This is a genomic window from Mycolicibacterium duvalii (assembly GCF_010726645.1).
GTDB lineage: Bacteria > Actinomycetota > Actinomycetes > Mycobacteriales > Mycobacteriaceae > Mycobacterium > Mycobacterium duvalii.
Genome location: NZ_AP022563.1, coordinates 1,772,417 through 1,830,087, shown reverse-complemented (window position 1 = coordinate 1,830,087; position 57,671 = coordinate 1,772,417). Strand labels below are relative to the sequence as shown.

The 57,671-nt window shown below is 68.8% G+C and carries 53 protein-coding genes (2 of these 53 running past the window's edge); 36 read left to right on the top strand and 17 right to left on the bottom strand.

Going from position 1 to position 57,671, the window contains the following annotated elements; genetic code table 11:
- The 7 genes from carB to metK form a co-directional block, all read left to right on the top strand.
- Positions 1–3,051: the 3' portion of a carbamoyl-phosphate synthase large subunit gene (carB, locus tag G6N31_RS08365; RefSeq protein ID WP_098006541.1), read on the top strand. The gene continues 291 nt to the left of window position 1, outside the view; the window shows 3,051 of its 3,342 coding nt (coding positions 292–3,342); its start codon lies beyond the left edge, outside the window; its stop codon occupies positions 3,049–3,051.
- 3 nt (positions 3,052–3,054) lie between these two features.
- Positions 3,055–3,876, top strand: coding sequence for an orotidine-5'-phosphate decarboxylase (gene pyrF, locus G6N31_RS08360; RefSeq protein ID WP_098006544.1), 822 nt, complete (start codon positions 3,055–3,057; stop codon positions 3,874–3,876).
- 378 nt (positions 3,877–4,254) lie between these two features.
- Complete coding sequence (mihF, locus tag G6N31_RS08355; protein ID WP_014815655.1) at positions 4,255–4,569, top strand: integration host factor, actinobacterial type; 315 nt, start codon at positions 4,255–4,257, stop codon at positions 4,567–4,569.
- 7 nt (positions 4,570–4,576) lie between these two features.
- The gene (gene gmk, locus G6N31_RS08350) at positions 4,577–5,194 is read left to right on the top strand and encodes a guanylate kinase (protein WP_098006546.1); all 618 of its coding nucleotides are present in this window, start codon (positions 4,577–4,579) and stop codon (positions 5,192–5,194) included.
- 69 nt (positions 5,195–5,263) lie between these two features.
- Positions 5,264–5,563 (top strand): DNA-directed RNA polymerase subunit omega, encoded by a 300-nt coding sequence (gene rpoZ / locus G6N31_RS08345; protein ID WP_098006548.1) that lies wholly within the window; start codon positions 5,264–5,266, stop codon positions 5,561–5,563.
- Between the two features lie 13 nt (positions 5,564–5,576).
- Entirely contained in the window at positions 5,577–6,824 is a 1,248-nt protein-coding gene (gene coaBC, locus G6N31_RS08340; RefSeq protein WP_098006550.1) for a bifunctional phosphopantothenoylcysteine decarboxylase/phosphopantothenate--cysteine ligase CoaBC, read from the top strand.
- Between the two features lie 109 nt (positions 6,825–6,933).
- Positions 6,934–8,142, top strand: a complete 1,209-nt coding sequence (gene metK / locus G6N31_RS08335; protein ID WP_098006561.1) for a methionine adenosyltransferase — start codon at positions 6,934–6,936, stop codon at positions 8,140–8,142.
- Positions 8,143–8,146: 4 nt separating this feature from the next.
- On the opposite strand, the gene G6N31_RS08330 is transcribed toward metK, so the two are convergent.
- A complete protein-coding gene (locus G6N31_RS08330; RefSeq protein ID WP_098006552.1) occupies positions 8,147–9,640 on the bottom strand; it encodes a flavin-containing monooxygenase in 1,494 nt (497 codons plus the stop codon).
- Positions 9,641–9,654: 14 nt separating this feature from the next.
- Positions 9,655–10,575, bottom strand: a complete 921-nt coding sequence (locus G6N31_RS08325; RefSeq protein ID WP_098006554.1) for an alpha/beta hydrolase — start codon at positions 10,573–10,575, stop codon at positions 9,655–9,657.
- Between the two features lie 65 nt (positions 10,576–10,640).
- On the opposite strand from G6N31_RS08325, the gene G6N31_RS08320 reads away from it, so the two are divergent.
- From G6N31_RS08320 to G6N31_RS27010, 9 genes are all read left to right on the top strand, one after another.
- The gene (locus G6N31_RS08320) at positions 10,641–11,378 is read left to right on the top strand and encodes a lysoplasmalogenase (protein WP_234815495.1); all 738 of its coding nucleotides are present in this window, start codon (positions 10,641–10,643) and stop codon (positions 11,376–11,378) included.
- Positions 11,375–13,375, top strand: a complete 2,001-nt coding sequence (locus G6N31_RS08315; protein ID WP_098006556.1) for a primosomal protein N' — start codon at positions 11,375–11,377, stop codon at positions 13,373–13,375. The genes G6N31_RS08320 and G6N31_RS08315 overlap by 4 nt, the downstream gene beginning before the upstream one ends.
- Positions 13,376–13,380: 5 nt before the next feature.
- Positions 13,381–15,198 carry a DUF2207 domain-containing protein gene (locus G6N31_RS08310; protein ID WP_163722103.1) on the top strand — a complete coding sequence of 606 codons (1,818 nt, stop codon included), beginning with the start codon at positions 13,381–13,383 and terminating at the stop codon, positions 15,196–15,198.
- Complete coding sequence (locus tag G6N31_RS08305; protein WP_098001145.1) at positions 15,192–15,728, top strand: LemA family protein; 537 nt, start codon at positions 15,192–15,194, stop codon at positions 15,726–15,728. Before G6N31_RS08310 ends, G6N31_RS08305 begins: the two co-directional genes overlap by 7 nt.
- A gap of 19 nt (positions 15,729–15,747) precedes the next feature.
- Positions 15,748–16,683, top strand: coding sequence for a methionyl-tRNA formyltransferase (gene fmt, locus G6N31_RS08300; protein ID WP_098001147.1), 936 nt, complete (start codon positions 15,748–15,750; stop codon positions 16,681–16,683).
- Positions 16,680–18,065: an RsmB/NOP family class I SAM-dependent RNA methyltransferase gene (locus G6N31_RS08295; RefSeq protein ID WP_098001469.1), complete on the top strand. Its 1,386-nt coding sequence runs from the start codon at positions 16,680–16,682 to the stop codon at positions 18,063–18,065. The genes fmt and G6N31_RS08295 overlap by 4 nt, the downstream gene beginning before the upstream one ends.
- A gap of 9 nt (positions 18,066–18,074) precedes the next feature.
- Complete coding sequence (gene rpe / locus G6N31_RS08290) at positions 18,075–18,770, top strand: ribulose-phosphate 3-epimerase (RefSeq protein WP_098001149.1); 696 nt, start codon at positions 18,075–18,077, stop codon at positions 18,768–18,770.
- Complete coding sequence (gene ribD / locus G6N31_RS08285; RefSeq protein WP_163722101.1) at positions 18,767–19,768, top strand: bifunctional diaminohydroxyphosphoribosylaminopyrimidine deaminase/5-amino-6-(5-phosphoribosylamino)uracil reductase RibD; 1,002 nt, start codon at positions 18,767–18,769, stop codon at positions 19,766–19,768. Before rpe ends, ribD begins: the two co-directional genes overlap by 4 nt.
- Positions 19,769–19,875: 107 nt before the next feature.
- Positions 19,876–20,037 carry a hypothetical protein gene (locus G6N31_RS27010; RefSeq protein ID WP_165776216.1) on the top strand — a complete coding sequence of 54 codons (162 nt, stop codon included), beginning with the start codon at positions 19,876–19,878 and terminating at the stop codon, positions 20,035–20,037.
- On the opposite strand, the gene G6N31_RS08280 is transcribed toward G6N31_RS27010, so the two are convergent.
- Together G6N31_RS08280 and G6N31_RS08275 are read right to left on the bottom strand one after the other, a co-directional pair.
- Positions 20,004–21,572 carry an MFS transporter gene (locus G6N31_RS08280; protein ID WP_098001151.1) on the bottom strand — a complete coding sequence of 523 codons (1,569 nt, stop codon included), beginning with the start codon at positions 21,570–21,572 and terminating at the stop codon, positions 20,004–20,006. The genes G6N31_RS27010 and G6N31_RS08280 overlap by 34 nt on opposite strands.
- Positions 21,572–22,276, bottom strand: a complete 705-nt coding sequence (locus G6N31_RS08275) for an LppX_LprAFG lipoprotein (protein ID WP_098001153.1) — start codon at positions 22,274–22,276, stop codon at positions 21,572–21,574. Before G6N31_RS08275 ends, G6N31_RS08280 begins: the two co-directional genes overlap by 1 nt.
- Before the next feature lie 69 nt (positions 22,277–22,345).
- Here G6N31_RS08275 and G6N31_RS08270 point away from each other — a divergent pair, with 69 nt between their 5' ends.
- The 8 genes from G6N31_RS08270 (at position 22,346) to whiA (ending at position 30,372) form a co-directional block, all read left to right on the top strand.
- Complete coding sequence (locus G6N31_RS08270) at positions 22,346–22,957, top strand: riboflavin synthase (protein WP_098001156.1); 612 nt, start codon at positions 22,346–22,348, stop codon at positions 22,955–22,957.
- 125 nt (positions 22,958–23,082) lie between these two features.
- Entirely contained in the window at positions 23,083–24,366 is a 1,284-nt protein-coding gene (locus G6N31_RS08265; RefSeq protein ID WP_098001473.1) for a bifunctional 3,4-dihydroxy-2-butanone-4-phosphate synthase/GTP cyclohydrolase II, read from the top strand.
- Positions 24,363–24,845 (top strand): 6,7-dimethyl-8-ribityllumazine synthase, encoded by a 483-nt coding sequence (gene ribH, locus G6N31_RS08260; RefSeq protein ID WP_098001158.1) that lies wholly within the window; start codon positions 24,363–24,365, stop codon positions 24,843–24,845. The genes G6N31_RS08265 and ribH overlap by 4 nt, the downstream gene beginning before the upstream one ends.
- Positions 24,842–25,309 carry a PH domain-containing protein gene (locus tag G6N31_RS08255; RefSeq protein ID WP_098001160.1) on the top strand — a complete coding sequence of 156 codons (468 nt, stop codon included), beginning with the start codon at positions 24,842–24,844 and terminating at the stop codon, positions 25,307–25,309. Before ribH ends, G6N31_RS08255 begins: the two co-directional genes overlap by 4 nt.
- Positions 25,310–25,380: 71 nt before the next feature.
- Entirely contained in the window at positions 25,381–27,432 is a 2,052-nt protein-coding gene (gene uvrC / locus G6N31_RS08250) for an excinuclease ABC subunit UvrC (RefSeq protein WP_098001162.1), read from the top strand.
- Positions 27,429–28,373 carry an RNase adapter RapZ gene (rapZ, locus tag G6N31_RS08245; RefSeq protein WP_098001164.1) on the top strand — a complete coding sequence of 315 codons (945 nt, stop codon included), beginning with the start codon at positions 27,429–27,431 and terminating at the stop codon, positions 28,371–28,373. The genes uvrC and rapZ overlap by 4 nt, the downstream gene beginning before the upstream one ends.
- A complete protein-coding gene (locus G6N31_RS08240; protein WP_098001166.1) occupies positions 28,370–29,398 on the top strand; it encodes a gluconeogenesis factor YvcK family protein in 1,029 nt (342 codons plus the stop codon). Before rapZ ends, G6N31_RS08240 begins: the two co-directional genes overlap by 4 nt.
- Complete coding sequence (gene whiA / locus G6N31_RS08235; protein WP_098001475.1) at positions 29,395–30,372, top strand: DNA-binding protein WhiA; 978 nt, start codon at positions 29,395–29,397, stop codon at positions 30,370–30,372. Before G6N31_RS08240 ends, whiA begins: the two co-directional genes overlap by 4 nt.
- On the opposite strand, the gene G6N31_RS08230 is transcribed toward whiA, so the two are convergent.
- Positions 30,369–31,013, bottom strand: coding sequence for a hypothetical protein (locus G6N31_RS08230; RefSeq protein ID WP_098001168.1), 645 nt, complete (start codon positions 31,011–31,013; stop codon positions 30,369–30,371). The two genes, whiA and G6N31_RS08230, sit on opposite strands and share 4 nt — an antisense overlap.
- Positions 31,014–31,043: 30 nt before the next feature.
- Here G6N31_RS08230 and G6N31_RS08225 point away from each other — a divergent pair, with 30 nt between their 5' ends.
- The 5 genes from G6N31_RS08225 (at position 31,044) to secG (ending at position 35,174) form a co-directional block, all read left to right on the top strand.
- Positions 31,044–31,757 (top strand): ABC transporter substrate-binding protein, encoded by a 714-nt coding sequence (locus G6N31_RS08225; RefSeq protein WP_098001170.1) that lies wholly within the window; start codon positions 31,044–31,046, stop codon positions 31,755–31,757.
- A 99-nt stretch (positions 31,758–31,856) separates the two neighbouring features.
- A complete protein-coding gene (gene gap, locus G6N31_RS08220) occupies positions 31,857–32,879 on the top strand; it encodes a type I glyceraldehyde-3-phosphate dehydrogenase (protein ID WP_098001172.1) in 1,023 nt (340 codons plus the stop codon).
- 4 nt (positions 32,880–32,883) lie between these two features.
- Entirely contained in the window at positions 32,884–34,098 is a 1,215-nt protein-coding gene (locus G6N31_RS08215; RefSeq protein ID WP_098001174.1) for a phosphoglycerate kinase, read from the top strand.
- A 13-nt stretch (positions 34,099–34,111) separates the two neighbouring features.
- Positions 34,112–34,897: a triose-phosphate isomerase gene (gene tpiA, locus G6N31_RS08210; RefSeq protein ID WP_098001176.1), complete on the top strand. Its 786-nt coding sequence runs from the start codon at positions 34,112–34,114 to the stop codon at positions 34,895–34,897.
- 43 nt (positions 34,898–34,940) lie between these two features.
- Positions 34,941–35,174: a preprotein translocase subunit SecG gene (secG, locus tag G6N31_RS08205; protein ID WP_098001178.1), complete on the top strand. Its 234-nt coding sequence runs from the start codon at positions 34,941–34,943 to the stop codon at positions 35,172–35,174.
- Between the two features lie 6 nt (positions 35,175–35,180).
- Here the strand turns inward: secG and G6N31_RS08200 are convergent, their stop codons facing one another.
- Positions 35,181–36,467 carry an FAD-dependent oxidoreductase gene (locus G6N31_RS08200; RefSeq protein WP_234815153.1) on the bottom strand — a complete coding sequence of 429 codons (1,287 nt, stop codon included), beginning with the start codon at positions 36,465–36,467 and terminating at the stop codon, positions 35,181–35,183.
- 51 nt (positions 36,468–36,518) lie between these two features.
- Between G6N31_RS08200 and ppc the strand changes: the two genes are divergently transcribed.
- On the top strand, positions 36,519–39,350 hold the full coding sequence (gene ppc, locus G6N31_RS08195; RefSeq protein ID WP_179964327.1) for a phosphoenolpyruvate carboxylase: 2,832 nt from the start codon (positions 36,519–36,521) through the stop codon (positions 39,348–39,350).
- Positions 39,351–39,359: 9 nt separating this feature from the next.
- Here the strand turns inward: ppc and G6N31_RS08190 are convergent, their stop codons facing one another.
- On the bottom strand, positions 39,360–39,731 hold the full coding sequence (locus G6N31_RS08190; protein WP_098001182.1) for an ATPase: 372 nt from the start codon (positions 39,729–39,731) through the stop codon (positions 39,360–39,362).
- A gap of 49 nt (positions 39,732–39,780) precedes the next feature.
- Here G6N31_RS08190 and G6N31_RS08185 point away from each other — a divergent pair, with 49 nt between their 5' ends.
- The 3 genes from G6N31_RS08185 to G6N31_RS08175 are packed head-to-tail and all read left to right on the top strand — an operon-like array spanning position 39,781 to position 42,597.
- A complete protein-coding gene (locus G6N31_RS08185; protein WP_098001479.1) occupies positions 39,781–40,527 on the top strand; it encodes a (Fe-S)-binding protein in 747 nt (248 codons plus the stop codon).
- A complete protein-coding gene (locus G6N31_RS08180) occupies positions 40,524–41,984 on the top strand; it encodes a LutB/LldF family L-lactate oxidation iron-sulfur protein (protein ID WP_098001184.1) in 1,461 nt (486 codons plus the stop codon). The genes G6N31_RS08185 and G6N31_RS08180 overlap by 4 nt, the downstream gene beginning before the upstream one ends.
- Positions 41,977–42,597: a LutC/YkgG family protein gene (locus tag G6N31_RS08175; protein WP_098001186.1), complete on the top strand. Its 621-nt coding sequence runs from the start codon at positions 41,977–41,979 to the stop codon at positions 42,595–42,597. Before G6N31_RS08180 ends, G6N31_RS08175 begins: the two co-directional genes overlap by 8 nt.
- A 19-nt stretch (positions 42,598–42,616) precedes the next feature.
- Here the strand turns inward: G6N31_RS08175 and G6N31_RS08170 are convergent, their stop codons facing one another.
- A complete protein-coding gene (locus tag G6N31_RS08170) occupies positions 42,617–44,188 on the bottom strand; it encodes a phytoene desaturase family protein (protein WP_098001188.1) in 1,572 nt (523 codons plus the stop codon).
- Between the two features lie 190 nt (positions 44,189–44,378).
- Here G6N31_RS08170 and G6N31_RS08165 point away from each other — a divergent pair, with 190 nt between their 5' ends.
- Positions 44,379–44,777, top strand: coding sequence for a DUF6632 domain-containing protein (locus tag G6N31_RS08165; RefSeq protein WP_179964279.1), 399 nt, complete (start codon positions 44,379–44,381; stop codon positions 44,775–44,777).
- Between the two features lie 26 nt (positions 44,778–44,803).
- On the opposite strand, the gene G6N31_RS27145 is transcribed toward G6N31_RS08165, so the two are convergent.
- From G6N31_RS27145 to tkt, 6 genes are all read right to left on the bottom strand, one after another.
- Complete coding sequence (locus G6N31_RS27145) at positions 44,804–45,334, bottom strand: hypothetical protein (protein WP_163722096.1); 531 nt, start codon at positions 45,332–45,334, stop codon at positions 44,804–44,806.
- Positions 45,335–45,515: 181 nt separating this feature from the next.
- Positions 45,516–46,250 carry a 6-phosphogluconolactonase gene (gene pgl / locus G6N31_RS08155; RefSeq protein ID WP_098001194.1) on the bottom strand — a complete coding sequence of 245 codons (735 nt, stop codon included), beginning with the start codon at positions 46,248–46,250 and terminating at the stop codon, positions 45,516–45,518.
- A complete protein-coding gene (gene opcA / locus G6N31_RS08150) occupies positions 46,247–47,158 on the bottom strand; it encodes a glucose-6-phosphate dehydrogenase assembly protein OpcA (protein WP_098001481.1) in 912 nt (303 codons plus the stop codon). Before opcA ends, pgl begins: the two co-directional genes overlap by 4 nt.
- 2 nt (positions 47,159–47,160) lie before the next feature.
- The gene (gene zwf / locus G6N31_RS08145; protein WP_098001196.1) at positions 47,161–48,690 is read right to left on the bottom strand and encodes a glucose-6-phosphate dehydrogenase; all 1,530 of its coding nucleotides are present in this window, start codon (positions 48,688–48,690) and stop codon (positions 47,161–47,163) included.
- A 4-nt stretch (positions 48,691–48,694) separates the two neighbouring features.
- Positions 48,695–49,813, bottom strand: a complete 1,119-nt coding sequence (gene tal / locus G6N31_RS08140; RefSeq protein WP_098001198.1) for a transaldolase — start codon at positions 49,811–49,813, stop codon at positions 48,695–48,697.
- 30 nt (positions 49,814–49,843) lie between these two features.
- The gene (gene tkt / locus G6N31_RS08135) at positions 49,844–51,934 is read right to left on the bottom strand and encodes a transketolase (protein ID WP_098001200.1); all 2,091 of its coding nucleotides are present in this window, start codon (positions 51,932–51,934) and stop codon (positions 49,844–49,846) included.
- Positions 51,935–52,135: 201 nt separating this feature from the next.
- Here tkt and G6N31_RS08130 point away from each other — a divergent pair, with 201 nt between their 5' ends.
- Together G6N31_RS08130 and G6N31_RS08125 are read left to right on the top strand one after the other, a co-directional pair.
- Positions 52,136–53,077 carry a heme o synthase gene (locus tag G6N31_RS08130; protein ID WP_098001202.1) on the top strand — a complete coding sequence of 314 codons (942 nt, stop codon included), beginning with the start codon at positions 52,136–52,138 and terminating at the stop codon, positions 53,075–53,077.
- A 1-nt stretch (position 53,078) separates the two neighbouring features.
- Positions 53,079–54,026, top strand: coding sequence for a DUF1254 domain-containing protein (locus G6N31_RS08125; protein WP_098001204.1), 948 nt, complete (start codon positions 53,079–53,081; stop codon positions 54,024–54,026).
- 22 nt (positions 54,027–54,048) lie between these two features.
- Here the strand turns inward: G6N31_RS08125 and G6N31_RS08120 are convergent, their stop codons facing one another.
- From G6N31_RS08120 to G6N31_RS08110, 3 genes are all read right to left on the bottom strand, one after another.
- Positions 54,049–55,284 (bottom strand): type II toxin-antitoxin system HipA family toxin, encoded by a 1,236-nt coding sequence (locus G6N31_RS08120; RefSeq protein ID WP_197747157.1) that lies wholly within the window; start codon positions 55,282–55,284, stop codon positions 54,049–54,051.
- Positions 55,277–56,974, bottom strand: a complete 1,698-nt coding sequence (locus G6N31_RS08115; protein WP_220098545.1) for a DUF262 domain-containing protein — start codon at positions 56,972–56,974, stop codon at positions 55,277–55,279. Before G6N31_RS08115 ends, G6N31_RS08120 begins: the two co-directional genes overlap by 8 nt.
- A gap of 103 nt (positions 56,975–57,077) precedes the next feature.
- Positions 57,078–57,671, bottom strand: the 3' portion of a protein-coding gene (locus tag G6N31_RS08110; RefSeq protein WP_179964278.1) for a quinone oxidoreductase family protein. It continues 381 nt past the right edge of the window; 594 of the gene's 975 nt are visible here — the last part of the coding sequence; its start codon lies beyond the right edge, outside the window; it ends in the stop codon at positions 57,078–57,080.

Below are 57,671 nucleotides of genomic sequence, written 5' to 3'. Positions count from 1 at the left end.
CAGACCGCCCTGAACACCGCTGTCGCGCTCTACGAGAGGGGCATCCTCGACAAGTACGGCGTCGAGCTCATCGGCGCCGATTTCGAGGCCATCCAGCGCGGCGAGGACCGGCAGAAGTTCAAGGACATCGTCGCCAAGGTGGGCGGTGAGTCGGCCCGCAGCCGGGTGTGTTTCACCATGGACGAGGTGCGCGAGACGGTCGCAGACCTGGGTCTGCCCGTGGTGGTCCGGCCCAGCTTCACGATGGGTGGGCTCGGTTCGGGTATGGCGTACTCGGCCGAGGACGTCGAGCGGATGGCCGGGGACGGACTGGCCGCATCTCCGTCGGCGAACGTGCTGATCGAGGAATCGATCTTCGGCTGGAAGGAATTCGAGCTCGAGCTGATGCGCGACGGCCACGACAACGTCGTGGTGGTGTGTTCGATCGAGAACTTCGACCCGATGGGGGTGCACACCGGGGACTCGGTCACGGTGGCTCCGGCGATGACGCTGACCGACCGCGAATACCAGACCATGCGCACCCTCGGCATCGAGATCCTGCGTGAGGTGGGTGTCGATACGGGGGGCTGCAACATCCAGTTCGCGGTGAACCCGAAAGACGGCCGTCTCATCGTCATCGAGATGAACCCGCGGGTGTCGCGGTCGAGCGCCCTGGCGTCGAAGGCCACCGGCTTCCCGATCGCCAAGATCGCGGCCAAGCTGGCCATCGGTTACACCCTCGACGAGATCGTCAACGACATCACCAAGGAAACCCCGGCCAGTTTCGAACCGACGCTGGACTACGTCGTGGTCAAGGCGCCGCGCTTTGCGTTCGAGAAGTTCCCGGGGGCCGACGGCACGTTGACCACCACGATGAAGTCGGTCGGCGAGGCCATGTCGCTGGGCCGCAACTTCGTCGAGGCGCTGGGCAAGGTGATGCGTTCGCTGGAGACCAGTCGCACCGGCTTCTGGACCCAGCCCGACGATCCCGAGGCCGACGTCGCCGAGGTCCTGGAGCGGCTGGGCACACCCACCGACGGGCGGCTGTACGACATCGAGTACGCGCTGCGGCTCGGCGCCAGCGTCGAGGAGGTCGCCGAGGCCTCCGGTGTCGACCCGTGGTTCGTCGACCAGATCGCCGGGCTGGTGGAGTTGCGCGCCGAACTGGTCGACGCGCCGGTCCTGGAAGCCGAGTTGCTGCGCCGCAGCAAGCACTGCGGTCTGTCGGACCGCCAGATCGCGGCACTGCGTCCGGAGCTGGCCGGCGAGGTCGGGGTGCGCGCGCTGCGTCAGCGGCTGGGCATCCATCCGGTGTTCAAGACCGTCGACACCTGCGCTGCCGAATTCGAGGCCAAGACGCCCTATCACTACAGCAGCTACGAGCTCGATCCGGCCGCCGAGAGCGAAGTGGCGCCGCAGGCGCAGCGGCCCAAGGTACTGATCCTCGGGTCCGGTCCGAACCGCATCGGGCAGGGAATCGAGTTCGACTACAGCTGCGTGCACGCCGCGACCACGCTGTCCGAGGCCGGCTTCGAGACCGTCATGGTCAACTGCAACCCCGAGACCGTGTCGACCGACTATGACACCGCCGACCGCCTCTACTTCGAGCCGCTGACGTTCGAGGACGTGCTCGAGGTGTACTTCGCCGAACAGGCCTCCGGCGCAGGCGGACCCGGGGTGGTGGGTGTCATCGTCCAGCTCGGCGGACAGACCCCGCTGGGGCTGGCCGACCGGCTGGCCCGGGCGGGGGTGCCCATCGTGGGCACCGCCCCCGAGGCGATCGACCTGGCCGAGGACCGTGGCCACTTCGGCGAGGTGCTCACCGCCGCCGGTCTGCCGGCGCCGAAGTACGGCATGGCCACCAGCTTCGACCAGGCGCGCCGCATCGCCGCCGACATCGGCTACCCCGTGCTGGTGCGGCCGTCCTACGTGCTCGGCGGGCGCGGCATGGAGATCGTCTACGACGACGAGACCCTGAACGGCTACATCACCCGCGCGACCCAGTTGTCCCCGGAACACCCGGTGCTGGTCGATCGCTTCCTCGAGGACGCCATCGAGATCGACGTCGACGCGCTGTGCGACGGCGACGAGGTCTACATCGGCGGCGTGATGGAACACATCGAGGAGGCCGGCATCCACTCCGGCGACTCGGCGTGCGCGCTGCCACCGGTGACGTTGGGACGCAGCGACATCGAGGCGGTCCGGCGGGCCACCGAGGCCATCGCGTTCGGGATCGGCGTGGTCGGGCTGCTCAACGTGCAGTACGCGCTCAAAGACGACGTGCTCTACGTGCTGGAGGCCAATCCGCGGGCCAGTCGCACCGTACCCTTCGTGTCCAAGGCGACCGCGGTGCCGTTGGCCAAGGCGTGCGCGCGAATCATGCTGGGCGCCAGCATCGCGCAGCTGCGCGACGAAGGAATACTGGCTCGGACCGGGGACGGCGCGACCACCGCGCGCAACGCACCCGTCGCGGTCAAGGAGGCGGTGCTGCCGTTCTTCCGGTTCCGCAAAGCCGATGGCTCTCAGATCGATTCGCTGCTGGGTCCGGAGATGAAATCGACCGGCGAGGTGATGGGTATCGCCCACGACTTCGGCAGCGCGTTCGCCAAGAGCCAGACCGCCGCCTACGGGTCGCTGCCCGCCAGCGGGACGGTGTTCGTGTCGGTGGCCAACCGCGACAAGCGGTCGCTGGTGTTCCCGGTCAAGCGCCTGGCCGATCTCGGCTTCCAGGTGCTGGCGACCGAGGGTACCGCAGAGATGCTGCGACGCAACGGGATTCCCTGCGAAGAGGTGCGCAAACACTTCGAAGAGCCTGACGAGTCACGCCCGTCGCGGTCCGCGGTCGACGCGATCAAAGCCGGCGAGGTGGACATGGTGATCAACACCCCGTACGGAAACTCCGGCCCCCGCGTCGACGGCTACGAGATCCGGTCGGCGGCGGTGTCGATGAACATCCCCTGCGTGACCACGGTGCAGGGCGCCTCGGCCGCGGTGCAGGGCATCGAAGCCGGTATCCGCGGCGACATCGGCGTGATGTCGCTGCAGGACCTGCACAGCGCGCTGGGGTCCTGACCGGTGCGCGGCTTCGGTGCGCGCCTGTCGGTGGCGATGGCGCAGCGCGGCCCGCTGTGCCTGGGCATCGATCCGCATCCGGAGCTGCTCAGGGCCTGGGGCCTCGGCGTCGACGCTGACGGCCTGGCCCGCTTCAGCGACATCTGCGTGAGCGCGTTCGCGGAGTTCGCCGTCGTCAAGCCCCAGGTGGCGTTCTTCGAGTCCTACGGCTCGGCGGGCTACGCGGTGCTCGAGCGCACCATTGCCGGTCTGCGCGATAAGGGCGTGCTCGTGCTTGCCGACGCGAAACGCGGCGACATCGGGTCGACCATGGCCGCCTACGCGGCCGCGTGGGCCGGCGACTCGCCGCTGGCCGCCGACGCGGTCACGGCGTCGCCGTATCTGGGTTTCGGATCGCTGCGGCCGCTGCTCGACACGGCCCGGCGCCACGACCGCGGAGTTTTCGTGTTGGCCGCGACGTCGAACCCGGAGGGCGCCTCGGTCCAGGGGGCACTGGCCGGCGGACGCACCGTCGCGCAGTCGATCGTCGACGCGGCCGGCGCCGAGAACTCTGCACGCGGTCCGGGCTCGGTCGGTGTCGTCGTCGGTGCCACGCTGGCCGCTCCGCCCGATGTGAGCGCCTTGAACGGCCCGGTCCTGGTGCCCGGGGTGGGAGCCCAGGGCGGCCGCCCGGAGGCGCTGGCAGGCCTTGGAGGTGCCCGCGCGGGGCAGCTGCTGCCCGCGGTCTCCCGGGAGGTGCTGCGCAGCGGTCCGGATGTCGCGGCGCTGCGGGCGGCTGCCGATCGGATGCGTGAAGCCGTCGGGTATTTGAACCGGTCCGCCTGAACGCCCCCGCGGCGCCCGCGACACGCCCGACACGCGATGACCAGCGAAATTCTCACAAAATCCGGTGGTCGGGCATGACCCGCGGCGGTGTGACGAGCGGCCGCCTGCCCCCGGCTGCCCGGTCAGGGCGCCGATACCGGCCGTAAGCAGGTCGTTTGCCTCATCCGGTGACAACGGGCCGGTACACCTCGCGCCGCCCCGCGGCGGTGCGAATGAGCCGTGACGCGCCCTACACGCTGGGCTTTTGACCCCGAAACACGGGGGTGGGGTTAGCTTTCGTCAGCATGCGTGGGTACGGTCGTCCACGCTGGCTGGTTCTGAAGAACCGCACGACCGGCCGAGACAAAACAAGATGATGGTGAGAGACGGAGGAACCCCGTGGCCCTTCCCCAGTTGACCGACGAGCAGCGCGCGGCAGCGTTGGAGAAGGCTGCTGCCGCACGTCGAGCGCGAGCCGAGTTGAAGGACCGGCTCAAGCGCGGCGGCACCAACCTCAAGCAGGTGCTCAAAGACGCCGAGACCGACGAGGTCTTGGGCAAGATGAAGGTTTCCGCGCTCCTCGAGGCCCTGCCCAAGGTGGGCAAGGTCAAGGCGCAGGAGATCATGACCGAACTCGAGATCGCTCCGACTCGCCGTCTGCGCGGGCTGGGCGACCGTCAGCGCAAGGCTCTGCTGGAAAAGTTCGACCAGTAGCGAGTCGGTGAGCGAAGGCGGGGGGCCGGACGACGCCGCGTGCGCCAAGGCGCCGGTAGTGGTGTTGTCCGGCCCGTCTGCCGTCGGCAAGTCCACCGTCGTGCGCTGCCTGCGCGAGCGGGTCCCGGACCTGTACTTCAGCGTGTCGGTGACCACCCGGGCCCCGCGCCCGGGCGAAGTCGACGGCGTGGACTACACGTTCGTGACGGCAGCACAGTTTCAGCAGCTCATCGACAACGGCGCCCTGCTGGAGTGGGCCGACATCCACGGCGGGTTGCACCGCTCGGGGACGCCGGCCGGGCCCGTGGCGGCCGCGACCGCGGCCGGGCACCCGGTTCTGATCGAGGTCGACCTCGCCGGTGCGCGCGCGGTCAAGCGGGCCTTGCCGGAGGCCACCACGGTGTTTCTGGCGCCTCCCAGCTGGGAGGTGCTGGAGGCCCGGCTGGTGGGGCGAGGCACCGAGACGCCGGAGGTGATGGCCCGGCGGCTGCAGACGGCGCGTGACGAACTGGCCGCGCAGGACGACTTCGACGAGGTCGTCGTCAACAGTCAATTGGAATCCGCGTGCGCTGAATTGGTATCCTTGCTGGTGGCCCACACGCAGGTGCGGCGCGAACATCAGTGATCGCCCTCGTCTTGCAATCCCAAATCCGAACCCCGCGCCCCACCCGAATCCGCCAGGAGAATTTCTAGAGTGAGCACCCCCCACGCCGCGGTCGACCTCGATTCGTCCGCCGCCAGCGCCTACGACACACCGCTGGGCATCACCAACCCGCCCATCGACGAGCTGCTGGACCGTGCGTCGAGCAAATATGCGTTGGTGATCTACGCCGCCAAGCGCGCGCGCCAGATCAACGACTACTACAACCAGCTCGGGGACGGCATCCTCGAGTACGTCGGCCCGCTGGTGGAGCCGGGTCTGCAGGAGAAGCCGCTGTCGATCGCGATGCGTGAGATCCACGCCGACCTGCTCGAGCACACCGAGGGCGAGTAACCGGGCCCCTGCAGTGGACCGCAAACGGATCATCGTCGGCGTCGCGGGCGGCATCGCCGCCTACAAGGCGGCCACCGTGGTCCGCCAGCTCACCGAGGCCGGTCATTCCGTTCGGGTGGTTCCCACCGAATCGGCGTTGCGGTTCGTCGGTGCCGCGACCTTCGAGGCGCTGTCCGGTAACCCGGTCCACACCGGTGTGTTCGAGGACGTCCACGAAGTACCCCACGTGCGCATCGGCCAGGGCGCCGACCTGGTCGTCGTGGCGCCGGCCACCGCCGATCTGCTGGCGCGGGCCGCCGGCGGCCGCGCCGATGACCTGCTCACCGCGACCCTGCTGACGGTCCGGTGCCCGGTCCTCTATGCGCCGGCGATGCACACCGAGATGTGGCAACACCCGGCCACCAGCGAGAACGTGGCCACGCTGCGCCGCCGCGGCGCGGTGGTGATGGAACCCGCCTCGGGGCGGCTGACGGGATCTGACAGCGGCCCCGGGCGGTTGCCCGAAGCCGAGGAGATCAGCACGCTGGCCCAGCTGTTGTTGGCCCGGGGCGACGCTTTGCCCTACGACCTGGCCGGTGTCAAGGCGCTGGTGACCGCCGGTGGCACCCGCGAACCCATCGACCCGGTCCGGTTCATCGGCAATCGCAGCTCCGGTAAGCAGGGGTACGCGATGGCCCGGGTGATGGCCCAGCGCGGTGCCGAGGTGACCCTGATCGCCGGCAACACGGCCGGTCTGGTCGACCCGGCCGGTGTCGAGGTCATTCACATCGGCTCCGCGGCCCAGTTGGCCGACACCGTGTCCAAGCATGCGCCGGCGGCCAACGTTCTGGTGATGGCGGCCGCGGTCGCCGACTTCCGGCCCGCGCACCCGGCCGTCAACAAGATCAAGAAGGGTCCGGCGGGCGAGGGCGAGCCGACCATCGAGCTGGTCCGCAACGAGGACGTCCTGGCCGGTGCCGTCCGCGCCCGCGCCGACGGTCAGTTGCCCAACATGAGAGCGATCGTCGGGTTCGCCGCCGAGACCGGCGACGCAAACGGCGATGTGCTCTTCCACGCCCGTGCCAAGCTCGCGCGCAAGGGCTGCGATCTGCTCGTGGTCAACGCGGTGGGAGAGAACCGCGCCTTCGAGGTCGATCACAACGACGGCTGGCTGCTGTCGGCCGACGGAAATGAGGCGGCCCTGGAGCACGGTTCGAAGACTGTGATGGCCAGCCGTATTGTGGACGCAATCGCGGCCTTCCTGCGCACCGGCGGAGGTTAGGTCCGAGCGGGGACTTGCTTGGGTGCAAGGGGCGCCCGTGGCGGTAGATCACCGCTTGTATATGTTGACTGACTAACTACCTCAGTTGTGCTGAGTGAAAGGGTTCGACGTGAGTGAAGCTCGGTTGTTTACCAGTGAGTCGGTGACCGAGGGGCATCCCGACAAGATCTGTGACGCCATCAGCGACTCGGTACTCGACGCGTTGCTTGCCGACGATCCGAAGTCCCGCGTGGCGGTGGAGACGCTGGTGACGACGGGGCAGGTGCACGTGGTCGGCGAGGTGACCACGTCCGCGAAGTCGGCATTCGCCGACATCACCAACACCGTGCGCGAGCGCATCCTCGACATCGGCTACGACCATTCCGACAAGGGCTTCGACGGCCTGACCTGTGGGGTCAACATCGGTATCGGCGCCCAGTCGCCGGACATCGCCCAGGGTGTCGACACCGCGCACGAGACCCGCGTCGGGGGAGCCGCCGATCCGCTGGACTCCCAGGGCGCCGGCGACCAGGGCCTGATGTTCGGTTACGCGATCGCCGACACCCCGGAACTGATGCCGCTGCCGATCGCGCTGGCCCACCGCTTGTCACGCAAGCTGACCGAGGTTCGCAAGAACGGCACGCTGGACTACCTGCGGCCGGATGGCAAGACTCAGGTCACGGTGCAGTACGACGGAAACAAGCCGGTCCGGCTGGACACCGTGGTGCTGTCCACGCAGCACGCCGACGGCGTCGACCTCGACGGCCAGCTCACCCCGGACATCACCCAGCACGTCATCGACACCGTGCTGGCCGAACTCGGCCACGAGACCATGGACACGTCCGCGCCGCGAATCCTGGTCAACCCGACCGGCAAGTTCGTCCTGGGCGGACCGATGGGTGACGCCGGACTGACCGGGCGGAAGATCATCGTCGACACCTATGGCGGCTGGGCCCGACACGGTGGCGGCGCCTTCTCGGGCAAGGATCCGTCCAAGGTCGACCGCTCTGCCGCCTACGCGATGCGCTGGGTGGCCAAGAACGTCGTCGCCGCCGGCCTGGCCGAACGCGTCGAGGTGCAGGTCGCGTACGCGATCGGCAAGGCTGCGCCGGTCGGCCTGTTCGTCGAGACGTTCGGGTCGGAGACCGTCGACCCGGTCAAGATCGAGAAGGCCATCGGCGAGGTGTTCGATCTGCGGCCCGGGGCGATCATCCGCGACCTCGACCTGCTGCGTCCGATCTACGCACCCACGGCGGCCTACGGCCACTTCGGCCGGACCGACATCGAGTTGCCGTGGGAGCAGCTGAACAAGGTCGACGACCTCAAGAGCGCCGTCTGACGACCTACCCCGTGGCGAACTCGTAGTCGTCGATCGGGAAGCGGCGGCTCCGCCAGTACGCCTCGAGCGTGCTGGCGGGGCGCAGTGGCACATCGCCGTGTTCGTCGAAGTAGTAGCTGTTGGCCAGCCGGCAGCTGTCCTGCCAGAAGATCTGGCGGTGCCGCTTGCGCATCATCTCGGCGAAGTAGCGGTCGTTGGCTTCCGGTCGCACCTCCACCCGGGTGGCCCGGCGCTGCCGGGCGGCGCGCAGACAGCGCACGATGTGACCCGTCTGAGCCTCGATGAGCGCGAAATAGGACGAGCCGACGTAGCCGTACGGGCCGAAGACGGTGAAGAAGTTCGGGAAGCCCGGAACGCTCACCCCCTCGTAGGCCTGCAATCGGTTCTCGCGCCAGAACTGGGCCAGCGAGCGTCCGTCGCGGCCGCGGACCGGAAACGTGGGCACGTTGTCGACGTCCATGACCTTAAACCCGGTCGCCAGGATCAGCACGTCCACCTCGTGCAGTGCGCCGTCGTCGGTGGCCACCCCGGTGCCGGTGATCTTGTCGATGGGCTCGGTGACCAACTCGACGTTGTCGCGGTTGAATGTCGACAGATAGGTGTTGTGGAAACCGGGACGCTTGCACCCGACGGCGTAGCGCGGTGTGAGCTTGTCCCTGGTCACCGGATCGTGCACCTGCTTGCGCAGGTAAGCCCGGCCGACGTCGGACATCCGTTTGGCCATCGGGTTGACGGTGAAGTACTGCGCCGCCAGCGGGAACGTCAGCTCGACGTAGGCCTGGCTGATCAGGCGCTGGACCGTGCGTCCCAGCGGCAGGCGCATCAGCGTGCGCGCCGCCGTCGACAGCGGGACGTCGAACTTCGGGAAACACCAGATCGGCGTGCGCTGAAACACCGTGAGCTTGTCGACCAGCGGCGCGATCTCGGGGATCACCTGCACCGCGGAGGCGCCGGTGCCGATGATCGCAACACGCTTGCCGCGCAGGTCGAGGTCGTGGTCCCAACGGGCGGTGTGCACCGTCGTCCCGCCGAACGAGTCCACGCCGGCGATGTCGGGGAGCTTGGGGACGGTCAGCACGCCGCTGGCGTTGACGAGGAATCGCGCGGTCACCACGTCGCGGTCCGCACCGGTCTGCATCTCGATGCGCCAGAGACCTTGCGTCTCTTCGTAATCGGCGCCGACCACGGTGGTGCCGAAGCGGATCTTGGGCCGCAGTCGGTACTTGTCGACGCAGTGCGCTGCGTAGGCGGCCAACTCCCCGCCGGGCGCGTAGGTGCGTGACCACGCGGTGCTCTGCTCGAAGGAGAACTGATAGGAGAACGACGGGATGTCCACGGCGATACCGGGATAGGTGTTCCAGTACCAGGTGCCGCCGACGTCGGCACCGGCTTCGACGACGAGGTAGTCCGTCATGCCCGAGCGGTCGAGCTGAATCGCGGTACCGATCCCGGAGAAACCGGCGCCGACGATGACGGTGTCGAAGTCAGGGCCTGTCATCCGAACCTCCTTGGTCAGGCCAGCGCGTCGCGCAGGGCGCGCAGGCCGCGATGTGTCGCCTCGGTGGCGGCGGGCACCACACCCGCGTATCCGAGGTAGCCGTGCACGAGCGCGTCCGCGGTGTGCAGTTCGACCGGCACACCGGCCGCGGACAGCAGTTCGGCGTAGCGCACGCCGTCGTCGCGCAGCGGGTCGTGCCCGGCGACCGCGATGTAGGCCGGCGCGGTGCCGGTCAGGTCTCCGCGGGCGGGGACGAGCGTGGCCGGCGGCGGAGAGACCGCGGCGTCACCGAGGTACCAGCGGGTGAATCCCTTGCACGCGTCCAGCGAGAGGATCGGCGCTTCGGAATTCTCGGCGAACGACGGCAGCGACGTGTCGAAGGTGGTGGACGGATACCACAACAGCTGCATCCGCAGGGCCTGACCGGCGTCGCGGGCGAGCTGGGCCACCACGGCCGCCAGATTCCCGCCCGCGGAATCACCCGCGACGGCGACGCGTTGCGGGTCCCCGCCCAGGGCGTCGGCGTTGTCGAACACCCACTGCGCGACGGCCCAGGTGTCCTCCACGGCCGCCGGATACGGGTGCTCAGGGGCCAGCCGGTAGTCCACCGACACCACGACCGCGGCGCCGCCCGCAGCGTGCAACCGGGCGGTGCCGTCGTATGTGTCCAGGTCGCCGACCGACCACCCGCCACCGTGGACGAAGATCACCACCGGCAGCACCGCCTCCCCGGTCGGCGGACGGTACACCCGCACGGGAACCGGCCCGGCCGGCGAGTCGATGACCCGGTCGTCTGCGTTGACCTCGGGGTGAAGCTCTCGGCGCGGCAGGTCGCGGAATCGCTGCCGGGCGTCCTCGGGACCCCCGTCGGTGGTCAATCGGAACGGAACGGCCTCGAGCACCTGCTGCAGCACGGGATCCACCTCGACGGCCATGCAGTCACGGTACGCACGCGTCCCGTGCCGGTCGAGGGACCGTCGCGTTTAGTAGTTTCTCTCGAGTGAAGACCTCCGGTCATGAACTCACCGCCACCGGCTCGCGAACCTGGCTGTGGTGGGGTGCGGCCGCCGTCGTCGCGGCCGGCTACGGCATCTTTCTCATCGTCACCGCGGGCCGACTCGAGGTCGGCACCGAGCTGACCGGGCAGTTCGGCGCCCAGCCCGCGGTCAAGGCGTTGGCCGCCGTGCTGCTGGCCGGGGCGGCGGCGACCCATCCGGTCGTGCGGGAGCGCCGGTGGCTGGTCGCGGCGCTGCTGTTCTCGGCGGCGGGCGACTACCTGCTGGCGATGCCGTGGTGGGAGCCGTCCTTCGTGCTCGGGCTGGGCGCGTTCCTGGTCGCCCACCTGTGCTTCCTCGCGGCCTTGCTGCCGTTGGTGAGGTCCTCGCGATCGCGTCTGCTCGCCGCGTCGGTGGTGCTGATCGCTTGCGCGGCGCTGCTGGCGTGGTTCTGGCCGCGCCTGATCGAGCAGGGGATGACCGTGCCGGTCACGCTGTACATGGCGGTGCTCGCCGCGATGGTCTGCGCGGCGCTGCTCGCCGAGTTGCCGACTCCCTGGACCGCCGTCGGCGCGGTGTGCTTCGCGGTCTCGGACGCGATGATCGGCATCAACGTGTTCGTCCTCGGTACGGAGACGCTGGCGGTTCCGATCTGGTGGGTGTATGCGAGTTCGCTGCTGCTCATCACCGCAGGGTTGCTGTTCGGCCGGACGTCGCAGCCATCTGTTAGACCTGCGGTGTGACGACCACCAGGCGCCCCGCCGAACACGAACCGGTCGCGCGGGTACTGCCCATGCTCACGGTGCCGCACCTCGATCGAGAGTTCGACTATCTGGTCGCCGACGAGCAGTCCGATGATGCGCAGCCGGGGGTGCGGGTCAAGGTCCGCTTCCATGGCCGGATGGTGGATGGGTTTCTCCTCGAAAGACGTTCCGACACCGACCATGTCGGCAAGCTCGGTTACCTGGAGAAGGTGGTGTCGACCGAGGCGGTGCTGACCCATGACGTGCGCCGGCTCGTCGACGCGGTGGCCGCGCGTTACGCGGGCACCCGTGCCGACGTGCTGCGGTTGGCGATCCCGCCGCGCCATGCGACCGTCGAGAAGCGCCCGCCCGACCGGCTGGAGCCGTACCCACCGGCCGAGGTCGACCCCACGCCGTGGTCGGCCTACAGCGGCGGCGCCCAGTTCATCGCGGCGCTGGCCGAGTCCCGCGCCGCGCGCGCGGTCTGGCAGGCGCTACCCGGAGAAGCCTGGGCGCAGCGATTGGCCGAAGCCACCGCGGTGACGTTGAACTCGGGTCGCGGTGTGCTCGCCGTGGTGCCCGACCAGCGGGACGTCGACACGCTGTACGCGGCGGTGACCGCGCGGATGGACCCGGCGCGAGTGTCCGCGCTGTCGGCCGGACTCGGGCCGGCCCAACGCTACCGACGCTGGCTGTCGGTGCTGCGCGGGACCGCGCGGGTGGTGATCGGTACGCGCAGCGCGGTTTTCGCTCCGGTGGCCGACATCGGCCTGGTGTTGCTCTGGGACGACGGGGACGATTCGCTTGTCGAGCCCCGCGGTCCGTACCCGCATGCCCGTGAGGTCGCCATGCTGCGGGCCCATCAGGCGCGGTGTGCGGCGGTCCTCGGCGGCTATGCGCGCACCGCCGAGGCCCAGGCGCTGGTCCGCAGCGGGTGGGCGCACGATCTCGTCGCCGCCCGGCAGATGGTGCGGTCGCGGGCTCCGCGTGTGGTGGCGTTGGAGGACAGCGCTTACGCCCAGGAGCGTGACCCCGCGGCCCGCACCGCCCGGCTCCCGACGGTCGCCCTCGACGCCGCGCGGTCCGCGCTGAACGCCGATGCGCCGGTGCTGGTGCAGGTGCCCAGGCGCGGGTACGTCCCGGCGCTGGCGTGCGCGAAATGCCGCACCGTCGCCCGCTGCCGGCACTGCACCGGTCCGTTGTCGCTGCCCGGCCGGGACAGCCCGCACGTGGTGTGTCGCTGGTGCGGGCGCGATGAGGTGGCGCTGCGGTGCGGGCGCTGCGGCAGCGACGCCGTGCGCGCGGTCGTCGTCGGAGCCCGCCGCACCGCCGAAGAACTCGGTCGGGCGTTTCCGGGTACCACCGTGGTCACCTCCGGCGGCGACCACGTCGTGGCCGCGGTGCCGCAGCGCGCCGCGGTGGTGGTGGCCACCCCCGGCGTCGAACCGGTCGCCGAGGGCGGTTACGGCGCCGCGCTGCTGCTCGACTGCTGGGCGCTGCTAGGACGGCAGGATCTGCGGGCCGCCGAGGACACCCTGCGGCGCTGGATGGCCGCGGCGGCACTGGTGCGCAGCCGCGCCGACGGCGGCACCGTGGTGGTGGTCGCGGAGTCGGCGATCCCGACGGTGCAGGCGTTGATCCGCTGGGATCCGGTCGGCCACGCCGAAGCCGAACTCGACGCCCGGGGCGAGGTCGGCCTGCCCCCGGCGGTCCACATGGCGGTGCTGGACGGCACGCCGGACGCTGTGCACACCCTGCTCGACAGCGCCGCGCTGCCCGACTGGGCCGCACCGCTGGGCCCGGTGGATCTCCCCTTCACCGCACGCCGGCCCGCCGGGGTGGCGCCGGACCAGCCGGTGATCCGGATGCTGATCCGCGCCCCGCGTGACGGGGGCCTGGAGCTGGCCGCCGCGTTGCGCAAGGCGGCCGCGGTGTCGAGCGCCCGCCACGACACCGAGCCAGTTCGCATCCAGATCGATCCGCTGCACATAGGCTGATGCGCATGTCGGTCGGGCGGCTGGTCAAGGCACTGATCCCGCTGCTGTTGATCGCGGCCGGCGTCTTGTGGCCGTTGGCGTTTCGCGGGGACTCCGGCGGCGGCGCCGCGGTCGACGATCCGGTCGTCATCACCGACTACGACGTCGACATCGTCGTCGACGACGCCGGCGACATGACCGCCGTCGAAACCATCACCGGCGAGTTTCCCAGCTTCCGGCACGGCATCTTCCGCTACTGGGACGTGGTCAACCCGAACTCGCCTCGTATCCGGCAGCGGCCGGTGGTCACCTCGGTGCTCTTGGACGGCCGCCCGGCCCCGTACCAGATGCTGTGGGAGGGCGGGGACCGGTTCCGGGTCGCCAAGATCGGTGACCCCGAGGTCTACCTCGATTACGGCACCCACGTGTACGAGATCCGGTACCGCATCGACGGTGTCCTCGATCCCGGAACCGTCGGGGCCGACCGGCAGTTCGCGGAATCGTTCGGTGAACCGCCGGCAGAGAACTCCTCGGTCTTCTACTGGAACGTCATCGCGCCCTCCTGGAACAACCAGATCCGCCGCGCCGACATCTCCGTCACCCTTCCCGCCGCCGTCGACCTCGCACAATGCTCGGTGGGCCGCGGCGTCGGCACGCCCTGCACGGACCTGTCCGTGCGCGACAACCGGGTGACCTTCTCGGCCCGGGACCTGCCACCGCGCACTCCGGTGACCGTGCGGGCCGGCGTGGATCTCCCGCCTCCGCCGCGCGCCGAGCTTCCGTGGCCGCACCACTGGGACCGGATTCTGGGCAGGTCGCTGCCGGGGGTGGCGTGGACGGCAGCGCTGACCGTACTGGGGGCGCTGGCCGCGCTGTTGTGGTTCCGCAGCGTGCTGGAGAAGTCTCCCGGCTTCCCGCTGCAGTACGCGCCCCCGCCGGGCCTGGGCCCGGTACAGACGGAGTACATCCGCACCGAGTCGGTACCGAATGCGGGTCTGACGGCGACGCTGTTCTACCTCGCCGACCGAGAGCTCGTGTCGTTGCGCCAGGTGAACGCCGATCAGTGGAACATCCGCGGCATCGCCGAACCGAAGCAGTGGCGTGACGTGGACCCGGTCAGCAGAGCCGTGGCCGCCGCCCTCAAGGTCGACAAACGCGGTACCGAGTTCCAGGCGAAGAAGGCCGTGTCCGCCGGCAAGAAGCTCAGCAAGGCCAAGACCGACATGGCCACCGCGGTGAAGAAGTGGGCCGTCGACTCCGGCTATCTCGTGGCCCGCAAGAAGGAACTCTGGTTGCGGGTCGCCAACGCCGTGGCCTTCGTGCTGATGGTCTGCGCCTTCTTCCGCTGGGGTTTCTCCGCCACGATGTGGGCGCTGCCGTTCGCCGCGTTCTTCCTGTGCTCGGCGGCGTCCTGGCGTGACGGCGTCGGCACCCGGCGGACCGCGGCGGGCCGTGAACTCTGGTCGCGCGCAGGTGGATTCCACCGCGTGCTGGCCACCGATTCCGCGGAGTCCCGGTTCGACTTCTCAGCCCGCAAAGACCTCTACATCGCCTACGTGCCGTACGCGGTCGCGGCCGGCGCCGCGGCGCTGTGGGCCAAGAAGTACCAGGCCGAAACCGGTGCGGTCGCCCCGCAGCCGGACTGGTACGGCACCTCGAGCACGCCCCACACCGGGTGGGGCGGGGGTACGGGCGGCCCGGACTTCGACAGTTTCGAATCGGCGCTGTCGTCGTCGATCGGTGCCTACACCGCTTCCCAGGCGTCGTCGTCCTCGTCGGGCGGTTCGAGCAGCTCCGGCGGCGGCGGTGGCGGCGGGGGCGGGGGAGGAGGCGGATCGTGGTGACGTTCCTGCTGGTCGTCGCGCTGATTCTGGCGGTGCTGGTGCTGATCGGCTTCGTCGTCGGCCACAACAGGATCCGGTCGGCGGATATCCGTGTGCGCGAAGCGCTTTCCGGCATCGACGTCGAACTGACCCGGCGCGCAGCGCTGATCCCGAGCCTGGTGCACACGGTTGCGACGTTCGCCGGTCACGAGAAGGCGGTCCTCGACCGGGTGACGGCGGCCCGCGCCGCATTGACGAGTGCTACCGGGACCCCGTCGGTCACCCAGCGCAGCACTGCCGAGCAGCAACTCGATTCGGCGTTGACGCCGGTGCTGGCGCTGGGAGAGAGCTATCCGCAACTGAACTCCTCGAACAACTTCCTGGACCTGCAGCGCAACCTCGCCGACACCGAGGACAAGTTGGCTTTCGCCCGGCAGTACTACAACGACGCCGCGGCCAGCTTGAACCGGTTGCTCACCACCATCCCGTGGATGTTCGTCGCGCCCCTGACCGGAGTGACCGAGAAGGAGTACTACCAGACCCCACGGTGACGCTCCCTACACTGGCCCGGTGCGTCTCGTCTTCGCCGGTACGCCGGAACCGGCCCTGCCCTCGCTGCGCAGGCTCATCGACTCACCCCGGCACGAGGTCGTGGCTGTGCTCACCCGCCCCGACGCGCCGGCCGGGCGGCGGGGCCGCCCCGCCCCGTCGCCGGTGGCGCTCATGGCTGCCGAGCACGGCATCCCGGTGCTGCGCCCGGCCCGGCCGAACGCCGACGAGTTCGTCGCCGAGCTCACCGAGCTCGCGCCCGACTGCTGCCCGGTGGTCGCCTACGGCGCGCTGCTGGGCGCCGGCCTGCTCGCTGTGCCGCCCCTCGGTTGGGTCAATTTGCATTTCTCCGTCCTGCCGGCCTGGCGTGGAGCCGCCCCCGTGCAGGCGGCGCTGGCCGCCGGCGACACCGTGACCGGTGCCACCACCTTCCAGATCGAGCCCAGCCTGGATTCCGGGCCGGTCTTCGGTGTCGTCACCGAGACCATCCGCCCCACCGACACCGCCGGGGACCTGCTCGGCCGGCTCGCGCTCTCCGGCGCGGAGCTGCTGGAAGCCACGCTCGACGGCATCGCCGCCGGTACGCTCACCGCGGTGCCGCAGCCGGCCGACGGCGTCAGCATCGCGCCGAAGATCACCGTCGAGGACGCGCGGATTCGCTGGGAGTTGCCGGCGCACGTCGTGGACCGCCGGATCCGGGCGGTCACACCCAACCCGGGCGCCTGGACGATGATCGGCGACATGCGGGTCAAGCTCGGTGCTGTCACGGTGTCCGCCGACACCGCGGCCACCGACCTTGCGCCAGGCCAGATTTCGATCGACAAGAAGGCCGTGCATGTGGGGACCGGTTCGGTTCCCGTCCGGCTGGGCACCGTGCAGGCGCCCGGAAAGAAGCCGATGAACGCCGCGGACTGGGCGCGTGGCGCCCGCCTCGAGGACATCGGGTGGGCGCGGTGAGCCGCCCCGCCGGGCGCCGCCCGCCCAAGCGCCGGCCGCTGGACCCCGCGCGACGCGCGGCGTTCGACGTGCTGCGCGCGGTCTCCGACAAAGACGCCTACGCGAACCTGGCGCTGCCGGCGATCCTGCGCGACCGCCAGATCAGCGGTCGCGACGCCGCGTTCGCCACCGAACTGGCCTACGGGGCGTGCCGCAGCCGCGGCCTGCTCGACGCGGTGATCGAGGCCGCGGCCGGACGCCCGACCGAGCGCATCGACCCCGTGCTGCTCGACCTGCTGCGGCTCGGGGCCTATCAACTGCTGCGCACCCGTGTCGAGGACCATGCCGCGGTGTCCACCACGGTCGAGCAGGCGGGCATCGAATTCGACACCGCCAGAGCAGGATTCGTCAACGGCGTACTGCGCACCATCGCGCGACGGGACGAATCGTCGTGGGTCGGGGAACTGGCGCCGTCCAAGACCGCCGACCCGATCGGACACCTGGCGTTCGTGCATGCCCATCCGCGGTGGATCGCCCAGGCCTTCGCCGATGCGCTGGGCGCGCGCGCCGACGAACTCGCGGCGCTCCTGGCCAGTGACGACGCCCGCCCGAGCGTGCACCTGGCCGCGCGCCCGGGGGACCTGTCGGCCCGGGAACTGGCCGACGCGGTCGGGGGCACCGTGGGCACCTACTCCCCGCATGCGGTGTACCTGACCGAAGGCGACCCCGGCGAACTCGCCGCGGTGCGCGACGGACGGGCCCTGGTTCAGGACGAGGGCAGCCAGTTGGTGGCCCGAGCGATGACGCTGGCCCCACTCGAGGGACCCGACACCGGGCGCTGGCTGGATCTGTGCGCCGGCCCGGGCGGCAAGACGGCGTTGTTGGCCGCGCTGGGGCGCGATTCGGGCGCCACCGTCACCGCCGTCGAGCCCGCACCGCGGCGCGCAGACCTGGTAGAGCAGAACACCGCAGGCCTGCCCGTCACCGTCCACCGGGTCGACGGCCGCGACTCCGGTCTGCTTCCCGGATTCGATCGGGTCCTCGTCGACGCTCCGTGTACCGGACTCGGCGCGCTGCGGCGCCGCCCCGAGGCCCGCTGGCGCCGGCAGCCCAGCGACGTCGCCCCGCTGGCCAAGCTGCAGCGCGAACTGCTGGCCGCCGCGATCGAACTGACCCGACCCGGAGGCGTCGTGCTCTACGCGACCTGCTCGCCGCATCTGGCCGAGACCACCGGAGTCGTCGCCGACGCGCTGCGCCGCCACCCCGTGACCGCCCTGGACACCCGTCCGTTGTTCGCGCCGGCCTCCGACATCGGTACCACGACGTCGATCCAGTTGTGGCCGCACCGCCACGGCACCGACGCCATGTTCGCCGCCGCCCTGCGGGTGACCGGGCCCCGATAGGCTCTGACCATGGCTGCACCGCACGCTCCCCACGCGCCGCTGATCGCGCCGTCGATCCTGTCCGCGGACTTCGCCCGGCTCGCTGACGAGGTCGCGGCGGTCGGAGATGCCGATTGGCTGCACGTCGACGTGATGGACAACCACTTCGTCCCGAACCTGACTCTCGGCCTGCCGGTGGTCGAATCGCTCCTGCGCGTCACCGACATCCCGATGGACTGCCACCTGATGATCGAGCGGCCCGACAAGTGGGCGCCGCCCTACGCCGAAGCCGGGGCGCACAACGTCACGTTCCACGCCGAAGCCACCGACAACCCCGTCGCGGTGGCCCGTGACATTCGCGCCGCCGGCGCCAAGGCGGGTCTGGCCATCAAACCGGGCACGCCACTGGAGCCTTACCTGGAGATCCTGCGGGAGTTCGACACGTTGCTGGTGATGTCGGTCGAACCGGGGTTCGGCGGCCAGAAGTTCATCGGCGAGGTCCTGCCGAAAGTGGGTACCGCCCGACGCCTCGTCGATGCCGGCGAGCTGACGATCCTGATCGAAATCGACGGTGGCGTCAACGACGACACGATCGAGGCGGCGGCGGAGGCCGGGGTGGACTGCTTCGTGGCCGGATCGGCGGTCTACAGCGCCGGGGACCCGGCCGCGGCCGTGCGCTCGCTGCGGCAACAGGCCGCCGCGGCGGCCAAGCATCTGACGCTGTGAACCTCGACGCCGCGATGGCCGCGGCCATCGAGCAGAGCGAAAAGGTCAAGGGCCGGACCTATCCCAATCCGCCTGTCGGAGCCGTGATTCTGGATGCCGACGGTCAGATCGCCGGAGTCGGCGCCACCGCCCCGACCGGCGGCCCGCACGCCGAGGTGGTGGCCCTGCGACGGGCGGGGGAGCGGGCGGTCGGCGGCACCGCGGTGGTCACGCTGGAACCGTGCAACCATGTGGGCCGCACGCCGCCCTGCGTCGACGCGTTGCTCACCGCAGGCGTCGCCGCGGTCGCGTTCGCCGTCACCGATCCCAACCCGGTGGCTGCGGGCGGGGCGACTCGGCTGTCCGAAGCCGGGGTGCACATCGTCGCCGGGGTGGGCGCCGACGCGGTGGCCGGTGGTCCGCTGCGTGAGTGGCTGCACAAGCAGCGCACCGGATTGCCTCATGTGACATGGAAATTCGCGGCGAGCGTGGACGGCCGCAGCGCTGCCGCGGACGGCAGCAGCCAATGGATCACCAGCGAACCTGCCCGAGCCGACGTGCATCGCCGACGCGCGGCGGCCGACGCGATCGTGGTCGGCACCGGCACGGTGTTCGCCGACGATCCGACCCTGACCGCCCGGCTGCCCGACGGCAGCCTGGCCGACCACCAGCCGCTGCGCGTGGTGGTGGGGCAGCGCGAGATCTCGCCGGACGCAAAGGTTCTCAACGAGGAGTCGCGCACGATGGTGATCCGCACCCGGGATCCGCACGAGGTGCTCAAAGCGTTGTCCGACCGCACCGACGTGCTCGTCGAGGGCGGCCCCACCCTCGCGGGGGCCTTCCTGCGAGCCGGGGTCGTCGACCGCATCCTGGCCTACGTGGCGCCCATCCTGCTCGGCGGACCGATCACCGTCGTCGACGACGTCGGTGTGTCGAACATCACAGCAGCACAGCGCTGGCGCTTCGACGGCGCCGAATCCATCGGCCCCGACATGCTGCTCAGTCTGATCCCGCTGTAGCGGCCTGTCCGTCGTTACACTCGAGGAACAGCGTCGGGTCTGCCCGGCGGGAATATCGCGCTTTCACTGACGAGTTGCGCATGAGAGCACGAGAAAAGGAAACGACCATGACTGCAGTGCAGAATTGGCTCCCAAAAGACCTGGTCACACCGACCATCGTTCGCAACGTCATTCGCGACGTGCTGCGGGACCTGCACAAGATGACCCAACGCGACGACGAACCGTCGGGCGGCCCTCAGTTGATGGGGCGCGGGCTCGAACGCTGCTGAGATTCCGCTGATTCCGGCTCTTCGGCGTGCTCGTCACGCGCGCTGATCAGCAGGCCCAGCACCGCACCGACCACGCACACAATCGCCGTGATCGTGAAGATCTCCGCGTACTGCAGCACATAGGCCTCCCGTACCCGGTTGGCCTCCGCGGCCAGCCGCTCGGCCAGGGTGTTGCCCCCCGTACTGGCCGGCAGGCTGGCCAGGTGCTGGTTGAACCGGTAGAGCCCCCAGGCCGACAGGGCGGCGATACCGATGAGCATGCCGATCATGCGCGACACCACCACGGCGGCCGAGGCGATCCCGTGCTGAGCGGCCGGGACCACCCGCAGCGTGGCCGAGGTCAGCGGTCCGATCACCAGCCCCAGCCCGAAACCGGCAATCGCCAGGTCGGTGTCGAGGGTCGGCAGGCTGAGGGGGCCGAGGTCGTGGCGGGCGGCCAGCAGGTCGACCGGCCACTTCGAGATCAGGAGGTAGCCGCCGGCGGCGATGAGCAATCCGGCGAACGCCACGATGCGGTCACCCAGGCGGGTGGCCAGCCACCCACCCAGCAGCGCACCGATCGGGAGGGCGATCAGGAAGCGCAGCAGCAGGAACGCGGCCTCGTTCTGGTCCTGGCCCAGCACTCCCTGGCCGAACAACTCGACGTTGACCAACGTCACCATCAGCGCCGCGCCGGCAGCCAGCGAGGCGCCCAGCGCCGCCAGGAACGGCCGGAACCGCACCCCTGCCGGCTCCAGCAGCCGCGTCCGCGCGAACTTCTCCCACGCGAAGAACGCGATGGCGGCCACCGCGGCGGCGATCAGCACCGGCGGGCCCCAGCTGGGCAGCACCTCCCTGCCGTCCGGCGCCGGGTTGTACAACCCGATGACCGCCAGTCCCAGTGCCGCCGCGAGCAGCAAGCCGCCCACGACGTCGACCTTCTGCGGGTCCTCGCTCTCGAGGCGGCCGGGCAGGCTGAAGTGGATCATCACCATCGCGATCGCGGCCAACGGCACGTTGACCCAGAACACCGACTGCCAGTGGCCGAACAACCACACCAGCGTGATGCCGTACACCGGGCCCAGAACGCTGCCCAGCTCCTGGGCGGCGCCGACCCCGCCGAGGACCGCGGCGCGGTTGCGTGCCGCCCACAGGTCTGCGGCCAGCGCCAACGTGACCGGCAGCAGGGCCCCGCTGGCGGTGCCCTGGATGATCCGGCCGATCACCAGCACCGTCAGGTCGGTCGACAGAGCGGTCACCACGGAGCCCAGCGCGAAGCCGGCGAGGCTGACCTGGATCAGCAGCTTGCGGCCGAACCGGTCCGAGGCGCGCCCCAGCAGCGGCATCGCCGCGATGTATCCGAGGAGGTATCCGGTGATGATGGGGGTGACGCGCTGGATCTGGTTCACGCCGATGCCGACATCGCTCATGATGTCGGTCATGATCGTCACGACGACGTAGGTGTCGAGCGCGCCGAGGACCACCGCGAGGCTGCCGGCGCTGATCGCGATGCGGCGGTTGGCCGACGTCAGGACAGCCGGCGAAGCGCCGGCCATCACACCGCCGGCTTGTCGATCGTGACCGGCTCGCCCCACTTGGTCAGCGTCATCGTCACGCTGTTGCCCGGGCTGGGTTCGAGGCGGGCCTGCATCAGTTGGTGATCGCCTTCCTCGGCGACCCACGCGGTGCCGGGGACCGGGGACGTGGCCGCGATCTGCGGGGCGATCTTGTTCACTGCGTCCGCGCTGACGTTGCCGGTGATTCGCACGGTGCTCACGCCGTCGATGGTTTCGCGGCCGTCGGAGCGCGCGTCGGAGAAGTTGGCCAGCACGTTGGCCAGGCCGAGGTTCGGGTCGAGGATGGCCGCCACGTCGTAGACGTCGGAGGCCGGGCCGAAGTTCGACAGGTTGCCGCCCGAGGTCAGGGCGGCGTAGAGATCTCCGTCGGAGACGACGAAGTCGACGCCCTGGAGCCGCTGTCCCATGAAGATGATGTCGGCGGTGCCCTGGGCGGCGACGGTGGGCGACTGAGTGAGCTGGCCCTCCAGCGACTCCACCGGCAGATCGGCGATCTGACCCTGCACCGACAGCGACAGATGTGCGCTGGACTGGCCCTTGGTGGTCTGGCTGGACTCGCTGAGCAGGGTCGACGCGTCGGGCAGGTCCCCGCCGGAATCCTCCGACGAGGTGCTGGAGCAGCCTGCGACAAGGACGAGGGCGGCGACGAGGGCGGCGAAGATCGCCAACAGGCGGGTCTGCATGCCTGCATCGTAGAGGGTGCGCGCCCGTGGCCGTGGTTGCCGAACCGGCCGGACCTCTAGGCTGGGCCGGTGTTCACCGGAATCGTCGAAGAGTTGGGCGAGGTCATCGGCAAGGAGACGCTCGGTGACTCCGCGCGTCTGGTGATCCGTGGACCGGTGGTGACTTCGGATGCCGGCCACGGCGATTCGATCGCGGTCAACGGGGTGTGCCTGACCGTCGTCGACGTCCTGGCCGACGGGGCGTTCACCGCCGATGTGATCAACGAGACACTCAATCGTTCGAGTCTGCGCGGCATCGACGTCGGCGCCCGGGTCAACCTGGAGCGCGCCGCCGCGGTGAACAGCCGACTGGGCGGACACATCGTGCAGGGCCACGTCGACGGCACCGGACACATCATCAGCCGCACCCCGTCGGAGCACTGGACCGTGGTGCGCATCGCGCTGCCCCCGGCGCTGGCCCGATACGTGGTGCACAAGGGCTCGATCACCGTCGACGGGGTGTCGCTGACGGTGTCGGGGCTGGGCCACGACTGGTTCGAGGTGTCGCTGATTCCCACCACGTTGGAGATGACGACGCTGGGCCGCGCCGAGGTCGGCGCGCACGTCAACCTCGAGGTCGACGTGATCGCCAAATATGTCGAACGCCTCCTGGGGTCCCAGGGCGACCGCCGCGACGCGTGAGCCGCCGGCCGTCCCACTGAGCGCTGCCGGGCAATAACGCGTCGGTTCGCGTGGTTCATACTGAGGAAGCAGTCCACAACGTAGATGCAGGTGGTTCCGCCCGGGACCGGCAAAAGGTGGTGACGATGACGAGGCTGGATTCGGTCGAGCGTGCGGTGGCCGACATCGCCGCGGGCAAGGCCGTCGTCGTCATCGACGACGAGGACCGCGAGAACGAGGGCGACTTGATCTTCGCGGCCGAGAAGGCCACGCCCGAGCTCGTGGCCTTCATGGTCCGCTACACCTCGGGGTACCTGTGCGTGCCGCTCGACGGCGAGATCTGCGACCGGCTGGGCCTGCTGCCGATGTACGCGGTCAACCAGGACAAGCACGGCACCGCCTACACCGTGACCGTCGACGCGAAGATCGGTGTGGGCACCGGCATCTCGGCGTCGGACCGCGCCACCACGATGCGATTGCTGGCCGACCCCACCGCGGTCGCCGACGACTTCACCAAACCTGGCCACGTGGTGCCGTTGCGCGCCAAGGACGGTGGCGTGCTGCGCCGCCCCGGCCACACCGAAGCCGCCGTCGACCTGGCCCGGATGGCCGGCCTGCAGCCGGCCGGCGCGATCTGCGAGATCGTCAGCCAGAAGGACGAAGGCGCGATGGCGCAGACCGACGAGCTGCGCATCTTCGCCGACGAACACGACCTGGCGCTGATCTCGATCGCCGACCTCATCGAGTGGCGGCGCAAGCATGAGAAGCACATCGAACGCGTCGCCGAAGCGCGCATTCCGACCCGCCACGGCGAGTTCCGCGCCGTCGGTTACACCAGCATCTACGACGAGGTCGAGCACGTCGCGCTGGTCAAGGGCGACATCATCAACCCGGGCGCGGCCCCCGGCACTGACGGTCACGACGTGCTGGTCCGAGTGCACTCCGAGTGTCTGACCGGCGACGTGTTCGGCTCGCGGCGCTGCGATTGCGGACCCCAGCTCGACGCGGCCCTGGCGATGGTGGCCCGGGAAGGTCGCGGGGTGGTGCTCTACATGCGCGGCCACGAGGGACGTGGCATCGGCTTGATGCACAAGCTGCAGGCCTACCAGCTCCAGGACGCCGGTGACGACACCGTCGACGCCAACCTCAAACTGGGGTTGCCCGCCGACGCCCGCGACTACGGCATCGGTGCGCAGATCCTCGTCGACCTCGGGGTGCGCTCGATGCGGCTGCTGACCAACAACCCGGCCAAGCGTGTCGGTCTGGACGGCTACGGTCTGCACATCATCGAACGCGTCCCGCTGCCGGTGCGCGCCAACGCCGAGAACATCCGCTACCTGATGACCAAACGCGACCGCATGGGACACGACCTGGCCGGGCTCGACGAGTTCGACGAAGCGCTGCCCGGCGAGTTCGGCGGCGCCGTATGAGTCCGGCCGCCGGCGTTCCCGACCTTCCCGAACTCGATGCCGCCGAAATCACGTTGGGCATCGTGGCCAGCACCTGGCACGAGACGATCTGTGACGCGCTTCTCGACGGTGCCCGCAAGACCGCCGCCGACGCGGGCGTTGCGCAGCCCACGGTGGTGCGGGTACTCGGCGCCATCGAAATCCCCGTCGTGGCACAGGAATTGGCTGTCACCCATGATGCTGTGGTGGCGCTTGGCGTCGTGATCCGCGGGGAGACACCGCATTTCGACTACGTGTGCGACGCGGTGACCCAGGGGCTGACCAGGGTGTCGCTGGATGCGTCCACCCCGGTGGCCAACGGTGTGCTGACCACCGACACCGAGGCGCAGGCGCTGGCCCGGGCCGGGCTGCCCGGGTCCACCGAGGACAAGGGCGCCCAGGCCGCCGCGGCAGCGCTGTCGACCGCGCTGACGCTGCGCGGCCTGCGGTCGGGGCGATGACCTCCGACGACTGGGACGTCGAGATCAGGCCGTTCCTGACGCCGCTGTTCGCCTACGGCGCCGCGGTGATCATCGTGGCCGCCCACGTCGTGGTCGGCGCCTTGCTCAAGATCTCGTCGACCGGCGTGATCTTCACCACCGCCGACCAGGTCGCCATCGCCCTGCTCGGGGTGGTGATCGGCGGGTTCGTCTGCCTGTTCGCCCGGCCCCGGCTGCGCGTCGGCCGAGCGGGGGTGGCGGTGCGAAACCTGTTCGGCTACCGGATCGTTCCGTGGGACCAGGTCGTCGACGTGTCGTTTCACCGCGGTGCGCGCTGGGCCCGGCTGGATCTGCCCGACGACGAGTACGTGCCCGTGATGGCGATCCAGGCGGTCGACAAGGCGCGCGCGGTCGAATCGATGGACAAGGTGCGTGCCCTGATACAGCGCTACCGGGTCGACGGGGCCGACGGGTCTCGCCGATGACCGGGACGCGGCACCGTCACCTCCGACGGTGGTCGCTACGCCACGTCGGAGCGCGGCAGTAACCTGGGTCCGTGCCCGATCCAGCGACGTACCGACCCGCCCCCGGGTCGATCCCCGTCGAGCCGGGTGTCTACCGTTTCCGCGACCCGCACGGCCGGGTGATCTACGTCGGCAAGGCCAAGAGCCTGCGCAGTCGGCTGAACTCCTACTTCGCCGACATCTCCGGACTGGCGCCGCGTACCCGGCAGATGGTGACCACGGCCGCCGCCGTGGAATGGACAGTCGTCACCACCGAGGTCGAGGCGCTGCAGCTGGAGTACAACTGGATCAAGGAGTTCGATCCGCGGTTCAACATCCGCTACCGCGACGACAAGTCCTATCCGGTGCTGGCTGTCACCCTCAACGAGGAGTACCCACGGCTGAAGGTGTACCGCGGGCCGCGCCGCAAGGGTGTCCGGTACTTCGGGCCCTACTCCCACGCCTGGGCCATCCGCGAGACGCTGGACCTGCTGACGCGGGTGTTTCCGGCCCGTACCTGCTCGAACGGAGTGTTCAAGCGCCACAACCAGATCGGCCGTCCCTGTCTGCTCGGCTACATCGACAAGTGCTCCGCGCCGTGCGTGGACAGGGTGTCGGCCGAGCAACACCGGCAGATCGTGGGAGACTTCTGCGACTTCCTCGCCGGCAAGACCGATCGGTTGATCCGCGAGATGGAACAGCAGATGAACGCCGCAGCGGCCGAACTCGATTTCGAACGGGCCGCCCGGCTGCGGGACAACATCGGGGCGATGCGCCGGGCGCTGGAAAAACAGGCGGTGGTGTTCGGCGACGGCACCGACGCCGACGTCGTGGCCTTTGCCGACGACGATCTCGAGGCCGCCGTCCAGGTGTTCCACGTGCGCGGTGGCCGGGTGCGCGGCCAGCGTGGGTGGATCATCGAAAAGTCCGGGGAACCCGGGGAATCCACCCAGGAGTACCTCGTCGAGCAATTCCTCACGCAGTTCTACGGTGACCAGGCCGCGCTCGGCGGTGCCAGCGACGCCGGCGGTGACGAGGCCACCAACCCGGTGCCCAAACAGGTGCTGGTCCCGGTGCTGCCCGACACCGCCGACGAACTCGAGACCTGGCTGTGCCAGCTGCGCGGATCTCGGGTGTCGCTGCGGGTGGCGCAGCGCGGCGACAAGCGCGCGTTGGCCGAGACCGTCAAACGCAACGCCGAGCAGGCCCTGGCTCAGCACAAACTCAAGCGCGCGGGCGACTTCACCGCCAGAAGTGCTGCGCTGCAGAGCATCCAGGAAGCGCTCGGGTTGGCCGACGCCCCGCTGCGCATCGAGTGCGTCGACATCAGCCACGTCCAGGGCACCGATGTGGTCGCCTCGCTAGTGGTCTTCGAAGACGGCCTGCCGCGCAAGTCGGACTATCGTCACTACGGGATCCGGGAGGCCGCCGGGGACGGCCGCTCCGACGACGTCGCCTCGATCGCCGAGGTCACCCGGCGCCGCTTCTACCGCCACCTGCGCGACACCCGGCCACCGGACGACTCCCAGCCACCAGACGACACCCAGCCACCGCGGGACGGGACCGCCGCCGCCGACGATGCGACCGCGAACGCCGGCCCGCGCAGATTCGCCTATCCGCCGAATCTGTTCGTCGTGGACGGCGGCGCGCCGCAGGTCAACGCCGCGGCTGCGGTGCTGGAGGACCTGGGCGTGACCGACGTCGCCGTGATCGGCCTGGCCAAGCGACTCGAGGAGGTCTGGGTGGCCTCCGAACCCGATCCGGTGATCCTGCCACGCCACAGCGACGGGCTGTACCTGCTGCAACGCATCCGCGACGAGGCACACCGCTTCGCGATCAGCTATCACCGCAGTAAGCGGTCAAAACGGATGACGGCCTCGGCGCTGGACTCGGTCCGTGGGCTGGGGGAGCATCGGCGCAAAGCGCTGGTCACCCACTTCGGCTCGCTGACCCGGCTGAAGAAGGCCAGCATCGAGGAGATCACCGCGGTGCCCGGCATCGGGGAGACGACAGCGCGCGCGGTGCTCGAGGCTTTGGGCGCGTCGCCCGATTCCGGAGCATCCGAACCAGCGATCGGCGATGATCGGAGCAGAGCATCGGGATGACAGAGCGAGGTATGCACGAAGACGTCCGTGGGGGAGCCGGGACCGCCGGCGGTGACAACGACCTCGAATCCCTCGGCGACAGCGGCATCGACGTGGTGCTGGTCACTGGGCTGTCGGGGGCCGGGCGCGGTACCGCGGCCAAGGTGCTCGAAGACCTCGGGTGGTACGTCGCCGACAATCTGCCGCCGGAGCTGATCACCCGCATGGTCGAGTTGGGATTGGCCGCCGGCTCGCGCATCACCCAGCTGGCCGTGGTGATGGACGTGCGCTCGCACGGATTCACCGGCGACCTCGACTTCGTCCGCAGCGAGCTGGCCACCCGCAACATCGCGCCGCGGGTGCTGTTCCTGGAGGCCTCCGACGACATCCTGGTGCGGCGCTACGAGCAGAACCGGCGCAGCCACCCACTGCAGGGCAACCAGACCCTGGCCGAGGGCATCGCGGCCGAGCGCGCGCTGCTGGCCCCGGTGCGCGCCGCCGCCGACCTGGTGATCGACACGTCGTCGCTGTCGGTACACGGACTGCGGGAGAGCATCGAGCGGGCCTTCGCCGGCGAGGCCGTCGCACACACCAGCGTCACCGTCGAGTCGTTCGGCTACAAGTACGGGTTGCCGATGGATGCCGACACCGTGATGGATGTGCGCTTCCTGCCCAACCCGCACTGGGTGGACAGCCTGCGCAGACACTCCGGTCAGCACCCCGACGTCCGCGACTACGTCCTGGGCCAACCCGGCGCGGAGGCCTTCCTCGACTCCTACCATCAGCTGTTGGACGTCGTCATCGACGGCTACCGCAGGGAGGGGAAGCGCTACATGACCGTCGCGATCGGGTGCACGGGAGGCAAGCACCGCAGCGTCGCGATGGCCGAAGCACTCGCCGAACGCCTGCAGGACAACGACCTGACGGTGCGCGTGCTGCACCGGGATCTGGGCCGCGAATGAGTGTGCGCATCGTCGCCCTCGGCGGTGGCCATGGGCTTTACGCCACCCTGTCGGCGGCGCGGCGGCTGACCCCCCACGTCACCGCCGTCGTCACCGTCGCCGACGACGGCGGGTCCTCTGGCCGGCTCCGCAGCGAACTCGATGTGGTCCCGCCTGGGGACCTGCGAATGGCGTTGGCCGCGTTGGCTTCCGACAGTCCACACGGCCGGTTGTGGGCCACCATCATTCAGCACCGTTTCGGCGGCAGCGGCGCGTTGGCGGGCCACCCGATCGGCAACCTGATCCTGGCCGGTCTCAGCGAGGTGCTCGCCGACCCGGTGGCCGCGCTCGACGAGTTGGGCCGCATCCTCGGCGTCAAGGGCCGGGTGCTGCCGATGTGCCCGGTCGGCCTGGGGATCGAGGCCGACGTGGTCGGGCTGGAGGCCGATCCGCGCCTCAGCCGCACCATCCGCGGCCAGGTGGCCATCGCCACCACCGTGGGCAAGGTCCGTCGGGTGCGGCTGATCCCCGGTGACCCACCGGCCACCCGGCAGGCCGTCGACGCGATCCTCAACGCCGACCTGGTGGTGCTCGGACCCGGCTCGTGGTTCACCAGCGTGATCCCTCATGTGTTGGTCCCGGAGCTGGCCGCGGCGCTGAAGACCACGACGGCGCGGCGCGTCCTGGTGCTCAACCTGGTGGCCGAACCGGGGGAGACGGCGGGCTTCTCGGTCGAACGGCACATTCACGTGCTCAGTCAGCACGCACCCGACGACTTCACCGTTGGCGACATCATCGTCGATTCCGCTCGGGTGCCCGGCGACCGCGAGCGCGAGCAGCTGCGCCGCACCGCGACCATCCTCGGTGCCCACGTCGAGTTTGCTGACGTTTCCCGACCTGGTACACCTTTACATGACCCGGCGAAGCTGGCCGCGGCATTGGAGGGGGTGCTCCAAAAAGACGCGCAGCCCGGCGGTGCGGTGTTACCGCCGACAGTGTCCACCCCGACAGCGAACGGACCGAGAGGTGACGACCCGTGGCGATGACAGCCGAGGTCAAAGACGAGCTCAGCCGCTTGGTGGTCAACTCGGTCAGCGCGCGCCGCGCGGAGGTCGCTTCGCTGTTGCGCTTCGCCGGCGGCTTGCACATCGTGTCCGGCCGTGTGGTGGTCGAGGCGGAGGTGGACCTGGGCATCATCGCGCGGCGGCTGCGCAAGGACATCTACGACCTGTACGGCTACAGCGCGGTGGTGCATGTGCTGTCGGCCAGCGGGATCCGCAAGAGCACGCGATATGTCGTGCGGGTCGCCAAAGACGGGGAGGCGCTGGCGCGGCAGACGGGGCTGCTCGATCTGCGGGGCCGGCCGGTGCGGGGGCTGCCCGCCCAGGTCGTCGGTGGCAGCGTCGCCGATGCCGAGGCCGCCTGGCGTGGTGCGTTTTTGGCGCACGGGTCGCTGACCGAACCAGGCCGCTCGTCGGCGCTGGAGGTCAGTTGCCCCGGGCCCGAGGCGGCCCTGGCTCTGGTCGGCGCGGCCCGACGTCTCGGGGTCAGCGCGAAGGCCCGCGAGGTCCGCGGCAGCGACCGGGTCGTGGTGCGTGACGGCGAGGCGATCGGCGCGTTGTTGACCCGGATGGGGGCCCAGGACACCCGGTTGACGTGGGAGGAGCGCCGGATGCGCCGCGAGGTCCGCGCCACCGCCAACCGGCTGGCCAACTTCGACGACGCCAATCTGCGCCGGTCGGCGCGGGCGGCGGTCGCCGCCGCCGCCCGGGTGGAGCGCGCTCTGGAGATCCTCGGCGACACCGTTCCCGATCACCTGGCCGCGGCCGGTCACCTGCGGGTGGCCCACCGGCAGGCCTCGCTCGAGGAACTCGGTCGGCTGGCCGACCCGCCGATGACCAAAGACGCTGTGGCAGGAAGGATTCGGCGACTGCTGTCGATGGCCGACCGCAAGGCCAAACAGGACGGCATCCCGGACACCGAGTCGGCCGTCACGCCGGACCTGCTCGAGGACGCCTAGAAGTCCAGAAGGTGCTCGAGGGCCTCCTTGTCGACGGTCTCGAACCGGTGGTCCTCCACTTTCATGTAATGGCGGACCCGGTTGACGAAGTCGTTGATCGCGGCGTTGAACGCGTCGGTGGCAGCATGGCGCCGGTCCGGGGACAGCGTGGCAGTGATCTCCTGGGCGAACGCGGTGTAGATGACCCGTTGCGCGCTGTCGGCGATGTCGCTGGGCGCCACCAGGCGTAGCTCGGTGAGCAGGGTGATGGCGCGTTTGGCGTCGTCCTCGAGCGCGCCGGTGGCCCGCACCACGCGGAACAGGATGGCCAGACGCGTCAGGTTCTCCGGTATCGACGGATCGATCTCACGGGCCATCTGCAGCAACTGGCCCTGGTCCTCCGTGTGCGCGAGTCGCTGGGTCACCTCGGCCCATTCGGCGGAGATCTCCTTGAGACCCGCGCTGGCCACCGAGATCTCGGTCATCGCCGCAACGAACCGGATCGTCGCGTCGCGCAGCAGGTCGAACTTCTGTCGCTCCTCCTCGGCCACGCTCTGGCGTTCGTAGTTCTTCTTCGAAGTCCAGTAGGTGGCCAGCCCGCCGACGATGGCACCCAGCAGGCTGGCCGAGGCCGTGATCGCCGGGATCACCCAATCGGTCATCTGCTCAGTATCGGGCTATACCGTGGGGTCATGGAGATATTGACCGTCGGAGTCGTCTCCCCGAATCCTCCGTTCACCGCCATGTCCGGCGTTAGCGGTCTGGACATCGAGCTGATGACGGCGCTGGCCGCCGAACTCGGCGATCGGCCGGTGTTCGTCGGCTATGACGGGCCGGACTTCGACGGCATCTTCGACCGGCTGGGCGCCGGTGAGTACGACTGCGTCATCGCCGGAACGACGGTGACGCCGCAGCGCGCGGCGAAGGCGGCCTTCCTGCCGCCCTATGTGATCTCCGGCCAGGGCCTGGCGGTCGACACCGCGCGGCTACCCCATGTCCACTCGGTCGACGACCTCATCGGCCTGACCATCGGCGTGCAGCGCGGCGACGCCGGCGAGGCGATCGCCGAGGGACTGGTCACCGACGGCAAGGCCGCCCGGGTCCGGCTCTACGGGTACGGCGCGTTCGACACGGCGCTCGACGACCTCGCGGCGGGCGGTTGCGACGCCGTGATGAAACTGGCCCCGGTGCTGACCGAGCTGGTGCGGGCGGTTCCCGGGGTCGAGGTGGTACAGCGCGGACTCTCGGTGGAGCACATCGCCATCGCGGTGAACGCGTCCGACCAGCAGCTCCTGGCGCGGCTGCAGGTCGCTCAGGCCGACCTCGAGAAGAACGGCACGCTACAGCGCATCCGCCGCAAATGGCTGGGCAACCCCTACGCCGATCAGAGTTCGGGGGTCCTCTGAGGACGCCCGGGGCGACCGCACGCCGCCGTGCGTACACCTACTAGGCTGACTTCTCGAGTAGTCGTCGGCGCAGTTCAACAGAGCTAAAAGGAGAGAGACGTGACGATCCGGGTAGGCGTGAACGGCTTCGGCCGTATCGGGCGCAACTTCTTCCGTGCGCTGGACGCGCAGAAGGCCGAGGGCAAGAACACCGATATCGAGATCGTGGCGGTCAACGACCTCACCGACAACGCCACGTTGGCGCACCTGCTGAAGTTCGACTCCATCCTGGGCCGGCTGCCCTATGACGTCAGCCTCGACGGTGAGGACACCATCGTCGTCGGTGACACCAGGATCAAGGCGCTCGCGGTCAAGGAAGGCCCGGCGGCGCTGCCCTGGGGTGACCTCGGCGTCGACGTCGTCGTCGAGTCGACCGGCATCTTCACCAAGCGCGACAAGGCCCAGGGACACCTCGACGCCGGCGCGAAGAAGGTCATCATCTCCGCGCCCGCCACCGACGAGGACATCACCATCGTGCTCGGCGTGAACGACGACAAGTACGACGGCAGCCAGAACATCATCTCCAACGCCTCGTGCACCACGAACTGCCTGGGACCGCTGGCCAAGGTGCTCAACGACGAGTTCGGCATCGTCAAAGGCCTGATGACGACCATTCACGCCTACACCCAGGACCAGAACCTGCAGGACGGCCCGCACAAGGACCTGCGTCGCGCCCGCGCCGCCGCGATCAACATCGTCCCGACCTCCACCGGCGCGGCCAAGGCCATCGGCCTGGTGCTGCCCGAGCTGAAGGGCAAGCTCGACGGCTACGCGCTGCGGGTGCCGATCCCCACCGGGTCGGTCACCGACCTGACCGCCGAGCTGAGCAAGTCGGCCACCGCGGATGAGATCAACGCCGCGATGAAAGCCGCCGCCGACGGTCCGCTCAAGGGCATCTTGAAGTACTACGACGCTCCGATCGTGTCCAGCGACATCGTCACCGACCCGCACAGCTCACTCTACGACGCGGGGCTGACCAAGGTGATCGACAACCAGGCCAAGGTCGTCTCCTGGTACGACAACGAGTGGGGCTACAGCAACCGGCTCGCCGATCTCATCGCCCTCGTCGGTAAGTCGCTCTGACACGATGAGCATCAAGTCACTCGACGACCTTCTTTCCGAAGGGGTTTCGGGGCGGGGCGTGTTGGTGCGCTCCGATCTCAACGTGCCGCTCGACGAATCGGGCACCGTCACGGATCCGGGCCGCATCATCGCGTCGGTGCCCACGTTGAAGGCGTTGAGTGACGCGGGCGCCAAGGTCGTCGTGACGGCCCACCTGGGCAGGCCCAAAGGCGAGCCGGACCCGAAGTACTCCCTCGCGCCGGTCGCCGCCGCGCTGGGGGACAGGCTCGCCCGGCACGTCCAGCTGGCCGGTGACGTGGTGGGCAGTGACGCGCTGGCCCGCGCCGAAGGCCTGACCGACGGCGACGTCCTGCTGTTGGAGAACGTTCGGTTCGACGCCCGCGAGACCAGCAAGGACGACGCCGAACGGCTGGCCTTCGCCAAGGCGCTGGTCGAGCTCGTCGGTGAGGACGGCGCATTCGTGTCAGACGGTTTCGGCGTCGTGCACCGCAAGCAGGCGTCGGTCTATGACGTCGCGACGCTGCTACCGCACTACGCGGGCACGCTGGTCGACGCCGAGGTCAAGGTGCTCGAGCAGCTGACCAGCTCGACCGAACGGCCCTACGCCGTCGTGCTCGGCGGCTCCAAGGTGTCGGACAAGCTGGCGGTTATCGAGAACCTCGCCACAAAGGCCGACAGCCTGATCATCGGTGGCGGCATGTGCTTCACCTTCCTTGCCGCGCAAGGCCTGCCCGTGGGCAGCTCGCTGCTCGAAGAAGGCATGGTGGACACCTGCCGCACGCTGCTCGACACCTACGCCGACGTCCTGCACCTGCCGGTCGACATCGTGGTGGCGGAGAAGTTCGCCGCCGACGCAACGCCGGAAACCGTTGCCGCCGACCGTATCCCGGACGGCAAGATGGGTCTGGACATCGGTCCGGAGTCGGTCAAGCGGTTCACCGCGCTGTTGTCGAACGCCAAGACGGTGTTCTGGAACGGGCCGATGGGCGTGTTCGAATTCCCGGCGTTCGCGGCCGGCACCAAAGGCGTCGCCGAAGCCATCATCGCCGCCACCGGACGCGGCGCATTCAGTGTCGTCGGGGGTGGCGACTCGGCCGCCGCGGTGCGTCAACTCGGTCTTCCCGAGGACGGCTTCTCGCACATCTCCACCGGCGGAGGCGCGTCGCTGGAGTATCTCGAGGGCAAGACCTTGCCCGGCATCCATGTACTCGAGAACTGAAAGGCGCATCGCCATGACCCGTAAGCCGTTGATCGCCGGCAACTGGAAGATGAACCTGAACCACTTCGAGGCCATCGCGCTGGTGCAGAAGATCGCGTTCTCGTTGCCGGAGAAGTACTTCGACAAGGTCGACGTCACCGTCATCCCGCCGTTCACCGACCTGCGCAGCGTGCAGACGCTCGTCGACGGGGACAAGCTGCGGCTCACCTACGGCGCGCAGGACCTGTCCCAGCACGACTCCGGGGCCTACACCGGCGAGGTCAGCGGCGCGTTCCTGGCCAAGCTGGGGTGCTCGTTCGTCGTCGTCGGCCATTCCGAGCGACGCACCTACCACGGCGAGACCGATGAGCTGGTCGCCGCGAAGGCCGCCGCTGCGCTCAAGCACGGGCTGACCCCCATCGTGTGCATCGGTGAGTCGCTGGAGGTCCGCGAAGCCGGCGACCACGTCGAGTTCAACGTGAACTCGCTGCGCGGCTCGCTGGCGGGGCTGACGGGCGAGCAGATCAGTCAGGTGGTGATCGCCTACGAGCCCGTGTGGGCGATCGGCACCGGCCGGGTCGCCGGCGCCGCGGACGCGCAGGAGGTGTGCGCTGCCATCCGCGCCGAGCTGGGCAACCTCGCCTCGGCCGACGTCGCGGCCGGGGTGCGGGTTCTCTACGGCGGCTCGGTCAACGCCAAGAACGTCGGCGAGATCGTCGGCCAGTCCGACGTGGACGGTGCGCTGGTCGGTGGCGCCTCGCTGGACGGGGAGCAGTTCGCCACCCTGTCGGCCATCGCGGCCGGCGGCCCGCTGCCCTGACCGGCATCGGGAGCCGCAGTGGCCTCCGTGTAATCTGGCGGCCATGGAATTGGCCCTGCAGATAACCCTGGTCGTGACCAGCGTGCTGGTCGTCCTCCTGGTCCTGCTGCATCGTGCCAAAGGTGGCGGTCTGTCCAGCCTGTTCGGTGGCGGCGTGCAGTCCAGCCTGTCGGGCTCGACCGTCGTGGAGAAGAACCTGGACCGGTTGACGCTGTTCATCACCGGGATCTGGCTGGTCTCGATCATCGGCATGGCGCTGATGATCAAGTACAACTGAGCCCGCTCACCCCCGCAGCTTGCGCAGCACGGCGTGCGCGGTGCGCCTGCCGCTGACCAGTGCCCCCTGGATCGACGCGGTGTCCCGGTGATCGCCGCACACCCACAGGCCCGAGCCGTCGTGTACCGGCCGGCGCACGGTCAGGGGAGGCGGCTGCACAGGAAGCGCGTCCGGCACGACGTGCCGGACCAGCGTCGCCCAGTCCGACGGCTCGACGCCGAGAAGCTCGGCCGCATGCTCGCGCATCTGCGCTTCGGCCGGCTCGGGGTGACCGGCACCGAGCAGTGCCGAGGCCTGGACCAACTGGCGGCCGGGCGGCGCGTACGAGGGTGCGGCCGCGCTGATCACCGCGGCATTGACGACCGGTCCGCGGCGCCCGGCACGACCGTCGACGAAGAGCATCGGCGGCCCGTCCCACGGCCGCTCGGAGACCCACCAGTGGGTCACCACGCCCCGGGTCGGGACCGGGACGGCACCGGTCAGTCGCGCCGCGGCCGCGGTGTCGGTGGCGACGACCACTTCGCGCGCGCGCAGCGTCGTCCCGTCCTCGGCGCTGACCTGCCAGCCGCCTGCCGTGGCGCGAACCCCGGCGACGCGCCGGTTCACCGAGATCCGATCCGCCACCGGCATGGCCAGCTGCCGCGGCAGTGCCCGCATCCCGTCGGTGGGCAGCGCGGGTACGCCGAGGACGAACATTCGCAGCAGCAGCAGCGCGAACGCGTTGGACGTGTCCCCTGAATCGTCGAGCACCACCCCGGACAGGAAACGGTCGACCACCCGGCGCAGCTCTCCGCGCACGCCCGAACGATCAAGCGCGGCACCGAGAGTGCTGTCCTCGCGAGGTGATGACGTCAGGCTCTTGGGCCGCAGGGCCGGATGCGCCCAGCGCGCCACCGCGACCAGATCAGAAGGTGTCACGCCGCGCTTGACCAGGAGGGCGGGAACCCGGGCCGGTGCCCGCAGCGGATGGGCCAGCACAACCGCCCCCCGGTCCCGGCGCACCCCGACACCCGGCCCGAAAGGTTGCAGTTTCAGTGCCGCGAGGTCGACGCACGCGCGCAGTTCGGGATAGGCGGGATTGAGGACCTGGAAACCGCGGTCGCAGCGGAAGCCGTCGATGACGTCCGTCCTGACGCGCCCGCCGACGTCGTCGCCCGCCTCCCAGATCCGAGCATCTCGGCCTGCCGCCGCCAGCACCGACGCGCACCGCAGCCCGGCCAGGCCGGCGCCGATGACGAGCACCTCGGCTTCTTCGCCACCCATCGCCCACTCCTGACCCTTCGCGCCGCCCACGCTACCGTGCTCGCCATGCAACGGGATCAGGCTGAGCCGATACTGGAGACCATGGCGCAGACGACCGACCCGGGACCCGATGCGTCCCTCGAACCGATCGGAGCGGTGCACCGCACCCAGGTGGGACGTGAAGCGACCGAACCGATGCGCGAGGACATCCGGCTCCTCGGCGCGATTCTCGGCGAGACGGTCCGGGAACAGAACGGCGACGACGTCTTCGACCTCGTCGAACGGGCCCGCGTCGAATCCTTCCGGGTGCGTCGGTCCGAGATCGACCGCTCGGATCTGGCCGAACTGTTCGACGGTATCGACGCCCGCGAAGCCATCCCGGTGATCCGGGCGTTCACCCACTTCGCGTTGCTGGCCAATGTCGCCGAGGACATCCACCGCGAGCGGCGCCGCGCCGTCCACGAGGCCGCTGGTGAACCACCACCGAACAGCACGCTGGCGGCCACCTACGACAAGCTCGACAGCGCGGGACTGGACAGCCAGACCGTGGTCGCGGCACTACGCGGGGCGCTGGTCTCGCCGGTCATCACCGCCCACCCCACCGAGACACGTCGCCGGACGGTGTTCGACACCCAGCACCGGATCACCGAGCTGATGCGGATGCGACTGCACGGACAACACGCCACCGAGGACGGCCGCGACATCGAGCGGGAGCTGCGCCGCCACATCCTGACCCTCTGGCAGACGGCGCTGATCCGGTTGTCCCGGCTGAAGATCTCCGACGAGATCGAGACCGGGCTGCGCTATTACCCGGCCGCCTTCTTCGACGTGATCCCCGCGGTCAACGCCGCGGTGCGCGAGGGGTTCCAGCGCCGCTGGCCGGACCGGGACCTGCTGGCCGACCCGGTGCTGCGTCCGGGATCGTGGATCGGCGGCGACCGCGACGGCAACCCGAACGTCACCGGTGAGGTGGTGCGCCTGGCCACCGGCAGCGCCGCGTTCCTCGCATTCGATCACTACTTCGGCGAACTGACCGCGCTGGAGCAGGAGCTGTCGATGTCGGTACGGCTGGTACGGCCCAGTGAGGCGCTGCTCGCCCTGGCCGACACCTGCGAGGAGCCGGCCCGCGCCGACGAACCCTACCGCCGCGCGTTGCGCGTCGTGCACGCCCGGCTCACCGCCACCGCGCGCGAGATCCTGGACAGACAACCCGAGCATGAACTCGACCTCGGCCTGCAGCCGTACCCCACGCCCGCCGAGGCGCTCGACGATCTGGACATCGTGGACGCGTCGCTGCGCGGCCACGGCAGCGCCGTGCTCGCCGACGATCGGCTGAGCCGCCTGCGGGAAGCTGTGCGGGTCTTCGGTTTTCATCTCTGCGGGTTGGACATGCGGCAGAACTCCGATGTGCACGAAGAGGTGGTGGCCGAACTGCTGGCCTGGGCCGGTGTGCACCTCGACTACGCCACGTTGAGCGAACCGGAACGGGTCGAGCTACTGGCCGCCGAACTGGCCACCCGCCGACCACTGATCGGGCCCGGTGCTCTGGGGGCGCCGCCCGCCGACGGCGGGCTCTCGGAGCTGGCCCGCAAGGAGCTCGACATCGTCACCGCGGCGGCCCGAGCCGTGCGGGTGTTCGGCCCGCAGGCCGTCCCGAACTACATCATCTCGATGTGCCAGTCGGTGTCGGACATGCTCGAGGCGGCACTGCTGCTCAAAGAGGCCGGGCTGCTCGACGCGTCATCTGAGCAGCCGTACGCGCCGGTCGGCATCGTCCCGCTCTTCGAGACTATCGACGACTTGCAGCGTGGCGCCTCGATTCTGGAAGCAGCCCTTGATCTTCCGTTGTACCGCGCGATGGTCGCCGCCCGCGGCGACAGCCAGGAAGTGATGTTGGGCTACTCGGACTCCAATAAGGACGGCGGATACCTGGCGGCCAACTGGGCGCTGTACCGCGCCGAGCTGGACCTGGTGGAGTCGGCGAACAAGACCGGCATCCGGCTACGGTTGTTCCACGGCCGCGGCGGCACCGTCGGCCGCGGCGGCGGACCGAGCTACGACGCGATTCTGGCGCAACCGCCGGGCGCGGTGCAGGGCTCGCTGCGGCTCACCGAGCAGGGCGAGGTGATCGCCGCCAAGTACGCCGAGCCCCGCATCGCGCATCGCAACCTGGAAACCCTGCTGGCCGCCACCCTGGAGGCCACGCTGCTCGACGTCGAGGGACTCGGCGACCAGGCCGGCCCCGCCTATCAGGTGCTCGACGATCTGGCTGCGCGCGCGCAGCGCGCCTACGCCGAATTGGTGCACGAGACACCGGGTTTCGTCGACTACTTCAAAGCCTCGACCCCGGTCAGCGAGATCGGCGCGCTCAACATCGGCAGCCGGCCCACCTCACGCAAGCCGACCACCTCGATCTCGGACCTCCGGGCGATCCCGTGGGTGCTGGCCTGGAGCCAGTGCCGGGTGATGCTGCCCGGCTGGTACGGCACCGGCACCGCCTTCGAGCAGTACATCGCCGAAGAAGAGGGCCGCCTCGAGGTCCTGCAGGACCTGTACCGGCGCTGGCCCTTCTTCGCCACCGTGCTGTCGAACATGGCGCAGGTGCTCGCCAAGTCCGATCTCGGCCTGGCGGCGCGCTACGCCGAACTCGTCGAGGACGCCGAACTGCGGCAGCGGGTGTTCGACAAGATCGTCGACGAGCACGAGCGCACGATCCGGATGCACGAGCTGATCACCGGCCACGACGATCTGCTGGCCGACAACCCGGCCCTGGCCCGCTCGGTGTTCAACCGTTTCCCGTATCTGGAACCGCTCAATCACCTGCAGGTCGAGCTCCTGCGCCGCTACCGCACCGGCGACGACGACGAACTGGTCCAGCGCGGCATCCTGCTCACCATGAGCGGACTGGCCACCGCGCTGCGCAACAGCGGTTAGAACCCAGAGTCAGAGTCCCGTCGACCGCCGCACCCGGTCGATCGCGCCACGAAACACCTGCTCAGTGGCGGCCAGCGGGGAGATCATCGATTCGCCGATCTCGACTATCCGCTCGACGCGCACGACGATGCCCTCCATCCGGTCGACCACGCCGTGGAGGCGCGGAGCCAGCTCGTTGATCTGGTTGATCGTCTCGTTGAAGCGTTCCAGCGTGGCGTCGAGGTTGGCGGTGGAGCTGTTGAGGTCCTCCAGGGTTTCGCTCAGACCCTCGAGGATGGTGTCGACCTGTTCCACGGTGACGTCGGCGTTCATCGCGGCCTGCGCCAGCTTCCGGATGCGTTCGGGTCCGGTGCGTACCGGTTTGCCCCCTCTGTCTGCCATGTCGGCCAGTATGACCCACCGGTTCGGCTACGGTGTGGGGGATGCCCGCATGAACGTGCGGGTGGCGCTGTTCGCCACCTGCTACAACGACCTGATGTGGCCGGAGACCCCGAAAGCCGTTGTGCGGCTTCTGCGCCGCCTCGGCTGTATCGTCGAGTTCCCGGCCGGGCAGACCTGTTGCGGGCAGATGTTCACCAACACCGGCTACGCCGACGAGGCCGTGTCGGCCGTCCGCAGCTTCGTCTCGGTCTTCGGGGGGTATGACGCCGTCGTCGCTCCGTCGGGATCGTGCGTCGGATCGGTGCGTCACCAGTACCGCGCCGTCGCCGCGCGCGCGGCCGACCCGCGCCTGGCCGAGCAGGTCGAGGCGGTTGCGCCGGCCGTCTACGAGCTCTCCGAGTTCCTCGTCGACGTGCTCGGGGTCACCGACGTCGGCGCCTACTTCCCGCACCGCGTCACCTATCACCCGACGTGCCATTCGTTGCGGATGTTGCGGGTCGGCGACCGGCCCCAGCGGCTGCTCGAGGCGGTGCGCGGCATCGAGCTCGTCGAGTTGCCCCGCGCCGAGCAGTGCTGCGGGTTCGGCGGCACCTTCGCGATCAAGAACGCCGACACCTCGGTGGCGATGGGCGCCGACAAGGCCGGCGCGGTCCGCGAATCGGGAGCTGAAGTGCTTGTCGCGGGCGATAATTCATGTCTGGCGCACATCGGGGGGATATTGTCGCGGCAGCGCAGCGGGGTGCGGGCCATGCATCTGGCGCAGATCCTGGCCAGTACGGCGGAGGACCCGGCATGACGGACTTCCTCGGGTTTCCGTCGTTTCCGCGCGCAGCCGCAACGGCGCTGGACGACTCGGTGCTGCGACGCAACCTCGCCCATGCCACCGGCACCATCCGGGCCAAACGGGCCGCCGTCGTCGACGAGCTGGCGAACTGGGAGCAATTGCGCCTGGCCGCCGCGGCCATCAAGGACGCGGCATTGCACCGGCTCGACGAGCACCTGGAAGCGTTCGAGCGCAACGCCACCGCCGCGGGAGCGACCGTGCACTGGGCCCGCGACGCCGCCGAAGCCAACCGGATCATCGTCGACCTGGTACGGGCGCAGCGCGCCGCAGAGGTCGTCAAGGTCAAGTCGATGGCCACTCAGGAGATCGGGCTCAACGAGGCGCTGGCAGCGGCGGGTATCGACGCATGGGAAACCGACCTCGCCGAGCTGATCGTGCAGCTCGGCGATGACTGGCCCAGCCACATCCTGGTCCCGGCCATCCACCGCAACCGCGCCGAGGTTCGCGAGATCTTCCTGCGCGAGATGGGTCGCGTCGGCCGGCCCGCACCCGGCGACCTGACCGACGACCCGCGAAGACTGGCCGAGGCCGCGCGGCTGCACCTGCGGGAGAAGTTCCTGCGGGCGCGGGTCGCGGTGTCGGGCGCCAACTTCGCGATCGCCGATACCGGCAGCCTGGTGGTCGTCGAATCCGAGGGCAACGGCCGGATGTGCCTGACCCTGCCCGAGACGTTGATCTCGGTGGTCGGCATCGAGAAGGTGCTGCCCTCCTGGCCCGACCTCGAGGTGATGCTGCAGGTGCTGCCGCGCAGCAGTACAGGAGAACGCGAGAACCCCTACACCTCGATCTGGACCGGAGTCACCGACCATGACGGTCCCCGCAACGTGCACATCGTGCTGCTGGACAACGGACGTACCGACGTCCTCGGTGACCCCGCCGGACGTGCGGCACTGCGCTGCATCCGCTGCTCGGCCTGCCTGAACGTCTGCCCGGTCTACGAACGCGTCGGCGGCCACGCCTACGGGTCGGTGTACCCGGGTCCGATCGGCGCGGTGCTGACCCCCCAACTGCGGGGTATCGGCAGCGAACTCGATCGGTCCCTGCCGTACGCATCGAGTCTGTGCGGCGCCTGTTTCGATGTGTGCCCGGTACGCATCGACATCCCGTCGATGCTGGTGCACCTGCGTACGCGCGTCGTCGACGACGCCCGGGGCGGGGCGCCGTCGATCGAGAGCCTGGCGATGCGGGCGGCCAGCTGGCTGCTGGCCGACCAGCGGCGGTGGGAGGCGGCCGAGCGCGCCGCGGCGCTGGGCGGAAAAGCGTTGCGCAGCAGGATCATGGGCGGCAAACAGACGTTGCGGTCGTTGCCGGGACCGGCCGCTGCCTGGTCGGAGGCGCGCGATGCGCCGGTGCCGCCGGCGGAGTCGTTCCGGGCGTGGTGGCACCGCACCGGCGGCGGCCATGAGTGAGGCCCGTGCGCAGATCCTCGGACGGATCCGCGATGCGCTCGCCGATCGCCCCGCGGCGCCCGAGGTGCCGTGGACGTACGGGGCGGCGGTCGGCACCGACGGTCTCGATCCGGTGGAGCGCTTCATCGAGCGCGTCGCCGGCTACCGTGCCCGGGTCGAGCGGGCCGACGAAGGAACGGCCGGCGCCGCACTGGCCGCAGCACTGCGCGGTTTCGGCCAGGTGATCGCCGACCCGGCGGTGCAGCAGGAGTGGCCGAACGCCGCCCGGTGGACCACCGACTCCGCGCGCAGCGCGCCCGAACTCGACGCGGTCGATGCCGTCGTCACCACCGCAACCGTCGCCATCGCCAACACCGGCACCATCGTGCTCGACCACGGTGCGGGCCAGGGCCGCCGCGCGCTCAGCCTGGTGCCCGACGTGCATCTGTGTGTGGTCCGCAGCGACCAGATCGTCGACGACGTGCCCGCCGCGGTGGCCCGGCTGATCGAGCTCGGTGTCCACACCAGACCCCTGACCTGGATCAGCGGTCCGAGCGCGACCAGCGACATCGAGCTCAACCGGGTCGAAGGGGTGCACGGCCCGCGCACGTTGCACGTGATCGTGGTCGGCTAGCCGGGCGGAGCGTTCGACGTCACGCCCCGGTACTGACCGTGCGTGCCGACCGGTGCAGCGGCCACCGCGGAGCCCCGGCCGCCAGTGCCGCGGCCTCCATACCACCGATGGCGACACCGGTGATGCCGTGGCCGGTGCGAGTGCTCGCCCCGGCCAGGAACAGCCCCGGGATGTCGGTCTTGGCGCCGGGCCGGCGCAGCATCCATTGATCCGGTGTGGCCGCGATGCCGTAAGACGTGCCGCCGCTGTTGCGCAGATAACGCTCCCACGTCACCGGACTGGCCGATTCCTCGTACACGATCGCATCGCGCAACCCAGGGATGGCGCGCTCCGCCACAGCGAGCAGCGCGTCGCGGAACTCGCTCTTGCGGCGCGCGTATGCGTCGTTGTCGCCCCAGAATCCTCGGCCCGCCGGGGCGATGCTCATCACCTGCAGATTGGTCTGCCCGGCACGGCACAGCCGCGGGTTGTCCGGATCCTTCACGCTCGCCGCGGTGATGAATGCGCTACCGATCCGCGATTCGCCGCGCGCACAGGCCTTGTAGAGTCCGTCGACGTCGTCGTCGGTGCACACGAGCCAGTTGTGGTTGGACACCCCTTCGGCGCGGAGATCCCGGTCGAGGATCAGATAGTCGACGAACAGCGGCGCTGCCATGCGGTAGTTGCGAACCCGACGCTGCACGCGTGCCGGGATGTCGACCTCGGCGAGAAGTCGGCCGTAGGTGTGCTTGATGTCGGCGGCCGAGATGACCGCCCGCGTCCGCAGTTCGTGGGACGTGCCGACCGAATCGGTGACCCGAACACCGCAGACACCGTGATCGTCTACATGGATCAGTTCGGCTTCGCTGTCGAGGAGGACTTCGCCACCGTGGTCGAGGATGACGCGCAGCAGCGCATTGACGACGGATCGGCCGCCACCTTCGGGATACCACGCGCCCGCCAGGTAGTGCATGACGCCCACCGCGTGCATCCCGAGCGAAATCTCCGAGGGGGCGACCCCGGCAATCCCGTGGCACCAGTTCAGGACCGTGCGCAGGCGCGGGGAGCACCCGAGATGGTCGAACCACCGGCCCAACGTCACCGGCGCGGTCGCCGCCGCGACCCGGGTGCGCCAGACGGTGGACAGGAGCGACCGTGGTTCGAATCGGACCGGTGCGGCCGCCTCCAACTCGTCGGTGATCGTCGCGATCCGGCGAAGGTGCCGGTCGATGCGGTCGCGTTCATCGGGAAACTGCTCGTGCAGACGCGCGCGGAATTCCTCGATGCCGCGCGGCACTCGGAACGTCATCCCGTCGAAGACCAGTTCGTCGAATCCATCGGGGTCCAGCTCGCGGTAGCGCAGATCGATGCCGAGGGGCTCCAGGACGGCGCGCAGGCCCGGGTGGGAACCGGCCCAGCCGCCGAGGTAGTGCAGTCCGATGTCGAACTCGTACCCATCGTGGGTGAACGAGGCGGTGTTGCCGCCCGGCATCGGCTGGCGGTCGACAACGAGCACGCGACGACCCAGGGCCGCGAGGTAGGCGGCGGCGGTCAGTCCGCCGGTCCCGGCCCCGATGACGATCGCTTCGGCATCACTTCTGGTTGTGGCCATGGCCAGGCCCCCTCGCCGTGGAGTCACTTTCGCTCGATGGACGCAGTGTGTTGCCGCGGGCCGGGACGGTGACAGGGTATTTGGTCCTCGACGTGGCCGAATCCCAACGTTCAGGTCAGCCGGTCGCGGACCTCTGTGCCCGCGCGCCGGATGGGGCTACGCTGACGCCAGGATCTTTCGGGAGGCAGTGATGCCGGCCAGTTACCGACTTCTTCAGGGTGCACTCCTGCTCTTCGGCGTGGTGATGCTGCTGGTTTACCCGTTGGCCGTGGTGTGGCCATCGGGGTGGTCATGGCACCAGGGCGCCCCGTATCAATCCGACTACTTCATGATGATCGTCGGTGTCTACGGCGTGCTAGGGATTTTCCTCTGCGTCGCCGCGCGACGGCCGGAGTCGAACGCGAGCCTCATCTGGTTCGCCGTGGTGTCGAGCGTCGTGCACGGCGCCATCATGACGGTGCAGTCGTTCAGCGGCGGCGGTCACCATATCGGACATCTGTGGGGTGATGTCGCGGCGCTGTATCTCGTAGCCGTCATACTGGCGGTCCTGATGCGCGCGTCGGGTGTGACCCGGTCCCGCGCCGGGTAGGTCGACCGCGCGGCGGATGGCAGTAGTCAGATCGAGCCGGGCATCCCGGTCGACGCCCCGCCCATCGAGGGCGACGGGATCGATGGGGGCGCCATCGGAGGCGGAGCCATGGCCGGGGGCGCCATCACCGGCGGCGGGGCGATCACCGGCGGCGGGGCGATCACCGGCGGCGGGGCCACCGGAGGCGCCGCAACGGGCGCCGGCGGAGCCGGTGGGGGTGTCGGCGGCAGGTACGGACTCCCGACGCAGGCCGCATCGGCGGGATTCATCATGCAGTTGGGATCCAGCGGGCCGGTCGGAGGTGCCGGGACCGCAGGGGTGGGCGGCGGCGCATAGGGGCCGCCCTGGCACTGGGCGACCGTCGGCATGGCCACGCACCGCGGATCGTTCGGGTTGGTCGGAACGCCGGAATCGGGATTCTGCAGCGGCAGGGCGACGTCGACCGGCGCGGCGAGCGCAGCAACGGTGCCGCCCAGGGCGGCGCTGCCCGCCAGCACGGCCGCCCCGCCCATCCGCAGCACCATGGCGCGCACGCCCGCCGTCGTCCAGCGGTCCATGTCCACACCCTCCCGCCGTCGCAGCAGCATTTGCTGCGGTGGATTCGATTTCGGCATCGTCGCACGACCGCGCGTCATCCGGGGGCGAATCGGCCCAGGTTGTGGCCCTCGATACGCTCGAGCCCGCAGCCTGCACGGGCAGTGGAGAATTTTCGCTGGCGTCGATTCGGCGCCGTGCGGGTCAGGCGCCGAGCTTGCCTGCGGCCGCCTCGTCGAGCAACCACACGGTTTCGTCGGTGCCGACAGCGCCGGCCGCCGGCAGGCTCACCGGGTCCGCACCGCTGATCGCGGCGGCCACCGCATCGGCCTTGGCCTCGCCGGACACCACCAGCCAGACCTCGCGGGACCGCTGAATCGCAGGCAGTGTCAACGTGATTCGGCGGGGCGGCGGCTTGGGGGAGTCGACGACGCCGACGACTGTGCGGGTCGTCTCCCGTACCGCCGCGGTGTCGGGGAACAGTGAGTTGATGTGGCCTTCACCGCCCATGCCCAGCAGGTGCACGTCGAAGGCGGGCGTCGGATCGGCGCCGCCGGCTTCGGCCAGCGCGTGCGCGTACGCCTGGGCTGCGGCGTCCAACGCATCGCCGAACTCGCCGTCACTGGCCGCCATCGCATGCACGTTCGCGGGCGGGATATCGACATGGTTGAGCAGCGCCTCGCGGGCCTGCTTCTCGTTACGTTCCTCGTGGTCGTACGGTAGGAAGCGTTCGTCGCCCCAGTAGACGTGCACTTTCGACCAGTCGATCTCACCGGCGCGTTCGCCGACCCGCTGCAAGAGCCCGATGCCGGTCCCGCCACCGGTCAGCACGATGTGCGCCGCACCGCGGACGTCGATCGCCGCCAGGACGGCGCCCACCAGGCGGTCACCGGCGGCAGCCACCAACGCCGTTGTGTCGGAGTACTTCTCGAGGATCATCGGTATGTCACCTTGTCGATGCCGGCCAGCGCCTCGTGGTAGATCTCGTCGGCGTCGAGGCGGCGCAGCTCCTCGGCCAGGCATTCGCGGACATCTCGTCGGGCCAGCGGGAGCAGCGCCACGGGCCGGGAGGTACGGCTCAGTGTGGCCGTCACCCCGTCCTGCGGGCGGCTCAGCGTGACCGTCTCGCTGGCGCGGTGCAATTCGACCTTCAACGTGCCGACCGTGCGGGTGACCGTGCCGTCGATGCGGCTGGCCAGCCAGCCGGCCAGGATGTCGAGCGCGGGCTCGGACGCCAGACCGGAGACGACGGCCGACTCGATCGGTTCGTGCGGCGGCTCGTCCATGGCCGAGGCCAGCAGCGCCCGCCAGTAGGTGATGCGGCTCCACGAGATGTCGGTGTCGCCGGGGGAGTACCCGTGCAGCCGGCTCTTGATCGCGGCCAGCGGTTGCGCGGTGCGGGTGGCGTCGGTGATACGGCGGATGGCCAACTTGCCGATCGCGTCCCTGGCCGCCACGTCGGGAGCCGTCGTCGGCCACCACGCCACGACCGGGGTGTCGGGAAGCAGGAACGGCAGCACCACGCTGTCGGCGTGGTCGGCCAGCTCACCGTGCAGGCGCAGGATCACAACCTCGCCGGCGCCGGCGTCGCGGCCCACGCGCAGTTGCGCATCCAGACGGGCACCGGCGCCGGCCCGGTCTCCCGGGACCGTCACGATCACCCGGCACGGGTGTTCGCGGCTGGCGAAGGTGGCCGCATCGACGGCGTCCTCCAGGGTGTCGTCGGCGTTGACGACGACCACCAGCGTCAACACCCGCCCGAGCGTGAGAGCGCCGCCCTCCTCGCGCAAGCCGGTGATCTTCTTGTTGATCTCGTTGGTGGTGGTGTCGGAAAGATCGACGATCATCGCTACGGCCGCCTCCATTCCCGGCCCAGCCGGTGCACCATCTCCTGAGCCGACGGCGGTCCCCAGGTGCCGGCCGGGTAGGGCTCGGGGCGCCCGTGCGAGGCCCAGTTGTCCAGTACCGGGTCCAGGATCTCCCAGGACAGCTCGACCTCGGCGTTCAGCGGAAACAGCGACGGTTCGCCGAGCAGGACGTCGAGAATCAGCCGCTCGTAGGCCTCCGGCGAGTCCTCGGCGAACGCCGAACCGTAGGAGAAGTCCATGTTGACGTCGCGGACCTCCATCGCGCTGCCCGGCACCTTGGAGCCGAAGCGGGTGGTGATGCCTTCGTCGGGCTGGATGCGCAACACCAGTGCGTTCTTGCCGAGCTCCTCGGTCATGGTCTCATCGAAAGGTAGGTGCGGGGCCCGCTTGAACACCAGCGCGACCTCGGTCACCCTGCGCCCCAAGCGTTTACCGGTGCGCAGAAAGAACGGCACCCCGGCCCAGCGGCGGGTGTCGACCTCCAGCGTGATCGCGGCGAACGTCTCGGTGGTCGAATCCGGCGAGAAACCGTCTTCGCCGAGCAGGCCCGGGACGTGCTCACTGCCCTGCCAGCCGGCCGCGTACTGACCGCGCGCGGTGGTCTGGTCCAACGGTTGCATCGGGCGGGTGGCCGCCAGCACCTTGATCTTCTCGGCCTGCAGTTCATGGGGATTGAAGCTGACCGGTTCCTCCATCGCCGTCAGCGCCAGCAACTGAAGCAGGTGATTCTGGATCACGTCGCGGGCGGCGCCGATCCCGTCGTAATATCCTGCGCGCCCGCCCAATCCGATGTCCTCGGCCATGGTGATCTGCACATGGTCGACGTAGTGCGAGTTCCAGATCGGCTCGTAGAGTTCGTTGGCGAACCGCAGCGCCAGGATGTTCTGCACCGTCTCCTTGCCGAGGTAGTGATCGATGCGGAACACCGACTCCTCGGGGAACACGCTGTTGACCACCGCGTTGAGCTCGCGCGCGCTGTCGAGGTCGTGGCCGAACGGCTTTTCGATGACCACCCGGCTCCATCGGCTGTCGACCTGGCGGGCCAGCCCCGACTTCTGCAGCTGCTCACACACCACCGGGAACGCTTTGGGCGGAATCGACAGGTAGAACGCGTGATTGCCGCCGGTGCCGCGCTCGGCGTCGAGCTTCTCGAGTGTCTCGCTGAGTCGCTCGAACGCCCCGTCGTCGTCGAAGGTGCCCTGCACGAAGCGGAACCCTTCAGCCAGCCGGTCCCAGACCTCCTGCCGGAAAGGCGTGCGGGCGTGCTTCTTGACCGCCTCGTAGACCACCTCGCCGAAGTCTTCGTCCGCCCAATCCCGGCGGGCGAATCCGACCAGCGCGAACGAGGGCGGCAGCAGGCCGCGGTTGGCCAGGTCGTAGATCGCCGGCATCAGCTTCTTGCGGGCCAGATCCCCGGTCACGCCGAAGATCACCACACTGCACGGCCCCGCGATGCGGGGCATCCGCTTGTCGCGCTTGTCCCGCAACGGGTTCTGCCGCGGCTGGCCCATCGGGCTACTTCGAGGCCGCGTCGAGCTGGCCTTGCGTGGCGTCCAGCAGCTCCTGCCAGGACTTCTCGAACTTCTCGACGCCCTCGTTCTCGAGCACCAGGAACACGTCGGTCAGGTCGATACCGACGGCCGCGAGTTGGTCGAAGACCTCCTGGGACTCGGCGGCCCGGCCGGTCACCGTGTCTCCGGTGACCACCCCGTGGTCGGCGACCGCGTCGAGCGTCTTCTCCGGCATGGTGTTGACGGTGTTGGGTGCGACCAGTTCGGTCACATAGAGGGTGTCGGAGTAGTCGGGGTTCTTCACGCCGGTCGACGCCCACAGTGGCCGCTGGACCCGCGCGCCGGCGGACTGGAGCGCGGTGAACCGCTCACCGCCGAGGAACACGTCTTCGTAGGCGCCGTAGGCGAGGCGGGCGTTGGCGACCCCGGCCTTACCGCGCAGCGCCAATGCCTCCGGGCTGCCGATCTTCTCGAGGCGGTTGTCGATCTCGGTGTCCACGCGGGAAACGAAGAACGACGCGACCGAATGGATCCGCGCCAGATCGTGCCCGGCTTCTCTTGCCTTCTCCAAACCCGCCAGATACGCGTCCATCACCGCGCGGTGCCGCTCCACCGAGAAGATCAGCGTCACGTTCACCGAGATGCCCTCGGCCAGGACCGCGGTGATCGCGGGCAGGCCCGCCTCGGTGGCAGGGATCTTGATCAGCAGGTTCGGCCGGTCGACGATCTTCCACAGCTCGATGGCCTGCAAGATGGTCTTGTCGGTGTCGTGGGCCAGTCGCGGGTCGACCTCGATGGAGACCCGGCCGTCCACGCCGTCGGAGGCCTCGTAGGTCTTGGCCAGCACGTCGCAGGCGTTGCGGACGTCGTCGGTGGTGACGGTGCGGACGGTCGCGTCGACGTCGGCGCCGCGCGCGGCCAGCTCATTGACCTGGTCGTCGTAGGCGTGGCCCTTCGACAGCGCCGCCTGGAAGATCGAGGGATTGGTGGTCACCCCGACCACCGACTTGGTGTCGATGAGCTCTTGGAGGTTGCCGGTTTGGAGGCGGTCGCGGGACAGGTCGTCCAGCCACACCGAAACCCCCGCGGCGGCCAGCGCCGTCAGATTCGCGTTCTGAGCCATGTCAGGTCCTCAATCCTCAATCTGCAGTGACTAATTCGAAATTGCGCGTTCCGCGGCGGCCACCACGGCCTCGGCGGTGAAACCGAACTCACGGAACAGCGTCTTGTCGTCGGCGGACTCGCCGTAGTGCTCGATCGAGATGATCTCGCCGGCGTGGCCGACGAGCTTGTACCAGCTCTGGGCCACCGCGGCCTCGATCGCCACCCGCGCCGACACCGTCGGCGGCAACACGCGGTCGCGATACTCCTTGGGTTGCGCCTCGAACCACTCCAGGCACGGCATCGACACCACGGCCGCGGAGACACCCTTGTCGGCCAGCGTCTTCTGTGCCTCCACCGCGTACTGGACCTCTGAACCGGTCGCGATCAGCAGCACCTCGGCGCCGGTCGCGTCGCCGCCGCCGAGCACGTAACCGCCGCGCGCCACACCGTCGGAATCGGTGCCCTCCAGAACCGGGACGCCCTGGCGGGTCAGGATGAAACCGACCGGGCCGCTGCCGTTTCCGCGGGCCACGATGCTGCGCCAGGCGTAGGCTGTCTCGTTCGGGTCGGCCGGCCGCACGACCGCCAGGTTCGGGATCGCCCGCAGCGCGGCGAGGTGCTCGATGGGCTGGTGGGTGGGACCGTCCTCGCCCAGGCCGATCGAGTCGTGGGTCCAGATGTAGATGGTGTCGATGTCCATCAGCGAGGCCAGGCGCACAGCCGGCCGCATGTAATCGGAGAACTGCAGGAACGTCCCGCCGAACGCACGGGTCGGTCCGTGCAGGACGATGCCGGACAGAATGGCCCCCATCGCGTGCTCGCGCACCCCGAAGTGCAGCACCCGCCCATACCAGTCAGCGCTGAAATCGCTCGTCGAGATCGACGGCGGGCCAAACGACTTCACGCCCTTGATGGTGGTGTTGTTGCTGCCCGCCAGGTCGGCCGAGCCACCCCACAGCTCGGGCAGCTTCGGCGCGACATCATTGAGCACCTGGCCGAAGGCCGCGCGGGTGGCCACCGCTTTCGAGCCGGGCTCCCAGGACGTCAGGTCGGCGTCCCAGCCGTCGGGCAGTTCCTGGGCCAGCAACCGGTCCAGCAGCTTCTTGCGTTCCGGCTCGCGATCGGCCCACGCATCGAAGTCCTGCTGCCAGGCCTCGTGGGCTTTCTTGCCGCGCGCGACCAGGTCGCGGGTGTGGGTGATCACGTCCTCGGTGACCTCGAAGGTCTTGTTCGGGTCGAACCCGAGGATCTCCTTGACCGCGGCCACCTCGTCGTCGCCCAGCGCCGAGCCGTGCACCCCGCCGGTGTTCATCTTGTTCGGCGCGGGATAGCCGATGACGGTGCGCAGCGCGATGAAGGACGGCTTGTCGGTCACCGCCTTCGCGGCCTCGATGGCCGCTTCGATGCCGACGACGTTCTCACCGCCCTGCACCTCCTGGACATGCCAGCCGTAGGCCCGGTAGCGGTCGGCGACGTTCTCCGACAGCGCGATGTTGGTGTCGTGCTCGATCGAGATCTGGTTCTGGTCGTAGAACACGATCAGGTTGCCGAGCTGCTGGGTGCCGGCCAGCGACGAGGCCTCGCTGGTCACGCCCTCCTCGATGTCGCCGTCGGAGGCGATCACGTAGATGTGGTGATCGAACGGGCTGGTGCCCGGCGCGGCGTCGGGGTCGAACAGGCCGCGCTCGTAACGCGCCGCCATGGCCATGCCGACCGCCGAGGCCAGGCCCTGACCCAGCGGGCCGGTGGTGATCTCCACCCCGTCGGTGTGGCGGAACTCCGGGTGACCCGGCGTCTTCGATTTGAAGGTTCGCAGCGCCTCGATGTCGGAGAGCTCGAGTCCGAACCCACCCAGATAGAGCTGGATGTAGAGGGTCAGGCTGGAGTGCCCGCAGGACAGCACGAAGCGGTCCCGGCCCAGCCAGTGCACATCGCTGGGGTCGTGTCGCATCTGGCGCTGGAACAGTGTGTAGGCGAGCGGAGCGAGGCTCATCGCGGTGCCCGGATGGCCGTTGCCGACCTTCTGCACCGCGTCGGCGGCCAGCACGCGGACGGTGTCGACCGCCCGCGAATCCAGATCCGTCCAGTCGTCCGGGTGGTTGGGCCGGGTGAGGGAAGTGATCTCTTCCGTCGTGGTCACGAGGTGCTACTCCTTGGCTTGGCGGGGGTGTCGAGCCGCATCAACCACCCTAGTGTTTGAAGTGCTCGCCACGCAGTGCCGATCCCCCCACCCCGCGGCGACAAACCCGACCCTGCGATTTCGGGCACCGGCCCCCGCGGTCTACCATCCTCTGTAGTAGAAGCCCGTCGGGTGTCGTGTTTGGTGCTGAGGAGTGGTGGCGTGAGGATTCGCGAAGACCAGCTCGTCGGCGATGTCGCGACGGGGCCGATCCGGTTCCGCGACCGGGTGCTGGGGTACATCGGACTGACCAAGCCCCGGGTCATCGAGCTGTTGCTGGTCACCACGATCCCGGCGATGCTGCTGGCCGACCGCGGCACGGTCGATCCGCTGCTGATCTTCAACACCCTCGTCGGCGGTCTGCTGGCGGCGGCCGGCGCCAATACGCTCAATTGCGTCGCCGACGCCGACATCGACAAGAAGATGAAGCGCACCGAGCGCCGCGCGCTGGCCCGCGCGACCGTACCGCGCAGCCACGCGTTGGTCTTCGGTCTGGCATTGTCGGTCGCCTCGTTCTTCTGGCTGTGGACGACGACGAACCTGCTCTCGGCCCATCTCGCGGGCGCCACGATCGCGTTCTATGTGCTGGTCTACACATTGCTGCTGAAGCGCCGCACCTCGCAGAACGTGGTGTGGGGCGGCGCGGCCGGGTGCATGCCGGTGATGATCGGCTGGTCGGCGGTGACCGGGACGATCCAGTGGCCGGCGCTGGTGATGTTCGCGATCATCTTCTTCTGGACTCCGCCGCACACCTGGGCGCTGGCCATGAAGTACAAGGAGGATTACCAGGCCGCCGGGGTGCCGATGCTGCCTGCGGTGGCCACCGAGGTGCAGGTGACCCGGCAGATCCTCGTCTACACCTGGCTGACGGTGGCCGCGACGCTGGCGCTGGCGTTGTCGACGGGCTGGCTGTACGCGTCGGTGGCGATCCTGGCGGGCACCTGGTTCCTGGTGATGGCGCACCAGCTCCACGCCGGCGTGCGCCGCGGCGAGCCGGTCAAACCGTTGCGGTTGTTCCTGCAGTCCAACAATTATCTGGCCGTGGTGTTCTGCGCGCTGGCCGTCGACTCGGCGCTGGCGCTGCCCACCCTGCTGACCGTCTGACGTGGCCGAGCACGTCTCGCCGGACAACTTCATCCGGGCCGAGACCGACCTGTACTTCGGCAACGTCGTCGGTGACGGCGCACTCGGCAGCTTCACCCACCACCGCGACTTCGGGCCACTCGACAATCAGCTCGTGGTCCGGCAGAACCGTGACACGCTCTACTCGGTGGCTGTTTTCGACCTCGACGCCGGGCCGGTAACGGTCACGCTGCCCGACACGGCCGGCCGGTTCATGGCGATGCAGGTGATCACCCAGGACCACTTCGTCCCGGTCGTGATCTACTCCGCGGGCCGCCACACCTTCGATCGGGGTGGTGTCGGGACGCGGTACGTGATGCTCGTGCTGCGCACCCTCGTGGACCCGAATGACCCGGCCGACCTGGCCGCGGTGCACGCGTTGCAGGACGACATCACCGTCGAGCAGGCCGGACCCGGACACTTCGAGGTCCCCGACTGGGATCCGGTGAGCCAGAAGGCCGTCCGCGACGCCTTGATCGCGTTGTTCGCCACCCTGCCCGACAGCCGCGGTATGTTCGGCGCCGAGGGCGAGGTCGACCCGGTGCGCCGGTTGATCGGCGCCGCCGCCGCCTGGGGAGGCAACCCCGAGCGGGACGCGCTCTACCTCACCGCCGACCCGGCTGCCAACGACGGTGGCACCGTGCACCGGCTGACCGTCCGCGACGTCCCAGTCGACGCGTTCTGGTCGGTCACGGTCTACAACGCCGACGGATACTTCACGCCCAACCGCGCCGACGCGTATTCGGTCAACAGTGTCACCGGCGTACGGGACGCCGACGGCGCGGTGAGCATCCAATTCGGCGGTTGCGACGGCGAGGCGGCCAACTGCCTTCCGGTGGTACCCGGCTGGAATTACCTGGTGCGGCTGTACCGTCCGCGGCCCGAACTGCTCGACGGGTCGTGGAAGTTCCCGGTCGCCGAACCGGTCTAGCTACGGGACCAGGACCACCGATCTATTCTGCCCTGAGGAGGCTTGCAGAGCGGGCTCTAATGGCTGCGCGAACGCTCGAAAGAACTTGGGGGAGAGCTACGAGTTCATCTTCGAATTGCGGCCAAAGTTCCGTCACTCTGTCGATGGTTTCCACCGCAACATCAGATAACCCCGCTGAAGCGCCAAGCTTGCGTCCAAGGCGGTCGAATTGGCGCACGCGAACTGTTGAAAAATTTCTCGACCCGGCGAATTTTAATCCCAGGTCTTCGGGATCACTCGCAGGTCGATAAGGCTCTGTGGCGACGATATCGTAAGCGGGTGAGAGCGTCGGGATACGGCGGTCGTAGTAAATCAGGGACCAATTCTTGAAATGCGCATCGCCATTACCGATTAGGACAAAGAAGGTGAGGCGTCGCACGAATTCTTCAAGTGCTCGACGGTCGTGTCTGCGATATGCAAGTCCGGCAATAGATTCGAAGTTTCCCTCATACTTTTGGGTAGCGTAAATGCTTTTCACTTGCGCAAAGTCTTCGATGTGTACTGCGTCAACACCGACTGGCCGGTCGAACCGACGGACGGCGAACGCATAGTCTTCGCTGTGGGGCCATACGGTAGCCGGCAGACTCTCCACCTGCTCGCGATGAACCAGCGCAACTTCTGGCACTTCGATCCCAACCGAAGACGCGAACCTCATCATCGTGTACTCGTTCAACGGGACACCGCGGTAATGCGAGTCGGGCAGCTTTAGAATCCAATCGCCCCCTTCTCCCGTTGCGGTACAGGTAAATCGATCGCCGCTTTTGATCATCGAAAACTTCAGTCCTACGCCAGCGAGAGAAAATCGCCAGCGGTGGTCCGGATGACCCGTTTTGGTGAAGGGCTCGCCGGTTATCGGCGCCTCCGCCAGATCGCGAAGGTCGTCGCGCGTGCCTCCGGCGAACACTCGCACTGCACCCGGCAGATCATGTCCGACCTGTTCGAGCAGTTCGAGTTCTCGCTCTCGGGCAACCCCTCGTTCTGCTGCTATCCAGTCGCGCAGGACTCCTTCCGGCAGGAGGTTAGAAAACCACCGCGGCAGGCGTAGGTTCGCTGCTACTCGCCCGCGAAGATTCTCCTCAAATCGGAGTCCCAATACAGGCCTCGCGGGATCGCTGAGGTACTCTTCAGTGAATTCGAACCACGTGTAATTATCGTGGGAAAGCAGGTGACCGACGGGGCGGTCATATAACCAGACATCGTGGCGGGCGACTTCAGTCACTGAGTGAATTCTCAGATTCTAGGTCGTCGACGATGAACGCGTCTAACGATAGCGTTTCCTCAAATCCGTACTCCCAACGGCTATCCATGAAATGGATCGTCGCTTCTCGAAGAGATTCAGTCCGAGAGCGAACAAATTTTTCGGAGTCGCCCCTGGCCAGCGCTGACACAGACTCTTCACTGATTGCGTGAGATTCCCGCACTGATCGCCAGGCGGAGTCCGAAATGCCTTGTGGCAGTGTGGCAAGCACACCGGGAACTTCTGATGGCGCGTACTCGAGTCCTGGAACTAACAGCCAACGGGCAGCGGCGCCGGTGAGCTCTTGCGGCAACCCGCGCGAAATTATCGCGGTCATAGCAGGGCGTGGTGTCTGGGCATTTCCGACTGCCTCGATCAACGAACTGCGCTCGATAATAAGAGTGTCCCTGAGCGAACGTGGATGTAGAGCCCACATGGAACAGGCGATCATCTTGCCGGTAGCGTGATTTGATCTGAAGTTTGCGACATCGGGGTAGCCGACTTTTTCCCTGGGGACTGCGGCCAACAGCCCCGCGAAGGTTTCGTTTCGGTTGCCTGGGACGACTCTGGCGCATAGGGCCCTAGCGGTCCCGGTAGTCGACCCCGGGAAGAGCTCAGGTCCTGCTGCAGCCGCCCGCCAGAACCAGCGGCGCAGCAATTGTACTTCTCGCTCCGTAGGTTCTCGGTAGTGCGCAAAGAATCGCGCGAGGACTATCAGCAGATGGCGGTACGGCAAAAACGCGAAGTGGGGCACATCCGCATGTCTTTGCAGAAAGTTAACGGCGAGTTCGAGAGAATTCTGAGCCTCGTGGTATGCCGTGTCAGCATCTTCTCCGGGAAATTCGCCGCTTTCGCGGCGATCATCAAATTCGCCACGAATGTCACGACTGATATCTGGGCCGCGGCGAGCGAGAACTGCTCTTAAGATCGTGTCACCGTCGACGTCGCCAAAAGCCAGGTCGCCGGCGAGATAGCTTGCAATCTCCTCGATCACACTAGTAGATGACCGCGAGTTGCCGTCGTTCACAGGGTGCAACGCGGAGAATACTTCTGCGCGCGTGAGCCGCTTCCCGTAACTGTTCAGTCGGTCGAAGATGTCCCGTAACACTGACTCGTCTTGAGTTTCAACCACCGACGCTGGAATCTTGAACTGGCGGATCTTTTTTGCTGCACTAGTGGCGGCGTCGAAGAAGTCCATCGCTTCCGGCTTATCGCGGAACCACTGCATCAAACTTTGTAGGTCGAATAAGACCGGGAGGGGCACAACGGTAGCGCGATGGTCAGCGGTCGTGGAGACAAATTGCTGGGTCGCAAGGTTCAAGCTTAGGGCGAATCGGTCGTCGTGGGAGGCGTCGGGAGACAGGGCGTTAGCAAGAGTTGTGACACGTTGCTGCCCGTCTACGACCCAGAGTGCCCGGTCTAGTTTTGGCGCTTCGATTTGAAGCGCTCCTAAGCGGATACGCGCCTCCTCAGCTGGGCGTTCCCAAAGAAGTAAACTTCCGAGTGGGTAGCCTCTGAGGATACTGTCGAACAGTCGCCGTGCGTCTTCGATTCCCCAGCGGAACGGGCGTTGAAATTCGGGAATGCGGATTTCCCCCGCTCGTACCAGGTTGACGATCTCCTCAACCTCATAGACCTTCGCGGTCGGTGTCGTTCCAAGACTCGAAGTCAAAGGCATCCCCTTCTTCCGCTACGAACTTCAGTATCGCATTGCTGGCAGACATCGAATTGGACACTTGTTCGACGGAAGGCTCCTTCACATGCTCGAGGTCCGTCTACGGGACCAGGACCACCGAGCCCACGGTCTTGCGGCCCTGCAGGTCGCGGTGCGCCTGTTCCGCCTCGGCCAACGGGTAGCGGTGGCTGACGGTCACGTTCAACGTGCCGTCGGCCACGGCGCTGAGAAATTCCTCCGCCCGCCAGGAGAATTCGTCGGGCGTACGCGTGTAGTGCGCCAGGTTGGGCCGAGTCAGATACACCGAACCGGCGGCGTTGAGCCGCTGGGGATCCACCGGTGGAACCGGTCCGCTGGCGGCGCCGAACAGGGCCAGCGTGCCACGGACGGCCAGGCTGGCCAGGCTCGCCTCGAATGTCGACGCCCCAACCCCGTCGTAGACCGCGGCCACCCCCTTGCCCCCGGTCAGCTCGCGGATCCGGGACCCGAACTCCTCCGGGTCCTTCGGGTAGTCGAGCACCTCGACGGCACCGGCCTGCCGGGACATCTCGGCCTTGTCCGGAGTGGACACGGTGGTGATCACCTTCGCGGCCAGGCTGGTCGCCCACTGCGTCAGCAGCAGGCCGACGCCACCGGCACCGGCGTGCACGAGCACCGAGTCGCCCTGCTGCACCGGATAGGTCGACTTGATCAG

Bases quoted from the DNA above. Each gene is read 5' to 3' on its own strand.
- G6N31_RS08330 (WP_098006552.1), bottom strand. From the start codon at position 9,640: ATGACAGGCCCTGACTTCGACACCGTCATCGTCGGCGCCGGTTTCTCC.
- G6N31_RS08325 (WP_098006554.1), bottom strand. From the start codon at position 10,575: ATGGCCGTCGAGGTGGATCCCGTGCTGCAGCAGGTGCTCGAGGCCGTT.
- G6N31_RS08310 (WP_163722103.1), top strand. From the start codon at position 13,381: ATGTCGGTCGGGCGGCTGGTCAAGGCACTGATCCCGCTGCTGTTGATC.
- rpe (WP_098001149.1), top strand. From the start codon at position 18,075: ATGGCTGCACCGCACGCTCCCCACGCGCCGCTGATCGCGCCGTCGATC.
- G6N31_RS27010 (WP_165776216.1), top strand. From the start codon at position 19,876: ATGACTGCAGTGCAGAATTGGCTCCCAAAAGACCTGGTCACACCGACC.
- G6N31_RS08280 (WP_098001151.1), bottom strand. From the start codon at position 21,572: ATGGCCGGCGCTTCGCCGGCTGTCCTGACGTCGGCCAACCGCCGCATC.
- G6N31_RS08275 (WP_098001153.1), bottom strand. From the start codon at position 22,276: ATGCAGACCCGCCTGTTGGCGATCTTCGCCGCCCTCGTCGCCGCCCTC.
- G6N31_RS08265 (WP_098001473.1), top strand. From the start codon at position 23,083: ATGACGAGGCTGGATTCGGTCGAGCGTGCGGTGGCCGACATCGCCGCG.
- ribH (WP_098001158.1), top strand. From the start codon at position 24,363: ATGAGTCCGGCCGCCGGCGTTCCCGACCTTCCCGAACTCGATGCCGCC.
- G6N31_RS08255 (WP_098001160.1), top strand. From the start codon at position 24,842: ATGACCTCCGACGACTGGGACGTCGAGATCAGGCCGTTCCTGACGCCG.
- rapZ (WP_098001164.1), top strand. From the start codon at position 27,429: ATGACAGAGCGAGGTATGCACGAAGACGTCCGTGGGGGAGCCGGGACC.
- G6N31_RS08240 (WP_098001166.1), top strand. From the start codon at position 28,370: ATGAGTGTGCGCATCGTCGCCCTCGGCGGTGGCCATGGGCTTTACGCC.
- whiA (WP_098001475.1), top strand. From the start codon at position 29,395: ATGACAGCCGAGGTCAAAGACGAGCTCAGCCGCTTGGTGGTCAACTCG.
- G6N31_RS08230 (WP_098001168.1), bottom strand. From the start codon at position 31,013: ATGACCGATTGGGTGATCCCGGCGATCACGGCCTCGGCCAGCCTGCTG.
- G6N31_RS08225 (WP_098001170.1), top strand. From the start codon at position 31,044: ATGGAGATATTGACCGTCGGAGTCGTCTCCCCGAATCCTCCGTTCACC.
- G6N31_RS08215 (WP_098001174.1), top strand. From the start codon at position 32,884: ATGAGCATCAAGTCACTCGACGACCTTCTTTCCGAAGGGGTTTCGGGG.
- tpiA (WP_098001176.1), top strand. From the start codon at position 34,112: ATGACCCGTAAGCCGTTGATCGCCGGCAACTGGAAGATGAACCTGAAC.
- secG (WP_098001178.1), top strand. From the start codon at position 34,941: ATGGAATTGGCCCTGCAGATAACCCTGGTCGTGACCAGCGTGCTGGTC.
- ppc (WP_179964327.1), top strand. From the start codon at position 36,519: ATGGCGCAGACGACCGACCCGGGACCCGATGCGTCCCTCGAACCGATC.
- G6N31_RS08190 (WP_098001182.1), bottom strand. From the start codon at position 39,731: ATGGCAGACAGAGGGGGCAAACCGGTACGCACCGGACCCGAACGCATC.
- G6N31_RS08185 (WP_098001479.1), top strand. From the start codon at position 39,781: ATGAACGTGCGGGTGGCGCTGTTCGCCACCTGCTACAACGACCTGATG.
- G6N31_RS08180 (WP_098001184.1), top strand. From the start codon at position 40,524: ATGACGGACTTCCTCGGGTTTCCGTCGTTTCCGCGCGCAGCCGCAACG.
- G6N31_RS08175 (WP_098001186.1), top strand. From the start codon at position 41,977: ATGAGTGAGGCCCGTGCGCAGATCCTCGGACGGATCCGCGATGCGCTC.
- G6N31_RS08170 (WP_098001188.1), bottom strand. From the start codon at position 44,188: ATGGCCACAACCAGAAGTGATGCCGAAGCGATCGTCATCGGGGCCGGG.
- G6N31_RS08165 (WP_179964279.1), top strand. From the start codon at position 44,379: ATGCCGGCCAGTTACCGACTTCTTCAGGGTGCACTCCTGCTCTTCGGC.
- G6N31_RS27145 (WP_163722096.1), bottom strand. From the start codon at position 45,334: ATGGACCGCTGGACGACGGCGGGCGTGCGCGCCATGGTGCTGCGGATG.
- pgl (WP_098001194.1), bottom strand. From the start codon at position 46,250: ATGATCCTCGAGAAGTACTCCGACACAACGGCGTTGGTGGCTGCCGCC.
- opcA (WP_098001481.1), bottom strand. From the start codon at position 47,158: ATGATCGTCGATCTTTCCGACACCACCACCAACGAGATCAACAAGAAG.
- zwf (WP_098001196.1), bottom strand. From the start codon at position 48,690: ATGGGCCAGCCGCGGCAGAACCCGTTGCGGGACAAGCGCGACAAGCGG.
- tal (WP_098001198.1), bottom strand. From the start codon at position 49,813: ATGGCTCAGAACGCGAATCTGACGGCGCTGGCCGCCGCGGGGGTTTCG.